Here is a 57,671-nt window from a genome sequence, read left to right as displayed (position 1 = left end):
GGGAACTGCTTATATTTCCGGTTTTAAATGGGCAATTGAAAAACAATACGACTACATTTTTGAAATGGACTGCGACTTTTCGCACAATCCCGACGACCTAATACAATTATATGATGCCTGCATAAAAGAGGGTGGAGATATGTCTATAGGTTCACGATACAAATCTGGAGTTAATGTAGTGAATTGGCCAATGGGACGAGTATTGCTGTCATTTTTCGCATCGATGTATGTTAGAAAAATTACTGGGATGAAAATTCGCGATACGACTGCAGGTTTTAAATGCTATTCTCGTAAAGTGCTTGAAACTATCGATATAGATAAAATCAGATTAAAAGGATACGCTTTTCAGATTGAGATGAAATTTACAGCTTGGAAATACGGCTTTAATATTATTGAAGTTCCAATAGTTTTCACAGATAGAAAAGAAGGAGCATCGAAAATGAGCGGAGGTATTTTTAACGAAGCTATTTGGGGTGTTATTAAAATGAAGATTCGTAGCTTCTTCACAAAATATGAAAGAGTTTAATTTAAAGTTCTTAAAGTGGGGCGACTACTTAGCAAATTCAAAAAAATGAAAACTCTAATATTAAACGGAAATATTGTAAATGAAGCCGAAGTTTTTCGGGGAAGCATTCTAATTGAAGAATCGAAAATCTCCCAAATTTTCAGAACTGAAATTTCAGCCAATGATTTTAATGATTGCAAAATTGTTGATGCAAAAGGAAAATATATTTTGCCAGGTGTAATAGATGATCAGGTTCATTTTCGCGAACCAGGGCTCACAGAAAAAGCTGAGATTCAAACAGAATCAAGAGCAGCTGTTGCCGGAGGAATTACCTCTTTCATGGAAATGCCAAACACAATTCCTCAAACCACAACTCAAAAACTACTTGAAGAAAAATATGAACTTGCGTCGAAAAAATCCATTGCAAATTACTCGTTTTATATAGGTGCAACAAACCAAAATATTGATGAACTTCTGAAAACAAATCCAAGAAATGTTTGTGGCATAAAAATTTTCATGGGCTCATCTACCGGAAATATGTTGGTTGATGACAAACAAGTTTTGGCTGAGATTTTTGCAAAAGCAAAACTTCTGATAGCCACACATTGCGAGGACGAAGCTACAATTAAGAAAAATACTGCATTATTCAGAGAAAAATATGGAGAGAATTTGCCAATTGCTTTTCATCCGAAAATTAGAAGTTCTGAGGCTTGCTATACTTCATCATCTTTTGCAGTTGAGCTTTCTAAAAAGTTTAACACCCGTTTGCACGTTTTGCACCTTTCTACAGCCAAAGAAACAGAGCTGTTCGAAAACCAAACTTTAGCAAAAAATAAAAGAATAACAGCGGAAGTTTGCGTTCATCATTTGTGGTTCGACGATAATGATTATGAAAAATTCGGTTCAAGAATAAAGTGGAATCCTGCCATAAAAACCGAAAATGATAAAAATACTTTGCTGAAAGCTGTTCTCGAAAATAAAATTGATGTAATTGCCAGCGACCATGCCCCGCATACTATATCCGAAAAAAACAATTCCTATTTTAAAGCTCCTTCAGGAGGTCCATTAGTTCAGCATACTTTGGTTGCTATGCTTGAGATGTTTCACAAAAAGCAAATTTCGCTGGAAAAAATAGTTGAAAAAATGTGTCATACCCCAGCCGAAATTTTTCAAATCGAAAAACGAGGATATATCAGGGAAGGATATTGGGCAGATATTGCAATTGTCGATTTAAACAAAAAATGGAAAGTTACGAAAGACAATATTCTTTATAAATGTAAATGGTCACCTTTTGAAAATCAAGAATTTCAATCGAAAGTTACACATACTTTCGTAAACGGTCATTTGGCTCATGAAAATGGTATTTTAGACGAATCTAAATTTGGCATGAGATTGCTATTTGATCGTTAAATTATTTTTAACCGGCTATGAATAAATATAATACATCTGTTTTTTAAATGAGATGTAGATTCTACATTAATAATTAGTCTCAAAGCTGAATATTTCAATATCCAAAAATCTTTCTAACTTTGTCGCTTTTTATAATTATTACATGATATTTAAAGTTCTAGGAATTATTGAACCTATCCTGAAAGCACTCAGCGATGAAGGTTATACAAATCCTACACCAATTCAAGAAAAATCTATTCCAATATTGCTGCAAGGAAAAGATTTGCTTGCTTGTGCTCAAACAGGCACAGGCAAAACAGCAGCTTTTGCAATTCCAATCCTGCAACACCTTCATCTAAATAAGCAACGAAACCATGGTCAGCGCAAAATCAGAGCACTTATTGTTACTCCCACACGAGAATTAGCAATTCAGATTGCCGATAGTTTTACGGTTTATGGGAAATACACAAGGATTAAAAATACAGTTATTTTCGGTGGTGTAAAACAATCCCAACAAACTGATGCTCTCCGAAAAGGCATTGATGTTCTTGTAGCCACACCCGGGCGATTGCTCGACTTGATGGAACAAGGATTTTTCACATTAAAAGATATAGAATATTTCGTTCTTGATGAAGCAGACAGAATGCTTGATATGGGTTTTATTCACGACATTCGTAAGATTATTGCCAAATTGCCACATAAACGACAGTCCTTGTTTTTTTCGGCTACTATGCCACCCGACATTGTGAGCTTATCACGCAAAATTCTTGGCAATCCGGACAAAGTAGTTATTAAGCCGGAACAGGCAACTGCCGAAAAAGTTGAACAATCGATTTATTTTGTGGAAAAGAAAGCTAAAACCAAGTTATTAGTGCATTTGCTAAAAACTGAACAATTCGATTCTACACTGATTTTTTCGAGAACAAAATACGGTGCAGATAAAATCGTCAAGTTTCTTGGAAAAGCAGACATTGCTGCTTGTGCCATTCATGGAAATAAATCTCAAGGAGCACGACAACGAGCTTTGGGCAATTTCAAAAGTGGAATAACCAATGTTTTGGTTGCAACAGACATTGCGGCACGCGGCATCGACATCGAAGAATTGTCGCATGTTATTAATTACGATTTACCAAACATTCCGGAAACATATGTTCACCGTATAGGTAGGACAGGCAGAGCAAGTGCCAGTGGAATTGCACTCTCATTTTGCGATAGCGAAGAAAAAGCATACTTGCGCGACATCCAGAAATTGATTAATCAAGAAATCCCTGAGGTAGAGGAACATCCATTTATTATTGATAATATTGAAGAGAATTCTAAAAATCAAGCGAAAGCACAACAAGACTCTCCGGCAAACTCAACTAATAGTGCAAAAAGTAAAAAACGTCAAAAGCACCGCCGTTCATTTTCGCGAAAACGGAGCTGAAAATTATCTCCGGTAGCACACAATGTATAAATGTCATTGGTTAAGTGGCAGTTAAATTGACAGTTATGAACATAAATCAACATAGAAATAAATTTAAAGTTTGGTGCTAAAATGATAAATAGAACAGCAACAATAATTGGAGCAACAGGACTAATAGGAAGTCAATTATTAGATTTATTGCAAAATGATTCTGCATTTTCTGAAATTAAAATCATAGTAAGAAGAGCTGTAAAAATTGATAACCCAAAAGTAAAAGTGTCAATAATTGATTTTAGCGACGAGGAATCCTTTCAGTCAAAAATAAGTGGTAGCAGCGTAGTCTTTTGTGCTGTTGGTACTACTAATAAAAAAACTAAAGGTGATAAAAACGAATATCGTAAAATAGATTACTATATTCCTGTAACCGCTGCCAAATTAAGTTTAGAAACTGGTTGTGAGCAATTTATACTTGTATCATCTTATGGGGCAAATAGTAAAAGTAATAATTTTTACACCAAACTAAAAGGGGAAGTTGAAGATACTATATCCGGCTTAAATATTCCATCACTTTCTATTTTTCGACCATCACTATTATTGGGAAAAAGACAAGAATTCAGATTTGGAGAAATTATTGCTACATTACTTATGAAACCATTATCATTTTTACTGCCGACAAAAATGAAACCTATTAGAGCTCATGATGTTGCAAAATCAATGATAGAAGCTTCAAAAGCTGATGCAAAGGGAACTAAAATTTTCCATTATAAGGAGATTTTGAAATCAATGAAGTGAAACTGTGCAGAGCAAGTAAGAATATTAAAGCAGCGAGAAACAATTAAGCCGGGCATAGTCCTTAAGAAAATCGGGATTGAACTAAATATATAGATATAAAGAAATATATAAGCAATTGTGTTTATACCACCTATTTGGTAGAACAAGTACAATAGAACATAGACTTATGTTGTAAGTAATGAATTGAAAAATAGATGATTAGTAGACCTGAATCTTTTAGAATATTCACAACCACTATCTTGTACCAAATTGGCAGTAAGATAAGTGGGAACAAAGATATATATATAAGAAACTCAATTGCCAAAATTCAATTGAATTAACAAATAAGCAAAAGCTTTATAATGAAGCTTGGATGATATTCCGCTGTTTATTAGACAGATACATTCAGTTAATTTACTTATCAAGAAATGAATTATATGAGGACTTCAAAGAATGGTCTATGATTTAAGGATATGAGTATCTGCAAAACGCCAAATCAGAAGAATTATTCAAGGATATAAAAAAAGATCCAAGGTTTAAGTTTACGAAGGATCAATCTAAGGCTTATTTTGATGCTAAAAAGCGGTCAAATAATTACAGGAAGCCCAATCCCAAAAATGAACTAAAGATAGACGGGTTAAATTTTTTATATAAGCTTGCATATGATTATGCCTCAATGAGAGTTCATCCAATGTTTGAAGATGGAGATGAGGAGTATTATAGAATTACAAAGGTGGAACCGAATCCATATATCGATTTTAATCATGATAAACTGATGACAAATACATATATAGTTGCTTCAATGATACTGCAAGAAGGACTAAATCAAATTGAGCTTAATACAAGAGCAGTAGTTTATGATTATATTAATGCAGTAAGAGAGGATTCAAATTACGAATTACCTTTTTATAAAGTCATTAAGTTTGTTGAACAGGGAATTGATCTATTTGAAAAATGAACACTTATAAGTGAACGGTTCTCGTACATAGTAATTAATTAAGCAAAATAAGTATCGAAAAAAACTTCTTTGTCTTAGTTCCATTAAATCTTACTTTTGGCTCACCCACTGCTTCAAGTAAGAGCTACTGTTAGAAAACTCAGACTTGCTAAAAGAATTAAAGGGATCTTTAAAAATAGTAAAGTTCAAGGGGTAAGAAATTTTGAAACCGCAGTTTACTTTTGTAAATGAGGATTTTGAAATTTTGAAACAACGAAGAAATTTGCATTTTTAGAAGTTTCTTTAAAAAACAAATTACTAAATTTGCTCTCAAACCCGAAGATTTCGGATTTAATTAAATATTGATTATGAATAATTTAGATTGAGATTTTTCAAGATTAAAAAAGAGAATATCGAAAAATTCAATGAAATAGATATGTCATGAAACTTAGTAAAATTTTCCTTCTGATCTTATTGGTTTATTGTTCAAATACTTATGCTCAGACAGAAGTAAAAGAGCTTGATTTATGGAAATTTTATAAGGGAGACAATGTATATGCCTCGCAAACTGATTTTGATGATACTGAATGGGAATCAGTTACGATACCCCACGATTGGGCTATTTACGGACCTTTCGACAAGGAGATAGACAAACAAATAGTTGAAATAGAACAAAACGGCGAAAAAGTAAGCTTAGAAAAAACCGGTAGAACCGGAGCTTTACCTTTCGTTGGCGTGGGTTGGTATCGCACTAACCTAAGCCTGCCTGATTTTAACAATGCAAAACAAGCTTTACTTACCTTTGACGGAGCCATGAGCAATGCTGAAGTATTTGTGAATGGTAAAAAAGTGGGCAACAGACCTTATGGCTACAGCTACTTTTATTTCAACATTTCTGATTACATACATGAGGGAATGCAGAATGTAATTGCCGTCCGCCTAGAAAACCAGGCATTTTCTTCTCGATGGTATCCTGGCGCCGGATTGTATCGTAAGGTGAGAGTAATTGTTAAAAACAAAGTTTGTTTCAAACATTGGGGGCATTTTATCACAACCCCATTCATTTCTGAAGATCTTGCTAAAATAAATATCTGCACTCAGCTACAAGGCGAGAATGTCAGTATCACCACCTTTATTAGAGATGAAGATGGGAATATAGTGGCCGAAAACATAGCAGACCAAAGATTTGCCGACGAAATAGAACAAAATATTGCAGTTAAAAACCCAAAGCTTTGGAGCCTGGAAAGTCCATATTTATATACTGCTGAAATAAAACTCTATCAAGGCGATGTTTTAAAAGATACTGAGCTTGTGCGTTTCGGAATACGTGAAATCAAATACACAGCAACAAATGGCTTTGAGCTTAACGGACAAAAAACAAAATTCAAGGGAGTTTGTTTGCATCACGATTTGGGGCCTATTGGTACGGCTGTTAATAGAGCGGCACTAAAACGACAATTGACCATTCTGAAAGATTTGGGCTGCAATGCTATACGTTCATCTCACAATATGCCTTCCATTGAACAGTTAGAGTTGTGCGACGAAATGGGCTTTCTGTTTCTGGCGGAAAGTTTTGACGAGTGGAAAATACCTAAGGTGAAAAACGGCTACAGTTTGTATTTCGATGATTGGGCTGAAAAAGACCTTGTGAATTTAGTTCGTACAACACGCAATCATCCTTGCATTGTTATGTGGAGTGCAGGAAATGAGGTTCCGGACCAATGGGGCAACGAAGGAGTGAAAAGATTAAAATGGCTTCAGGATGTTTTTCACAGAGAAGATCCAACAAGGCCGGTTACCGTTGGAATGGATCAGGTTAAGGCGGTTTTGGAAAATGGCTTTGGAGCTATTTTAGATGTTCCGGGATTAAATTATCGCTCACACTTGTATGAGGAAGCATATGAGAAATTTCCCCAAGGTATTCTTTTAGGTTCTGAAACAGCGTCAACTGTAAGTTCAAGAGGTGTTTACAAATTTCCTGTTGTAAATGAGTCCGGGAAAACCTACCCTGATTTACAATGTTCTTCATATGATCTTGAATATTGTAATTGGTCAAATATTCCTGAAGATGATTTTATTCTGCAGGATGATAAACCTTGGGTAATTGGCGAATTTGTATGGACTGGCTTCGATTATCTGGGAGAACCTACACCATATATTATTTACTGGCCTACCCGTAGTTCCTATTTTGGAATATGTGATCTCGCTGGACTACCAAAAGACAGGTACTACTTGTATCGCAGTCGTTGGAATACTACAGATGAAACCTTGCACATTCTTCCACATTGGAATTGGGAAGGACGCGATGGTGATACTATTCCCGTTTTTGTTTATACAAATTATAATAGTGCCGAATTATTTATTAATGGTAAAAGCTGGGGCATCCAAAAAAAAAGTGATAAGTCTAAGTTAAACCGATATAGGTTGATGTGGATGGATGTAAATTATGAGCCGGGAACATTAAAAGTGGTTGCACACAATGATCAGGGGGAAGTAGTTGCAGAAAAAACAGTTGTAACTGCCGGCAAACCACATCATATTAAACTTGAAGCTGACAGACTGTCGATTAAAGCCAATGGCAAGGATTTGAGTTATGTAACTGCCACTATTGTTGATAAAAATGGAAATCCTTGCCCAAAAGCTTCCAACAGATTGTATTTTGAAGTAAAAGGAAATGGCAAATTCCGGGCATCTTGTAATGGTGATGCCACTTCTTTGGAGATTTTTCATAAACCTACTATGAAAGCATTTAATGGCAAATTGGTTGTTTTGATTCAGTCATCTATCCAAGCGGGAGATATTGAATTAAAGATTTCCGGAGACCAGCTCAAAAAAGAAAAGATATTAATATCATCGCTAAAACAATAAAACACCCACCCTACCAAAGGAAACAAACGCAGCAAGAAACTGCTGACTTATGCTTAACTTTCAAATATTTCTTATAATTGCTTATTAAATATTTTTCTCATATTTACATTTCAAAATATGTCGAACTAAAAAAAGTATTAAAAAAACAAATCACTAAATTTGCACTAAAACCCGAAGATGTCTGATTTAATAATAAATTGAGTATGAATAATATAGATTGAGCTATTTCAAGAAAACAAAATACCTAAACCTTAAATAAGAACAATTAAAATGAAAAAAGACAATTTATTATTAATTATCGGCCAGAGTTTTATGCTGATTGGATTTTCGACTTTCATAATCAATTATTTTTTCCTAAATAATAATCGTTTTCTCGTTTTTGCAATCATTCTAATCTTTGTTTTATCCATGATTTTTAATTTAAAATACCTGATAAGTAAAATAAAGAAGACAAAATAAAGAACGCCTGACATATTAGGACTTAAAACTCAACATTTATGACAAAACTAAAAATTAAGCGTCTTGCAGTTCATGCTTCACCGGCAGCTCTACTTGAAAGTGCCGGCAGACGAATTGAAAAACTAATAGCCCCCGAAAACTTTTTGTTCACCGAAAACAGCCCTGATGTACTTTTTTTCCTCACAGGTGGTACTGAGCGCCTCGCTTTGAAACAAGTTTCCACCGGACATTTCTATCTACTGATTGGTTCGCAGCACAACAATTCATATGCTTCAGCAAGCGAAGTCAAGGCATTGCTGAACGAGATAAATATCCCTTCCATGCTTTTAGACGAAGAGGATGCCTTTACTAAATCAATTCTTAAGGATTTCTTTACAGTAAAAAAAGCATTGAAAAAGCTGAAAGGGCAAAAGCTGGGTTTGATAGGCCAGATTTCTGATTGGCTTGTTGCTTCCAATATTTCTGCTGGCAGACTTTCCGAAAAATTAGGAATTGAGCTTAGTGTAATACCATGGAGCGAAACAGAGCATTTTTCTAAGTTCAAAGCTTCAGATTCATTTTTTGATACATTTTCAGGCAAGTCAGATATTGACCTTACTGAAACAGGAAAAGTAAGTGGTTTGTTAACAGCTATCATTAAAAAAAGGAATCTGGATGCAATCACTGTGGAGTGTTTTCCTATGGTGATGAAAGATAAAGTTACCGCATGTTTGCCGCTGGCAAAATTCAATAATGATGGAATTCCTGCAGGTTGCGAAGGCGACCTTACAGCAATTGCAGGAATGATGCTTTGTAAAGAGCTGAGTGATATAATTCCCTGGATTGCCAATACTAATAAGGTTTCTGATGAAGTTTGCGTGTTTTCGCATTGTACAATTGCTCCGGATTTAGTTTCAGACTTTTCTGTAAAATCACATTTTGAAACAGGCTTAGGCACAGCTATTCAGGGAAATTTTAAGGACGATTTGATTACTATCTTTCGTTTCGACAGAAAGCTGAGTAAAGCGTTTATTACAACAGCAAAGATAATAGGCCGGCCAAAATCCGATGCAGCTTGCCGTACCCAGATTGAAGTTAAACTTACACAAAATGAAGTTAATTTGCTGCAAAACAGCCCCCTTGGCAATCATCACCTAATTTGCCCGGGCGATTGCAAAAAATTGCTTCGTTTTGCATGTACAGTTCTCGGAATAGAAATTCTGAAATAAATATAGATAAGATTTATCAAACATTCAAATTCTACAGTTTTTAATAAATTCGCAAAAAATAGATATATGCAACTGACTTATATGATACGAAATATTCAAATATTTGATTTTAAACAAACTTGATATGATTTGTGTATTTGGGATTGTCAAATAATTGGCGATATGGTGTGGATATTAGTTGATTACACAAAATTGTAAAAATATTTTCTGCTCAAAATAAAGTTTCCCAATAGGGAAATATTACTTATCTTTGAAAAAAAATGATAGAATGCTAAAGTATGCAATAATATTTTTAGATTGGGCAAAAGAATTTCTCGATACTCTTGACGATAAAACAAGAAAAAAGGTTTTATATAATGTTTGGAAATCAAGAAATGTTACTGATCCTTAACTATTTAAAAAACTGAATGAGAATATTTTGGAATACAGGACGAAATTCCTGACTAAGCAAATCCGACTTTTTGCATTTTGGGACAAAACAGAAAAGACAGAAACCCTTGTTGTTGCAACTCATGGATTTATTAAAAAGACTCAAAAAACACCAAAGTCAGAGATTGAAAAAGCTGAAAAGATTAGGGAACAATATTTTAAAGAAAAAATTAGGATAATAAAATGAAAAAGTACACATTAGAAGAATTGACAAATAAATATATTGGAGAAAAAGGTTCGCCAGATAGAGTACAATTTGAATTTGAACTTAAATTAGATATCCTTGGAGATATGCTTAAAAAAGCAAGGAAAGGAAAACACCTAACTCAAGAACAATTAGGAGAACTTGTTGGGGTTCAAAAATCACAGATTTCTAAAATTGAAAACAATACGAAAGATGTTAGATTATCGACAATCATGAAAGTTTTTAATGCATTAAAAGCAAAAGTAAAAATGACAATTGATTTTGATACAGATTCCCACTTGGAAATAGCTTAAACAAATATATGCAACTGACTGTTATGAAACGAAATATTCAAATATTTGATTTTAAACAAACTGAATATGATTTGTTTATTGGGGATATTTCAAATATGTGGCAATATGGTGTGGATATTAGTTAGTTAGCAGCAAACAAAATACAATCGTACTATGACAGAACATCAAATACAAACATACCTATGGGAGAATCGAGACATATGGTATGAACTTATTGAACATGTCAAATTTCCAGAAAAAATTACATTTGATGATACTGAAGAAACTATTCTAACCAGAACTCCTGAAAGAGTTTTATTCAATGAAATTATTGATAGATACAAGAGTTTATATGATAGACTATTTGGTTTAAACTTAATAGGTTGTGAAGTTCCATTGAAAAAAGATGGAGATAGTACTATCCGCGCTGATTTATTAGGAACTATTGATGGAGTATCAGGGTTGTCAATAATTGAAATTAAAAAGAGTAGGCAGACAGAAAGGCAGGCTTTTACAGAGTTGTTTGGGTACGCGTCTCATATACAGGCAGTTTTTCCAACTATGACAAATGATGATATTCATTTCGTATTAATTTCTCCAATGGAAGAGAGAATAGTAAGGGAAGCATCAATTTATAGTTTCCTTTTTGATGCAAAACCTGTATTTGCTTATATCCCAACATATGATGAAAATGATGTCTCTACAATAAGGCTAAAACCTTGGATTCCCACAATTGAGGACATAATTAATATATCTGAGACAGCATTCTCGCAAAAGAATTTTGAAGTATTTAAAGTTACATGGGAAGAAAATGAAGACTGGAATCCTCAAATAAAAGAGGACCCTGATGAATACATGATTAAGAGGATGAATAGAATTTCTTCATATGCGGCTCAAATTATGGAAGCTAAAAAGATACACGGTTTTGTTTTTACATCACAGAATTATCCAGAATTACCATTTTTGCAAAATGCTATTATTGTGGCTGGCTTAAATCCATTTAAGGTTGGTAGGGATAATTACCTTATTTCAAAACGAAAGATTGAACCATATCAATTAGAAGATATAAATGATGAAGATGTAAATTTAAGTCATATAATACCCGAACTTCTCAACAAGGCACAGGAGGTTCATGACAATCATAATTATTTCTATGACTTAGTTTCTACTTGGGATAATACAATTTGCGGTATTGCATTTAAAACAGTAGAAGTTATGACAACTAATGATAAAAAACTCAGATTTGAAAAAGGTTGGGGAGGTATGACATGGCAAGAATATCAAAAAAATATAATAGAAGATGGTCAATGTTTTAAATACGACATTAAGCCTACAGGTCTAATTCGTGAATTATATATTCATTATTCAATTGAAGATTATAAATATATGAGCAAGCATGGGGTGTCTATTCACCCATATTTAGCTCATGGAAATGTTCCAGATTTTATGGTTGACTATTTAAGTGAACAAAGCTATTTCAGAGACTTTTTGTACAATATATTTGAAGAAAATAAGGATTTGTACAACGAATTTTAGGCTAGTAAAAATGCCATCTACTAACACCAAAAAAAAATAATACATATAAAAACCACCAAACCCTACTCAGTAATTTTCATTTTCTTAGCTATAAGGAATTAGTATAAAATATATAAAGAGTATTATGAAAAAAATTATTGTTCTGAATATCGTTTTATTATTATCATTAAGTAGCATTTTTGGGCAAAGCAGTAATGCGAATGACACATCCAAATTACTAAGCGGAAGATACTTCGGACAGGAGGAACCCGGACTTCAAGCCAAATTATTTGCTCCGGGCATTATCTCTACAGGTATGTTTGAGCTTAATTCCATTTACTCACATGATTACAAAGAATTTTATTATTCTGTTAGAATCCTTGAAGGTCCGGTTTCTATTGCATGTAGGAAATATCAAAATAATCAGTGGACCGAAGCAGAAGTTGTTTCTTTCTCAGGAGGTCAATATATGGATGTAGATCCCTGCATTTCTCAGGATGGTAAAAGCATGTTTTTTGCGTCGAACAGACCAGTTGATAAAAGCCAAAAAGCAAATAGCAATTTTGACATTTGGAGAGTTGTAAAAGTGAATGATGAATGGGGAGAACCGGAAATTTTAGATATCAATTCTGAACAAAATGAATTTTATTCTTCAATAACAAACGATGGGACTTTATACTTCTCGTCCGGAAGAAATAATGCAAGTGGTGGAGCTGATATTTATAAGTCTGAATTCATTGATAATAAATTTCAAGCTGCTCAAAAACTTGAAGGAGATATTAATGATTTTTCTGAAGGAGACGTATTTGTCTCTGCTAAAGGAGATTATTTAATTTTCGACTGTCAGGGACGAAAAGAAGGTACCGGACTATATATTAGTTTCAAGAAGAATAATGTTTGGGATACGCCTATATTTATGGGGAAAGAGGTTAATTCAAGCGGAACGGAATATAGCCCGGTTGTTTCTCCTGATGGTAAATATTTGTTTTTCAGTTCATGGAAAAAGACTCTTAAGGTTCCAACTAATACCCCTGTTACATACAAAGATTATGTTTCATATTACTCAGATCAGTGTAGTCCCCAAAACGGTCATCCTGATATCTATTGGATTGATGCCAAAATAATTGATAAGCTTAGAAATGAAAATAATAGGCGTTAACACCTATGAATATAAAAGCGGCTGAAACTACCGTGTCAGGCTCAGTCCCGATTTTTCATCAGGATTGAACTAAACACAAGCCAGCGGGGATTTTGTAGAGAGGCAGAATCTCCGGTTTGTTTTCCGATGATTAGGTAATTTCTGTCTAATATTTCATACGATTCTTTATCAGTTAATTCTTTTTTTTATCCATCTTTACATCTTTTAATAAATTAATAAAGATAAAATTTATGATATTATTACTGAATTAGCTGGCTTGTATTTAATTAGTGTATCTAAGAAAACAATACATAAAAATAATAGCCGAAACATTAGTAAATTAAAGGATTATAGCCAATTCAAATTTCTTGTAACTAGATAGGAAAGTGCTACGCAATCTGCAAAACTTATACAATTTTCCGTTGAATGCAAGTTTGTACATTCTAATTTCACAATCAATAATAAATAATGAAAAATAGATTATTTACAAGAACTACCATGATTTCTCTAATTGCAATTTTTACTCTGCTATTAGTAAAATGTTCTTCTAAAAATGAAACAACATATTTAAAGAATAGTATTAGCCTTACAAGTTTCACTGATAAACAAGAAGAAAGTCCATCATTAGTAACTGATAGAAAAGGTAATATTTGGCTTTTCACATTAAAACGAAATGAATTTCCTGATGAAACAGAGTTTATTTCTGCATTTAAGTATGAATCGGATAAGTGGGAAGAAATGATGAATGTGACCCAGTCAAAAGGTCAATTCGAAGCTCCGGTAGCAACATGTGCAAGCGGAGGTAAACCTGTAATAGCATGGACTCAAAAAGAAGATTGGAGTATAAATGTAGCTTTATTTGAAAGTGATGGGTTTAGTGAACCACATTCTTTTGTAACTGTAGCCGGGCACTCAATAAATCCGGTACTAATAGCACCAAATAAAAATCGCAACTGGGTTGCATGGGAAAACCTACATAACGGAATATTTACCATACGTATCAGTAAATATGAAAATAGTAAATGGTCTGAGCCAATTGCAATAAATAAACAAGAGGGTAGCTGTTTTTCGCCTGCTATGGCAGAATCAAAAGAAGGGAATCTGTACATAGCCTATGGATATACTAAAGGTTTTCATCAGAATATTGAATTGGCAATAATTGACCGAAACTCACTTTCAATAAAAAAGAAAGTACCAATAGCCATAGGAGGAGGACACGAAAATAGAGTTAATATAAATTCTTATCCGGCATTAGCATTTGATAAGTGGAATAATCTATGGATCAGCTTTGAAAACAACAGAAACACCACACGCATGGAAGATGGAGATAATTACACAGGCGATAGGTGTTGTGCGATACTTTCTTATCAGGATGGTAAAGTTGTTGAAGTAAAAGATAGTTCTAAATGGCTATTTAAAGGTAAAAACGATCAAAACCCAACATTTATAAAAGACACTAAGGAAAATTTGTATTTGGCAACATACTGTGGAAGTGACTTCACTACTTATGGAGGATGGAAATATAGGCTTTCGTGGCTGGATGCAAACAAAGGCTGGCAAGAACCAGTTACCATTTATGAAACAAAAATGAAAGGTTTTAAAATACAACCAGCTATTGTATTTAATAAAAACAATAATTTTTGGTTGGCAGCCTTTAATGAGCAAGTAATTAAAATAAAAGACAATCAAAATAGTGAAGAAAAAACTAATTCCCGAAGAACCCAATTGAATTTAATTGAATTTAAGACGAAAGCTTTGTCGGAAGTTTACAAACCCATTGAATTTACAGAAACAAAGGTTAAAGAATTTATGCCAGATCTAAAGACAATAAGTACCTTTAGTGGACACCCAAAGCTTGCAAGAAAACAAATAACCATAAATAGTGAAACTTATTATTTACTTTACGGAAATCTTCATGAACATACAAATAGTTCAAATTGCTGGCCTGCCGGCAACGATGGTTCAAAACATGATGATTATAGATTTGGCATGTATTCTGAAGGATATGACTTTGTTGGATTAACTGACCATGCAGCCAGCACAAGTGAAATACACTGGAGAAGAAATCTAAGAATGGCAGATTTTTATAATGAATCGGATGAGTTTGTTGCTATTCCCGGAATTGAGTGGACCTTACAACCTGATCGGACTTTAGACAGCATTCAATACGGTGTCGGACATTATAATATTATTTTTAAAAGCACTGAGGATGCTAAAAAATATATTCGTAATAAGTACGAAATATACTCGCCTCATAATCAGGAAACTAAAATGTCGCTTAACTTATGGCAATTGTTAACAGAAAAAAATATAGAGTGTGTTACTATACCTCATCACACGGCTGATGATGTGCATTATATTGATTGGAGCGTACACAATCCTGAATATGTAACAGCAGTAGAAATATTTCAATGCCGAGGAAATTCAGAACACCCGGCTTGTCCACGCGAAAAAAACTTGTCACGCCACAATGTTACCCACTACAAACGTACTTTTGTAGATTATGCCTTAAGAGATAAAAAGTATAAGATGGGATTTATTGCCAGTGGCGATCATAATAGTATGGGAATAGGACTTGCTGCACTTTGGGTAAAAGAAGTTAGCCGCGCAGGAATTTTAGAGGCATTAAAAAACAGACGCACTTTCGCTACAACAGGTGACAAAATATTTATGGATGTTAGAATTAATGGGGCTACGGTTGGCGAAAGTGTAAAAACAGATAAAGCACCAGAGCTTAACTTTAGTATTGAAAGTCAATCGGTATTAGATAAAGTTGAAGTATTAAGAAATAGTAAAGTAATACATGAGTATGCTATTAATGATAATGTAAGCTCTTTTACACAAACATTTATAGATAAAGATTATAAAAAAGAAAAAAGTGTACTGTATTACTACATAAGAGTAAGTCAGAAAAACAATGAGTTAGCATGGTCAAGTCCTATTTGGGTTGAAAAAAACAAATAATTCACAGTTATCCTTATGGGGAGTTCTAAAAATAGTAAAGTTCAAGGCGTAAGAAATTTTAATACCGCAGTTTGCTATTGTAAATGAGGATTTTAAAATTTAGAAACAACGAAGAAATTTGCATTTTTAGAAGTCTCCTTATTATAAAACCAGCAAGAAACTACTGAGCCATGCTTAGATCCGATGAAAATTGGGATTGAACAAAACTCAGGTTAGCGTGGATTGTAGTGGAAGGCGGAATTTCTAGTTTGTTTTCCTATGATTAGGTAATATTTGATAATGATTTTTCCCAATTGATAGTTTTTCAATAATGATTACTCACCAAAAGCCTTTTTTGCATTTTGTGCAATATAGACAATTCTTTTACCGTAAATTCATTTTTTTATCCATCTTTACATCTTTTAATAAATAAAGATGATTACATAATATTACTGAATTAGCTGACTAGGGTTTAGTTCAACTTGTAGCCAAAATCAAATTATAAATTCTATGATTTTTTGTATATTCCTTATATTTGAAGACATTTTGAATTAGTTTAAAAATAAACAATCATAAAAAACCAAGCCACACAATAAAAACATGCAAATAAACTACAACATCACTGCTATTGTTGACATCTTTGGGCTTTTCCAAGGGCTTATTTTGGGTTCTTTACTTTTGATTATTAATAGACGCAAAGTTAAATCTACCACTTTTCTAGGCTTATTCATACTGACATACTCTTTAAATTTTGTTTCAGACATTTTCCAAGAACTAAATATAGTTGAGCAGTACCCCAACCTAATAATGCTACCCTTCGAATTAGTCTGGTTAGAATTTCCGCTGTTTTATATCTATGTGCAGAAAGTATCCATATTTTCCAATAAGAAAACAAGTTATTGGGTGCTTTATCCTGGCATAGCATCCATTGTAATAAACATCATACTATTTTTACAGCCCATACAAGATAAAGTAATAATAGAAGATTCATTGGTTTACTTATTGTATGAGCTTATCGGTTTTGTTTTCTCTTTGTATATTGGGTTTTTATGCATAAAATGGATAAACAAACATATTAAGGAAGTGAAAAATCAGTTTGCAGCTATCGAATTCAAAGAGCTTCGTTGGTCGCGATTATTTGTGATTATTGGGCTTGTCTATGTAATCTTAGGTCTTTTTGTTTTCTTTATTATTGGTAATGAATATATTATTACAATGACCTCCTCAATTATCAATGTTGCATTACTATATTGGGTTTCTTTGCGAGGTATTCTTCAAATGAATGTGCTTACATTAATACCAAATTCCAAAGAACAGATAATAAAAAAAGATGCTCATAAGATTGAAATCCAAAACGCTGAAAAACCTACAGTAATTACGAAAGAGCTTCTTCAAAAAATTGAAAACTACGTAAAAAAGGAAGAAGCATTTAAACAATCCGACTTAACAATAATGGATGTGGCGAAAAATGTAAAGGAACATCCAAAACGTATTTCAACAGTCATCAACTCTCTACTCAATCAAAACTTTAATAGCTATGTTAACAATTTTAGAATCGAAAAAGCTAAAGAACTTCTTAATAGCGAACATCATAATTTCAGTATTGACGGCATAGGGAAAGAAGTTGGTTTTAATAGTAAAAGTACATTTTATGGGGCTTTTAAAAAAAATACAAGAATGACTCCATCTCGTTATAAAAACCAAAATAAAATGTAGAATAAAAGTTCGGATTCCTGAAACCGGACAAAAATAACATCAAAAAGTTCCAACATAGTTCATATTTCTGAATTCTATACTTCAACATATTTTCTTCTCTTGCATAAAGCTAAAGTATTTTGAAATATTTGTGCAATCAAATTACAAAATTTAAAAAGCAAGTATGAAATATGTAAGTTTAACTGGAATGTTTGTAATCATAATGTTTTCAAGCATTAACGCACAAAATTTCACAATAGGCGCTAATATTGGTTTGCCAACTGGGGATTTTAGCAAAGCCTATACTTTTAATGTGGCTATAGATGCATCTTATCTTTGGGAAGTATCCGAAAAATTTGAGTTTGGAATCTCCTCCGGATATAATCATTCTATTGGAAATAAGATAGCTGCAAGTACGTCTTCATATGGATTTAAAGATTTTCAATTTTTCCCGATTGCTGGGGCTACCCGATTCAATGTATCTGACAGATTTACTCTTGGTGCAGACATAGGGTTTGGGATTTCAGTAACCAGCCAATATGATGATGATACTAATGGCTTATATTATCGGCCAATGATTGGCTATACCCTAAACGAAAAAATTCAGCTTACAACGTCCTACTTAAGTTTTGATTCTAATGCTGGAACTGGTGTTTATTCAACTATTGATATAGGAATTAGTTATCATTTCTAATTTATTTTAGAATCTTGACATATAAATTTATTCACTAACATTTTAGTTAAGATCTATTTATTGTTAAGAAATTATAACAATCAAAAGAATAATTGGACTATTAAAAATGAAAAAATAATGAAAATTTACATCTATTTAATCCTACTTATTTCAAGCACAGTTTTCAGTCAGGAAGCTGATGAAGTTTCTTTTAATCCTATAGATGCAAAAAAAGATTTGGTTATTTATAGGGAAATTATTGAAACAGCACATTCCGGGATGTATTTATACACCTCTAAAGAAGAGTTTAACATACTATTTGCCAATGCAGAAAAAGAACTCCCTAAACTTGAAAACAATCGCAAGTTTTACAAGCTAATAGCAAATATTCATACAAAAATAAACTGTGGACACTCTAGTTTTTACCCATCTGGAATAATCTTTTCCGAGGTAGAGAATGATTCTGTTAGAGCCTTCTTCCCCTTCTTTAAAGTGAAATTTTTAAAAGACATTTTAGTCGTGGCCGAAGATTATGGCGAATTAAAAAAAGGAACACAAATAGTGACTATTAACGGACATTCTGTTTCAAATATTACTACTGAAGTTTTTAAGTTAATAAGCTCTGATGGCTATAATACTACATTTAAATACAGGCAGTTAGAAGATGATTTCTTAACAAACTATTATTTAGCATTCGGACCAAAGGAAAGCTATACAATTGATTATATTTCCTACCCTAAGTTTGAAAACAAAACAATTATTTTAGACGGTATTTCTCTTTCTGAATTAGGAAAAAACTTTAATGAAGAAGAAGCAAATTCTCAACCCTATTATTTAGAATATTTTGAAGATAAAACTGCCATATTAACTGTAAACACTTTTTCGACCGAAACCAAAAAAAATCAAAAACGCTTCTTTAAGTTCTTAAGAAACTCATTCAAAGAAATAGAAGAAAAGGGTATTGAAAACTTAATTCTGGACATACGTAAAAATACCGGTGGTGATGACGGTAATGATATGGAGTTAGCGTCCTATTTTATTAACAAGCATTTTAAAGAAAATAAATTCAGAAAATTAAATACGATTAAAAATATGCCGCCACAAGCTGAGTATCTGGCACCAATGTGGTATGAAATGTTAGATATCAGCAAAAAAAAGAAGGACAAAATACAGGATATCTTCAAAAAGATGGCATTAAAGGAGGTAGAAAGAGGAAGCGATGGTGCTTATTACTGGAAAGAAGATAAAATAATACACCGCGATCCTGCCAAATACAGATTTAAAGGCAATGTCTATGTATTAACAAGTGGCAAAGTATTTTCAGGAGGAGCCCTGTTCAGTGCATTGGTGCGAGATAAAAGTAATGCCATTTTTATAGGCGAGGAAACAGGTGGCGGTTATTACAGGCATACTGGTTCTATTCCTCTTTTTTATCAATTGCCCAACTCAGGATTTTTCTTTTCGCTTTTTACTGTTATTGGCGAGCAGGATGTGGATCAAAAACTATTTCCTGAAGGGAGTGGTACACAACCCCACTATGAGGTATATCAAACTATTACAGAATTTGTGAACGGGAAAGATGCTGTTTTAGAAAAAGCAAAAAAGTTGATTAATGATAAATAAGTTAACAAATATGGATAACAGAATCAATGCTATAATTCTGTTAGTTATTGGCACCATATTCTGGGGAATGACCTTTGCCTTTACAAAAACGGCTCTCAATGATATTGATGCATATTCCTTTTTAGCTTTTAGGTTTTTAATAGGCACAATTTTGCTATCTCTGGTATTTTTTAATAGGCTATTCAAAATAAACTTTAGTACCATATATAAAGGATTCCTGCTTTCAATTCCGTTGACAATTGCATTCTTTACACAGACCATTGGTCTTGAATTTACTACAGCATCTAATGGAGGATTTATAACAGCTTTTGCCATCGTCATTGTTCCATTTCTAGATGCCATCAACCGTAAGAGTTTACCTTCATCAAGAATAATTCTGGCAATAGCAATTGCAACTATCGGACTTCTCCTAATTACGGCAACGTCCATTAGCTCTTTCAACCCGGGTGATTTGTTGATGATTATATGTGCAATTGCTTTTGCTTTTTACATCATTCTGGTTGCAAAGGAATCAGGAAAATCCGATGCCATTTTAATAACAATAGTACAATTACTGGTTGTGAGTATTAGCTCATTTTTTATGGCATTACTTTTCGATGGCATACAAATACCCTCAAGCCGTGATAGCTGGACAGGTATTCTTTTTTGTGCATTGTTTGCAACAACCTTTATGTACACAGTTCAAAATCATTATCAGCAATTTTTGTCAACAAATACTACTGTTATAATTTTCTCATTAGAACCGTTTTTTGCAGCAATAACAGCAGTGGTCATGTTGTCAGAATCATTATCGGGCAACATTATTATTGGCGGAATCTTAATAATAACCGGCACAATTATATCTGAATTTAGAATGAAAGTAGCTGTAAAAAAATGTAACCTTTAAATAATAATTATAATAAACAATTTGAATAAATATGAAAAAACAAATTTTATTAGTCTCAGTTTTGGTTTTATGTTTTCTAAATGGAAATACACAAACTGATCCGATTAGCAATAATGCCCTTGCTAAAAATTTATTTATTGGCATTGGTGGGGTGTATAGTAGTTTTCAAGATGTAAAGTACTCTAATGTCCGTCAAGGAGGAATTGGAGGTCTATTTGAAATTGGTTATTCCAATAAAAATGAAAAGCGGTTTTGGGAAACAGGATTATATGTTAGTCTTTCTTTTGAAAAAGCGGCTACACATAATTCAGAAAAAACCAATGCCCTTAATCCTTATGCTTATTTTAAATATCTTAAACCAATAAAGAACAGTGATTTTCTAATCGGAGGTAGAATCGATATTCTTGACTTTGATTTAAGGGTAAACGATGCATTAGGAAATAATGGACACTACTATACCAATGGAAGTTATTTATTCGGTTCTGTAATGCATAACAAACAATTAAATGATAACTGGAATCTACAATCTTCGCTGGATATAGGATTACTAAGCTTTATGAAAGAGTCCACGTCTTTTGCATTCTCCGCTCCACAAAACGGATTAGAAGATGGTGAGTTTAACTATCAAAATAAAGAATTAGAAAGTCCTTTTGGATTTAAGTATTTTGAATTTAAACCTATTGGTAAGATTATAAATATAAAAACATCCTTTTTGTTTCAATATAAAGAAAGAATTTCCATCGGATATTTCTGGCAAATGAAGCGTTTTTCAACCTTGAAATCATATCCGACCACAAAAGGAACCCATAATCGTATTTAGATACAACATTATTCATAAATAAAATATTCAATTAATAATTTCAAAATTAGTATAATGAAAAAGATAATATATTTAGTATTAGTAGGGTTGATAATAATAATCGCATCCTGCGAAAAAATATTAATGAACCCAAATCCGGAAACAACAAATACAACTATTTTTAACGAATATGTAACATTAGTAAAAGAGAAATATGCAATGTTAGAGTTTAAAGGTGTAGATATTCAACATCTGGAAGATTCTATTAGAGCCATAGTGAATAATAATATGACCGAGACGGAATTATTTGAACAACTCTCAATTATTTCACTCCGATTGAGAGATGGACATTCGAAGTTAGAAGACGATAAAAATAGAAAAGGAGCATACTATGATAACAAATCGGGCTACCCCCTTGGTTTTCAGGTTGATATTCTTGCAGATAATTACACAGGTAAAAGTGTTAACCCGGATTTGCAGATTTTAGATGAACTTCAAGCTTTATATGGGTTCCTGCCTCAAGATAATGAAATAGCATATTTGTGGGTTCCATCTTGGAATGTAGAAATTTCTGATGATGAAATCGAGCAGATATTTGCATCATTTTCGAATGCAAAAGGATTAATATTTGATATGCGTCAGAATGGAGGAGGTGATCCCTCTCTCGCTACGAAATTTGCTTCATATTTAACAGACAAGCCTGTTTATACAGGATTTGAAAGATTTAAAACAGGACCGGGAGCCAACGATTTTTCAGACAGTCATGTTACAATGCAACCTACAAGTAGTTCCAATAAATTTCTAAAACCTGTTATGGTATTGACTGATAGGTTTTGTTACAGTGCTTCAACTACATTTGCCTATTCTGTTAACCCATTAGACAATGTCACTTTTGTAGGTCAACGAACAGGTGGTGGCAGTGGTTCAACTGCCGATGGCTTTTTAGCCAATGGGTGGCGATGGCAACTTTCAACGAGTGAATTTATCGATCATCTCGGCAATCACCTTGATGATGGATTTGATCCTGATATTCCGGTTACTTTGGATACTTTGATTACCACTCAGGATGAGGTAATTGAAAGAGCTATTTTGGAGCTGCAATAATAAATTTAAAAACAAATAAAATTTAAAATTTGGTTGTATGAAATCATTAGTCGCATTTAAGACAGTGTCTGTTATTATTTTACTCATGTTGACATTAACTGCTAAGCTTTTTTCTCAGGAATTGTCAGTAGTAGATTCAAGTAGTGTTAAGATTGAAGAATTGCCAGAATATGTAGTAATCACTTCAGAAAACACGAAACTATTTGGAGGGATAAATATTATAATCGATTATAAAAAATCTCCATACGAGGATGTTTTGATGAAATTAGAAAAACTTTTGCAGTCAAGAAAGAAACTTAAAATCAGAAATCAAACAGATATGTTAAATACAATGGCACAATTAGGATTTGAATATGTTGATGCTTATAATGCTAATGCAGGAACAATAGGAGCAGGAGGGGGTGACGCTGTTGATATATTTGGAAGTCAATCAAAGTTTAGAATTAACATGGTGTTTAGAAAGAAAGAAGAACATAGATAAAGTATGACAAATCGAAATGAAAAATGTTAACGTATTCTAAATTAAACTATAAATCATGACAAAAATAATCATAATTACATTTACCATATTATTTTCATTCCTTCACTACGGATTTGGTCAAAGTCAGGATATGCTCAAGGGAGGCGATATAATGATTGATGAAAATACGATCATTAAAGATGAATCTGGCAACAAGGTAGGAATGTCTGATTTTATGGATTTAATGAATTCTGGAGAATGGATGATGGATCCTGTAAACGATTCTAATGGCAAAATGAAATATGTACAACTTAGGAAAGCAACCGAAGAAGAAAAAAAGATGATGGCAGAAATGCCAATGCCAGGAAGTAGTTCGGAATTGATCGGGGAAAACGTCCCCGAATTTAAATTTGAAGACATAAATGGTAATGTAATTTCATCGGAAAACACGAAAGGGAAAGTAGTTGTTTTGAATTTCTGGTTTACTGCTTGCAAACCCTGCATTGCTGAAATTCCTGAACTAAATGAAGTTTTTGAAAAATATAAAAATAGCACAAATGTGATATTTGCATCTATCACATTCGATAAAGAAAAAAGAGTAAAAAAGTTTTTAAAAAAGCATATTATTGAATATCCAGTAGTATCAAATGCAACAGAATTGTGTAATCTATTTCAGATCACAGCTTATCCAACGAATATAGTTATTGATAAAGAAGGAAAGTATCTTTATTATGAGACAGGAGGATTTCCTAATATCGGGGAATCAATTTCAAATTCAATCCAGACAGCTTTACAAGAATAAAATCAACTAAACTGTATTTGAAGCTTTGTGTTCCAATGCATTATTAATTTTCGGCAAATTCTGATTAAGAAAAATACACTGAACTTGATTTTGCAATAACAAAACCAAAAAAAATTTAGTAATAGTATCTTAAATCATTTATACTTTATAAATATAAATAATCAACACAAGATTATTCTAATCATTCATAAATAAATTTAATCTTTTAAAAAAGAGAGACATGTTAAAAAACGTTTTGTACTTAATCATTTGTAGCTATTTAATATTTGGAAGCACAAATATGATGGCTCAATCGGAACTTTCAAATTCCAGCAGCCTTTTTCTGCTCAAGGCGAAGCAATTGAATAGCGATGCAGAAGGGATACAGTCAGATGCAAAAGAAAAAGCCTTAATAATTAAAGAGATCAAGGCCAATTTTCCAGTCAGCAGAAAAAAAGGAAACTTTTACATCGGAGGATTGATGAAAGTAGATGAAAACTTTAATGAGGAAGCCCTGACCGACCTCGGTGGTAAAGTAGGTACGAGAAACCCAATACTTTACACCTTTCGGATACCAATTGAGCAATTTGAAGCGATGACCAATCTGCCTGGAATCAGTTATATCCAGGTTGACCAAAAAGTAAAAAAAAAGTTAGACGCCGCACTCGCCGAAACAAACGTAACAGCGGTTCATCTGGGAACTAACCTTCCTCAGGCATATACTGGTGAAGGAGTCGTTGTAGGCGTAATCGACGGTGGTTTTGATATGACCCACCCTGCCTTCCGCGACAGCTCAGGCAATTTACGCATACAGAGGGTTTGGGTACAAAACGTTAATGCAGGAAACCCGCCTTCTGCTTATGGATACGGAACAGAATTGACTGATGCAGCTGACATGTTGAGTATTGGCCAAACCTCCGATAGTCAGTCGCACGGTACACATGTAACTTCTATTGCTGCCGGCAGGGGGGTTGGTCTTGATGAAATGTTTGGTGGAGTTGCCCCAAATGCTGATATAGTAATTGTTGAACCAGATTTTTCCACTGCTGGTGAGTCGGCAATCACTGATGGCATCAGCTATATCTTCAATTATGCAGATTCGGTTGGCAAGCCTGCTGTTATCAACATGAGTTTGGGGCACCATTCCGGGCCACATGATGGCACTTCCTTGTTTGATCAGTTTATTGATGCAATAGTAGGAGAAGGAAAGATTTTGGTGGGATCGGTTAGCAATGAAGGAGACAGACCTGTACATATTGCCTACGATTTACAGGCAAATGATACACTCCGTAGCTTTATAGGAACATACAGTACTGAGGGAAGTGGAGAAGTAAGCATTTGGGGGCAACCCGGAGCTTCTTTCGATGTGTCCATGAAATTTGATGATTTTTCCACAGGTAGCAATATAGGTACAACAGCATTCTTACCTTCCTCCGCAGATACAACTGTTGAAATTGTATTTGCAGGTGGAGATATAACCATTAGTATTGATGTGGATGATGCCTCGGTTTTAAATTCCAAACCCAATATAATGATAATGATAGAGATGAGCGCATTGTTGTCCCAACAAGTTGTGCCGGAATTAATACTGACTGGAACCGCAGGATCGCTTCATTTATGGAGTGAAGTTGGTTTGGAAAGTTTTGGTATTGGTGGTTATACAGAAGGAAATTCTGACATTTCCTGTAATGAAATAGGGGGAACGGCTGATGGCATTATATCAGTGGGAGCTTATACCACAAAGACTTCTTTTATGGGATTAGATGGGAATACACACGATGCACAGGGGACAGTATTGGGCGAGTTGGGAGCATTTTCCAGCCATGGTCCAACCGTTGATGGCAGGACCAAGCCAGAAATCACGGCTCCTGGAGATGTGCTAATTGCAGCCGTAAATGCTACATATCCTTACGTTGCCGAAGAATACCCGCCAGCATACGAATACCAAGAAGGAAATACCTCCTGGTATTTCGGGGGAGCTACCGGCACTTCCATGTCTTCTCCTTTTGTTGCGGGCATAGTTGCCCTTTTACTCGAAGCAAACGACACACTGAACGTAACACAAGTAAAAGAAATTCTTGCTACAACAGCTCGTACCGATAGTTTGACAGGCACTATTCCGCCTGGAGGCAGCAATCTTTGGGGCTGGGGAAAGGTAGATGCACTGGCAGCTATACAGGAATTAGAAACATATTCTACGGAGGATATTTTGAAAAACAATAGAGCTGTCCAAATTTTCCCAAATCCAACTTCGGCCTCTATTACTGTGTTTTTTGAAAACAAAAAAGAGGATGTTATGATTCAAATAACTGATATTTCAGGAAAATTAGTTTGGTCAGAAAATTGGTCAGATGGATGTGATTATGCAAAAAATATTGATCTTTCCTCTTTTAAGGCTGGGATATATTTTCTCAGCCTACGGGATAATGAAAACATTATCACAAGCAAAATAGTAAAGTATTGATCTTTTTGAATGATCAAAATCCCATCTGACAAATTGTAATTTCGACAAACATTATAATTGTCATTAAATCAACAAAGATATGAGCAGCGAAAGCACAAATACAGAACCCTTGTAAAGTGAGATGAAAACATATCATACAAGTTGGATTAACATGATGGATAAGCGAGCTGACTGACCCTTGAGAGATCAGGGTCAGTTAAGCTCGCAAACAACTCCAATGATACTAAGGTCAGGAGCTGACCTTATCACTTACCATATTATCGCAAAGATTTAAATGATAGTATTAAGAGAAAATAAATTGAATAAATATCTAATCAGTGAGGGAGTAAAGAATGCGATTCATTGAAGTGATGCCTGTAAAGGGTAGCCAGGTTAGCTTTAAGAAGGATATATTTCTTGAAAAAAACATCCTTCTTGAGCATATTATACAAATTACTGGCACAGCTATAATGAATATTTTATGAAGGAAAAACACAATTCGGACTTTGTGTAGGGGGATTTTCTCAAACAACAAACTCGTCGACATGTACTGTTCCTTCAATTGGAAGGCATTGATTGCTTTCCATTCCTTTTCGAATCTTATGCATAAATAGCCACGCGGTTTTGCGTGTAATGCCATATCTTTTAGCTACCTGAGAAGCCAAAAGTCCTTTAGTAGTAGCAGACATCTCAAACATATTCATGAATGCCTATCTCACACCAAACTTTACTTTGTGAAAAAATGTCCCTTCAGTAGGACTCTCGATATGTTTGCACAAGGTGCAACAACGTTGGTATTTGCTGCCCTTACTAAATTTAGTGTGTTTGCATTTTCGGCACTCAAACCCACTATTCCACTTAATGTCAGACAGATACTTAAGGCAAGCTTCATCTTATGAAAATCGTTCAGTAAAATTCTAAGAGCTTTTCTCCATTGTATATTTCCATAGATCTTTAATTCTCATCCAAATATAATATTAATTAAGTAAACACCTCAATTTGTTTATATAAAAAAGGCTATTTCCGAAAAAGAAATAGCCTTTTTTATAAAATGAAATTACTATTCTATTCGCCAAGTGTAGCTACCATTACAGCTTTTATAGTGTGCATACGATTTTCTGCTTCATCGAAAACCACAGACGCTTCAGACTCGAAAACTTCCTCGCTTACTTCCATTGCTTCGATTCCGAATTTTTGATATATCTCTTCACCAATAGTAGTATCACGATTGTGAAATGCAGGAAGACAATGCAAAAATTTCACATCTTTATTTCCGGTTTTATCCATCGCCTTTTTGTTCACCTGATAAGGCAACATTTCTTTAATTCTTTTTTCCCAAACTTCGTCGGGCTCACCCATTGAAACCCAAACATCGGTATATAGAAAATCAACACCTTTTACAGCTTCATCAAGATTTTCTGTAATAGTGATTTTTGCACCAGTTTCTTTTGCGATTTCCATACATTCTTCAACGAGTTTTTCGTCAGGGAAGCAAGATTTTGGAGCTGCTGCTCTAAAGTCCATTCCCATTTTTGCTGCACCTACAAGCAACGAATTTCCCATATTATTTCTTGCATCGCCAAGATATGCGAAAGATATCTTATTTAGAGGCTTATCGGAATGTTCCATCATTGTCAACAAATCTGCAAGTATTTGTGTAGGATGAAATTCGTTAGTGAGCCCATTCCAAACAGGCACTCCCGAAAATTCTCCCAATTCTTCAACAATCTTTTGACCAAAACCCCTGTATTCGATTCCATCATACATTCTGCCAAGAACTCGGGCTGTATCTTTCATTGTTTCTTTCTTCCCAATTTGTGAGCCTGTTGGGCCAAGATAAGTTACATGGGCTCCCTGATCGAGTGCTGCTACTTCAAACGCACATCTTGTTCTGGTAGAGGCTTTCTCAAAAATTAATGCAATATTTTTTCCACTGAGTCTTTTTTGTTCAATACCTGCATATTTCGCAGCTTTTAAATCTGCCGAAAGGTCTAATAAAAACTTAATTTCTTTAGGACTAAAATCTAAAAGTTTTAGAAAATTTCTATTTCTTAAATTAAATGCCATGATTTTTTTATTTTTAATTGAATATTTATTATTATTTATTTATGTTTTTAACTAAAAACTATCCGAGTGCCACTACCTTCTTTACCAAGTTGGCTTGCAGTAGTAATGATTGTTTCTTTTCCGCCACTTTCTATGAATTGAATAGCTGCCCGAATTTTTGGAGCCATACTTCCTTCAGTAAAATGACCATCTGCAAGATACTTTTTCGCATCAGTTACTGTCATTTGGTCAATAGCTTTTTGGTCGGGTGTATTAAAATTGATGTAAACTTTTGGAATATCAGTCAAAATAATAAACTCGTCGGCATTAATTTGCGAAGCCAACAATGAAGATGCTAAATCTTTATCAATCACTGCATCTATTCCTTCCAATTTGTTTGGTTCTACATAATAAACAGGGATTCCGCCTCCGCCAACTGTTACAACTATTTGTCCATCTCTGGCAAGCTTTTCAATAGATTTTCTGTTTCCAATTCTATAGGGTTTTGGCGAAGGAACAACTTTTCTCCAGCCTCTACCTCTTGGATCTTCAGCAAATACTGATTTTGTTTCGCTTGTTATTTTTTCTGCTTGTTCTTTTGTATAATAGGGACCAACAGGTTTTGTAGGATTTTCGAAAGCAGGATCGTTCTTATCAACAAGTACTTGAGTAATTATTGAAATTATATCTACATCAATTTTTTCTTTTTCTAAAACATTTCGCAATTGTTGTTCAATCATATAGCCAATAGAACCTTGAGTTTCAGCAACACAAATATCAATTGGCATTTTTGGAATACCAAATACTTGTTCGCCCGCCTCATGTTGTAAAAGCACATTTCCCACTTGTGGTCCATTTCCATGACCAATCACAATATTATATTTCTTTTTAATAAGTTGAACCAGATGCGAGCATGTGTTGTACACATTTTCTTCTTGTTCACTAATAGTTCCTTTCTGACCACTAGAAAGTAAAGCATTTCCGCCAAATGCAACTACTGCTAATTTCTTCATATTATTGGTTTTAAAAAAAACTGCAAAATTATAATTTTTATTTATTTCAATTGCAAAAAATCCTTATTAAAATATTCAAAAAAAATATTTTAGCAATATTTCCTAAATTCTTCTGTTTTTTTGATTAAACTTAAAAATTGCTATTTTTTGTTGATAGAAGAAAACTTATGAGATTATTGAATAAATGTATTATAATTAAAGAATTTTGCATTAATTAGTTTATTTTTTTCTTAATTTTGCAAATTATTTTAGATTTAATGTAAAAGTAAATGGAAAAAACGAAAGTACTATTTGTTTCGCAAGAAATAACACCATATTTACCTGAAACAGAGATGTCTCATATAGGACGCTACTTGCCTCAAGGAATACAAGAAACAGGCAAAGAAATTAGAACTTTCATGCCTCGATATGGTTTAATCAACGAAAGAAGAAATCAACTGCATGAAGTTATTCGTTTGTCAGGTATGAATTTAATTATTGATGATTCCGACCATCCCTTAATCATAAAAGTAGCTTCAATTCAATCTGCCCGAATGCAAGTTTATTTCATTGATAATGAAGATTATTTTCAGCGTAAAGCTATGTTTACCGATGAAAACAACCAGATATTTGACGATAATGATGAAAGAACCATCTTTTTCTCTCGTGGAGTAATCGAAACAGTTGAGAAACTAAGATGGGCACCAGACATTATTCATTGTCATGGTTGGATTTCAAGTCTTATACCTTTATATATTAAAAAATCTTTAAAAGATAATCCTTTATTTTGCGATTCAAAAGTAGTTTATTCAGTATATAATGACGATTTTGAAGGAAAATTTCATAGGTCATTTAAGGAAAAACTTAAAATAGATGGCATTGAAAACGAAGATATTACAATTTTAAAAAGAGGTGATTATGTTAACCTAAATAAATCGGCAATTGACAATTCAGATGCAATTATTTATGGTAGCGAAAAAGTTAACCTTAAATTAAAAAGATATATTGACAAGCAATCTGTGCCTGTCCTTCCTTATCAGACTAACGAAACTTTTCTTAAAGCATATTCGCAATTTTACGACAAATTATTAGAAAACCAAAAAGATGAATAAAAACCAAGTTAAATCATTAAAAGTTACAATCAACACAATCTTTTTTCTCTCATTTTTTTTATTTTTTCAAAGCTGCCAAGAAGAAAACCAACTTGGATATAATTTAGTTCCTGATGGAGACAAAATTATTCTTCATAGCGACTCACTGTCGGTAGTGGCAGCCTCAACAATTACTGACCATTTAATCACAACAGATGAACGCTCTCTTTGCCTATTGGGAAGCTGTGAAGATCCAGTATTTGGAAGCTCAAAAGCTGAATTTGTAACTGAATTTCGTCTTTCGAAAAATGCAGTTAGATTTGGTTCAAACCCAGTAATTGATTCTATATTTTTATACTTGGACTATGCCGGATATTATGGAGATACAAGCATAATGCAAAACATAAAAATTCATAAACTTTCTGAAAACATAAATGATACGCTGACATATTTTTCCAATTCTCATGTTAGCTTCGAACCGGCGTTTTTTAATAAATATTACAAACCTCTTCCTTCAGATACTAACAATTTGAAAATTAAACTTCCAGATGAATTGGGACAAGAATTGCTTGATCTTGACACTACTTTTTTGGAAGACAATGATTCCTTTAAAGATGCCTTTAAAGGTCTTTATTTTTCAACTGACCAAATAGGAGCCTCAATAGTATATTTTGATTTATTATCATCTGTTTCGAAAATAACTTTATACTATTCAAATGATACAAGTATTTTAGATGGCGATACCTTAAGTTTCGATTTCTTACTCAATGAATATTGTGCAAGATTTAATATTTACGATCATCAGTTTCAAAACACTAATATTTCACAATATTTAAACGTAGAAGATGCAGATCATATTTATTTACAATCAATGGGTGGACTAAAAGCAGAACTTCAATTTCCATTTGCTGATACATGGCTTGAAACTGTTGCGGAAACAGAACAAGTTGCAATAGCCAAAGCCGAATTAGTTTTTAGTATCAAAGAAAATACAACAAACAAGTTTTCTCCACCTGAAAAACTTATTTTAGAACTAATTGACAGAAATGAAGGCTTTGATGCTCCTTCAGACTATTATATTGACAGTAATGTCGAAAATTATTATTTCAATGGATATATTGATTCTACAGATTATACATACTCTATAAATATTACCCAATATTTTCAAGATTTAATAGATCAGAACATTGAAAATAAAGGACTATTTTTGTTACCCTCGAAAAGTAAAGTTTCTGCAAATAGGGTAATATTAAATAACTCAGGAAATAACAAAATTCTTTTAAAACTTACATACACAAAACTATAAAACTAATTTTATGTGCGGTATTGTTGGATACATTGGGAACAAAGAAGCCTTCCCAATCTTAATAAATGGCTTAAAACGATTAGAATATCGTGGCTACGATTCTGCCGGGATTTCAATTGTGAATGGCGATATTAGAACTTATAAGGTAAAAGGAAAAGTCAAAGATATTGAAGAATTCGTAAAAGACAAAGATGTTTCTGGAGACATTGGTATGGGACACACCAGATGGGCAACTCATGGAGTGCCAAGTACTGAAAATGCTCATCCACACACTTCAATGAATAACTTGTTTATATTGATTCACAACGGAATAATTGAAAACTACTCCATACTTAGAGAAAAGCTTATAAATAGAGGCTACACTTTTAAAAGTGAGACAGATACAGAAATATTAGCTAACCTTATAGAGTACATATATATAAGAGGTAACGAGTTTTTGGACGGTAAATTTACCGCCGAAATGGCAATTCGATATGCCTTAAAAAAAGTTTCCGGAGCTTATGCACTTGTAGTTGCTTGCAAAGATGAGCCAAATCAATTGGTGGCAGCTAGAAAAGGAAGCCCATTAGTAGTAGGAGTTGGAACGGATGAATATTTTATAGCTTCAGATGCTACACCGATTGTTGAATATACAAAAAGTGTAATTTATCTTAACGACTATGATATAGCAATTATCAAAAAAACGGAACTCCAATTAAAAACATTAAAAAACGAACCTATATCTCCAAAAATTGAAAAACTTGATATTGATATAGGAGAGATTGAAAAGGGTGGCTACGAACATTTCATGTTGAAAGAAATTTTCGAGCAACCTTCAACTTTAGTAAACACATTAAGAGGCCGAATAACTGCCGATCATTCTGACATCCATCATGGTGGAATATTAGAAATAATACCAAAAATTGTTGCAGCCAAAAGACTCATAATTATAGGTTGTGGGACATCCTGGCATGCCGGACTGGTTGGCGAATACCTTTTCGAAGAATTTGCCAGACTACCGGTTGAAGTTGAATATGCTTCCGAATTTAGATATAGAAAACCGGTAATTTATGAAGATGATATTGTTATTGCAATAAGTCAGAGTGGCGAAACTGCAGATACATTAGCTGCCATAAGATTGGCAAAAGAAAATAAAGCTTTAGTGATAGGAATTTGTAATGTTGTAGGTTCAAGCATTTCGAGAGAAACCGATGCAGGAATTTACACCTATGCAGGACCAGAAATAGGAGTTGCTTCTACCAAAGCATTCACATCGCAGGTAACTACATTAGCTTTTTTATCAATTCTAATTGGGAAAAAACGTAATACAATAGATGAAGCAACCTATAAAGAACTAATTTTGGAGATATCTCAAATTCCAAAAAAAGTAGAAAAAACTCTTAGCTATCATGGCGAATGTAAAAAAATTGCTGAACTATATAAAGATGCAGGAAACTTTTTATATTTAGGAAGAGGCTACTTTTTTCCTGTAGCTCTTGAGGGAGCCTTAAAACTTAAAGAAATTTCATACATTCATGCTGAAGGATATCCGGCAGCAGAAATGAAACATGGACCAATTGCATTAATAGATGAAAATATGCCAGTAGTAGTAATTGCTGCAAAAGACCATTCATACGAAAAAATTGTGAATAATATTGAAGAAGTAAAAGCCAGAAAAGGAAAAGTTATTGCAATTGTTACAGAAGGAGATGTGCAAATTGAAAAACTTGCAGACCATATTTTGGAAATTCCAAACTCCGATTATGCCCTTGCTCCTATTTTAGCAGTCATACCTCTGCAATTAATTTCATACTACATAGCAGCAGCACGCGGATGCAATATCGATCAACCAAGAAATTTAGCAAAAGCAGTTACTGTAGAATAATCAATACTTGCATCATAATCTATTTTCGAATGCTTGATATATAAACAAAATTCTTCTATTAACAATCTTTTTTATTTTTCTCAAATAAGGAATATTAATGCAACCATTTTTTTATACTTATAGTCAATTGTTAAGATTGAATTATGCAGAGTGAAAAAAATATAATTGAAGGCTGCATAAGAAATAGCAGAAAATATCAAAAGATATTGTATGAAAGGTATTCGCAGGTTTTGTTAGGAATATGTTATAGATATGCCAGAGATAAGTCTGAAGCAGAAGATATTTTGCAGGAAGGATTTATAAAAATATTTTATAACATAAAACAATATTCGGGTGCAGGTTCTTTTGAAGGTTGGATGAAAAGAATTATAGTTAATACTTCTATCACACACTATCATAAGAATTTGAAGCATAATTATAATGATGATATAAATGAAATTAGAGAAACAAAAATTGAAGAAAATACATTTGAAGATGCAGATTTTACAAGAGAGGAACTATTCAGTGTGATAAACGAACTACCACATGGATACAAAACAATATTTAATTTATATGCCATTGAAGGATATAAACATAAAGAAATTGCTGAGAAATTGGAGATTGATATTAATACATCAAAATCACAATTCTCAAGAGCTAGGAAACAAATTCAAAAAAAACTAATTGAGCTTAGTAGAATTAAAGAACACTAAGTTTTTAGCTATTTTAGCTAAATCTATTTGTAAAAATGGAAATTAAAAATAAAAACATAGAAAATTTATTTAAAGATAAGTTCAGCGACTTTGAAGTTGAACCATCTTCAAGTTTGTGGAACGATTTATCAAAAAAACTTATTATTAGTAATTTTTTGAAATTCGGACTTGTACATTTTAATATATATTATTCAATTGTTGCTATAAGTCTTACTTTAAGTGCAGGATTATATATTTCTGAAAATCTGAATGATAACGAAAACCAAAACAATATTCAAATTGTTGATTTATCAAGCCACAATTCACAAGAATCTCTTTCACTAAAAAATTCAGAATATCCAAAAGGAATAACAAATGAAAGCGAAAAACATGAATATACGAATAAAGATAATTCACAAAGTTCAGAAATAGAGTCATTTGAGGAGGAAAAAATCAATTTAACTAAACAAACACCTCTCACAAGACAAAACCAAATCAAAATAGAAGAAAAACCAATTGCAACAAAAGAAGTAGAGAGAGAAGCAAAAGTCGAATTTGAAAAAAATGCAACAATCTCAGAAAAAGAAAATACTATTCTTGAAGAAAACAATTCTACGAAAACCGTATCAGAAATAAGTTCTCAGAATATTAGTACAAATTCGAATATTAACATAGATTTTTTCGAAAAAGAAAACAATACTTCTGTAGAGAAAAATAGTGAAGTTGCAGAAATTACCTATGCAGAATCCGAAGAAAAAATAGAAGATTTTGAAGGACCAAGTTTCGAATTAAAAAATGAAATTTTTTACGATACAATTATCATATTTGATACCTTAACGTTTATTGATACCATCATAACACATGTAGATAATTTTGAATATAAAACAAAATATTCAGTAGATGCTTATTTCGATAATTTCATTACAAACAGTATTTTCAAAGAAAAATCTAACGAATATTCAATTCTATCTGATGAACTAAACAGAACAAGCACTTCATCTACAGGATTTACTGTTGGGGCAAATTTGAATTATCATAACCAAAACAATCTGATTCTTCAGATTGGAGGAAGTTATACGCAAATAAAAGAAAGCTTTGAGACAGAATATTTAGATTTTACAAAAGATTCAACGTCTTTCTGGAACTATTCTATCGGAGAACCAATAATACTAATTGATACTATCGATTGGGAATTTGTTTATGACAGTATTCAAGGCAACTATGTACATGTGCCCATTTTGCAAGAAACAATTACCACTCCAATTGATTCGGCATTAGTTACAGACTATGACTCAAGTTCTACTAAAACAATTTATTCAAACAAAAATACATATTCATATTTTGAAATTCCTCTTATTATTGGATACGAGTTTAAAAAATCTAAATTTACCTTCACACCAAAAGTTGGACTAATTACTGGCATATTTATTAATTCAAGAGGAAAAACAATATCACTTATTGATAGAGAATCTATAGTTGATATTAGCAAAAACGATTTACCTTTTATAAAGGCAAACTTTACTTTACTTTTAGGTATGGGAGTAAACTACCAGATGAACAATAATATGAGTTTGCTTGCAGAACCTTTTTATAGAACAAATTTAAATTCTATTTTAAGTGAAAATCATTATATCTCGCAAAGGTTCAATAATATAGGGATAAGATTTGGTGTAAGATACAGATTCTAAAATTCAAGAAATCAAATCATTTTTGTAGAATGAAAATATTGACACCTAGACTTTTATGAAATATATAAAATGAAAAAACTTTTCATAATATTCATATTTTCATTTTTGACTATAAAAGTCTTTTCACAATTATATATTTCAGGTAACATAATAGACAGCTCCAATACTCCAGTTCCTTACCATATGGTAAGCATTTCTTCCGATGGGAATCCCTTATCAATTGTGTACAGCGATATCTCAGGTAATTACCTATTCTATAGTCCTAATTTTTCATGCAATTGCATCATAAGTATTTCTACTTTAGATTGTTTAGGGGAAATTCACCAAATTTCAGGAAGTTATACGCCATATATCAACCATGATTTCCAAATTTGTTTTGATACTTCAAATATTTCATCGAATTGTAGCTCATATTTCTTTTTTTATTCAGGAGTTGGAACACTTTTCGAATATCAATTCTTTGATGGTTCATTTGGAAATGCCTATAGCTGGGAATGGGATTTTGGAGACAATACTTATTCAAGCATACAAAATCCTTACCATACATTTACTGATCCCGGAACTTATAATGTATGTTTAACTATTTCTAATTTAGGCTCATGCTCCGATACATATTGCGATTCTGTTACAGTTGATGGGATTTATATTCCAACATGTCAGGCACTATTCTTTTCTTCGGCAACAATCCCACCTACGAATATTGATTTTGGAGATATTTCATATTCAAGCGGAACAATCGTTGAATGGTTTTGGGATTTCGATGATGGCAACACCTCAACACTTCAAAATCCTAGTCACACTTTTCAATATTCAGGTGATTATAATGTATGCTTGAAAATCACCACAGATGATAGTTGCACAAACACATTTTGCAATATAGTTCATTTCATAGGTCCTGCTCCTGTGTGCCAGGCAAACTTCAATAGCATTCACGACAGTTTGATGTGTAGCGGTTGTTTTCAATTTTCAGAAAACTCAACCACATCAGGGCTAATAATAGATTGGTTTTGGGATTTTGGTGATGGAGATACCTCAACTCTTCAAAATCCTAACCATATTTACAGCAACTATGGAACTTATTTCACTTGTTTAACAGTTTTTACGGACGACAATTGTGAGAATACTTTTTGCGACAGCATAACATTTTTTAATCCTCCTCAAATTTGTGAAGCTAATTTCAGTTATAATATAGATACATCAAATAGTTGTCAAAATTGCTTTCAATTTAGTGATTCTTCAATGTCCTCAAGTACTATTAATGAATGGAATTGGAATTTTGGAGATGGAGATTCATCAATAATAAAAAATCCAAATCATATTTATGCAATAAACGGTGAATATATAGTATGTTTGACAATAAAAACAATTGATAGTTGCACAAGTTCGTTTTGCGATACTGTTTTTGTTTCAGGAAATATTCCACTATTTTCAATTTCTGGTGTTGTTAAAGGCAATTTTTTGCCGATTGCAAATGGAGAAATAATTCTATTTGGAAGTGGAAAAAGCTGGACTAATTCAATAAACTTTGGTGAATATATTTTCACAGATTTAGAGGCTGGGAATTATATTTCCTATGCAATACCTGAAAATACAACAATTTCAAATTTCGCACCCACATATTTAGTAAATTCATTATATTGGTCAGAATCAATAGAAATATCCCTCAATTCGAATATTATAAATGCCGATATAGAACTTATTAGTTTCCAGAATAATTTCGATGGAAATGGTGTAATTTCAGGAACAATTGTTTTTATCGACTCAACAAATACAAACAAAGAGTATGAAAGGAATTTAAACCTATCTCTTGAAAACATTTCGGTTTTACTTTTAGATATGGAAGACAAATTGTTAGACTATATTCTAACTGATGCAAGTGGAAATTTTGCATTTCGAAGTTTACCTTTCGGCACCTACAAAATATATACTGAAATTACAGGTTATCAAACATTTCCGGCAATAGTTAGGATAGATGCAGGAAATCAAATCATTGAAAATATTGAAATTATTATATACGGCGACCAAGTAATAATTGGTATTAAAAATGATTTATTCAACAAAAATTCAGTTCAAACATACCCTAATCCAGTAAAAAATAAACTAAATATCGAATTTGCATTAAAAAAATGTACATACATAGAGTTATACATTTACAATGAATTTGGGCAAAATGTTTACACCAATAAAAGAAAGTATATGATCGGAAAACATGCAAAAAAAATTGATGTAAATAGTTTGCCTAATGGACTTTATTTTTTAAGAATACAAGCAGAAAGTAAAAGTCTGCACGAAGTGAAGTTTGTAAAGTAAATTTTTCTCTAATTCATTCATCACAAAAGGCGTTTTCAACGGAAAATGCCTTTTTTCTCGCTATTAAGTTTAGGGAACATAAAACACTAATTACCAATCAGTTTAGGCAATAAGTTAAGCAAACTCTGCACAAGATTTTTAGTATTTTTGTACAACCAAAACTAAATATCATGGTCTATTTTAAAATTATTTAAGAATTATTAAGAATACAATAAGTTTATTTTATTATACATTTGCAAAAAATTATTAATCAATTAAAATTTAATCAAAAATTATGAAAAATTTAATTTTTACTTTTATTGTAGCATTGGCTTTTACCACAAGCATAAATGCACAATCATTAGTTTATTGTAGTGCAGGATCTTATACTATGGATGAGTTTATTAGTGATGTAGAAGTTGGTTCAATTTCGAATCCGTCCTCTTACGCAATAGGTGGGTATGCGAATTACACAAATATATCTACCGATATGTTAATAGGAGAGTCGTATGCTATTGAGGTTACCAATGGAATTCTTATTTATCCAACCGACGAATGTGGAATCTGGATTGATTGGAATCAAGATGGCGATTTTGATGATTTATATGAAGACATGATTGTTGCTGGATCTCCAGGAGTTGGTCCTTATACATCATCGATTGTTCCTCCAACCGATGCTATAAATGGCATAACTACAATGCGAATCAGAATTGATTATTCTCCAACAAATTTGAGTCCTTGTGGAATAACCTCTTGGGGAGAAGTTGAAGATTATTCAATAAATGTAATTGGCTGCATGGCAAATGCAAATTTCTCTTACTACGACTTAGGATTAGATGTAGATTTTGCCACAGATAACTACGACAGTACTTTCAGCGTAGTTTGGGATTTTGGCGATGGAAATACCATTTCGAACATAAATAATCCTACGCACACTTACGCTTTAGCAGGGACATACACTGCAACTTTAGCCGTGAACGATTTGCTCGATTCTACTTGCTACGATACAGTTTCTTATTCTATTACAATTGACGATTGTCAAACAAATGCAATGTTTGACTATACAGTTTCTAATTTTACTATGGACTTTGCAGGATATTTTGTATATGATACAACATATATAACTACTTGGGATTTAGGAGATGGAACAATAATTACTAATCAAAATATTGTTAATCATACGTACCCGGGTTCTGGAACTTTTACAATTACTTATACAGTTGAAGATTTAAACAATCCTTATTGCACAGAAAGTTCGACAATTACTATTGAATTAGGAAATTGTAATATTGCTGCACAATTATCATGGAATGCCTGGGGCTTAGAAGCAAATTTCTCAACTTTCAATTCATCAGGCTATGACCTTGTATGGGATTTTGGAGACACCACTTTTACAAATATAGCAACACCAGCTTACACTTTCGATTCAACAGGTACTTATTATGTTTCATTGTTAATTACAGAACCGGGCAACCCTTACTGCTCAGATTTTATTGACACAAACATTTTTGTAGATGCCTGCGTTTCAAACGGAAGTTTTACTTATTCAGGAATAGAACTTGAAATTGATTTTCAGACTCAATACTACTGGGATACAGCTAATTACTACATTGAATGGCAGTTTGGTGATGGTTCAGGTTCAGTAGCTTATAATGATAATTTCCCAACACATACGTACATTTCTTCAGGCCAATACAATGTTACTTGCATCATTCAAGATTTGAACGATTCTAATTGTGCCGACACATTAATTCAAACAATAACAGTTTATCCTCCATGTATTGTTGACGCTGCTTTCACCTGGATTGATAATGGAGACTGGTCTTTTGATTTTTCAACAATAACTACATATAGTGGTGATTATACTTTTGAATGGAATTTCGGAGATGGAACAAGCTCAACAGCAGGTCAAGCTGTAAATCACATTTATAATTCAGCAGGAACATACTCAGTAAATTTAATAGTCACTCAAACAACTAATCCTAATTGTTATTCAATGGAAACGGCTTCAATCGTAATTCCTGAATGTTTAACTGATGGAGAATTTACTTTCTCTGATACATATTTATCTGTAGATTTCTCAGCAATTAATACTTTTGACCTCGCTAATTACTCTCTATCATGGAATTTTGGAGACGGATCACCAACTATTGACAATGTATTTGATGTAAATCATGTATATTCAGGAACAGGAACTTATACAGCTGTATTAACTGTATCCAATATTATTAATCCAAACTGTGTCGATGAATATAGTTTAAATGTTACAGTTGTAGAATGTGTTGCGACTGCTTCGTTCACAGAAGTAGCAAACAATCTAGAATACAATTTTATAACAACTAGTAGTCCAAGTGAATATTCAATAGTTTGGGATTTTGGCGATGGAACAACAGCAAGCAACATTAGCAGCATTACCCACACCTACGATACTGCTGGAACTTATACGGTTAGCCTTACTATAACAGATTTATTAGAACCTACTTGTACTGACACTTATACAGAAATTGTTTATGCAAGCACTATTGGAATAACAGACAATATCATTTCACTAAATGAATTTTCGATTTATCCAAATCCAGTTGTCAATAACCTAAATCTGAATATTTCATTAATTGAAAGTTCGATATTTTCTGTAAATATTATGAATGCAGTAGGTCAATCAGTGAAAAACGAATCATTCGAAAAACCTTTTGGTGATCACATTCTCTCTTTCGATGTAAGTAACCTTCCAATGGGAATGTATATACTAAAAATAGAATTTGACTCTAACGATAAAAGAGTGTTCAAATTTATTAAATAAAGATAGCATCCTTTTAATAAGAAAAGCACTCAATAAAAGAGTGCTTTTCTTGTTAAATAAAACCTAATGTTTATACATAGATTGTTATTAAAATTCGTTTCATAAAAATTTATTAGTGTTTCATCAATAAATTTATCCCTCAGACAAGTTTGAAAGTACATTTGTAAAAATTTTGTTAAACTAAAAATATAATGTTATGGAAAAGAAGAATTATTCCTTATTGGTTTTTATTATTGCTGTAATGCTTTTTGGCGCTTGTAAGAAAGAACCAACTTCCTCTACAATTGATCCTAATGTAAATTTAGCAATGTCAGAGCTAATTGTTAGCGATGCTTTTGATTATGAAACTACAAAGAATGTCAATGTTTCAATTTCTGCAATTACTAACGATGGTAGCCCTTTAGCAAAAATAAAACTTAATATATTCAGTGCTGATCCTATCAACGAAGATGGGACACTCAATACTGAAAGTATCTTATTATACTCAGGTGCTACAAATTTTAATGGTGTTTTACAAACAACGATTTCAGTCCCAACATACATGGACGAATTAGTTATTATGCCTTATTATATAGGATTAGAAAACAAAGCTATTGTCAGCATTGATAATGCCACTGTCTTTTATACATTTGGCACTGAAAACCACAATAAAAGCCTAAAAAGCGTTGGAGGAATTGAAAATACCAATGTCAATTATACAACAATAGGAACTTGGGATAGCCAAGGAGTGCCGGATTATTTAACTACACCCGATGTTATTTCACAAGGATTACTTGATGATATTAATTCTTCACTTCCAGAAAGTATAGAATTGCCAATTTCTCACCCGGAATATTTTGCCTACGGACTATCTTCAAATCTTATTGTTGAAGATTCTTCCGAAGTTTGGGTAACTTTCATTCATGAAGGAGCAGGTTGGAAAAACGTATTAGGTTATTATACATATACCACAGGAAATCCACCGGCGACCACCAACGATATTAACGAACATATTTTATTATTTCCAAATGTATCATACTCCGGTAGTGGCGGAGGACTAACATCAGGAGATAAAATCTTTATTGATACCATTCCAGGTAATACCTCTATTGGATGGTTCTTGGTTGCACAAGGATGGAATTCAGGGACATCTCAGGTTGGAAATGGTACACACGTGCTTTATTCAGATTCTCATTTAAATCCTGAAGCAGATACCAGTTTGCAAAAACATTGTGTTTTATTGTATGATGAATATAGAGAATTGTTCATAATGGGATTCGAAGATATTATTAGAACTGGCGGCGATCACGATTTTAATGATGCTGTTTTTACTGTTATCGCCAATCCTATTGAGAATACAAATCGCGATACTACTGAGAGAACTGACCCTGTTAATGATGCAGATGGAGATGGAGTAGCTGACGTTTCAGATGACTATCCAAACGATCCAAACAAAGCATTCGATAATTATTATCCAAGCGAAACTACCTTTGGAACTTTAGCATTTGAAGATTTATGGCCTGGAAAAGGCGATTACGATTTTAACGACTTAGTAATTGGATACAATTTAAACAGCATCACAAATGCAGATAATGACGTAGTTGAAATCGAGCAAAAAATTGTTGTGAGAGCTTTTGGCGCAAGTATGCACAATGGTTTTGGTATAGAATTTAATACTCCTGCAAGTAACACAAGTGTTACCGGCGGAATGGGAACTGTTGCAGGTACAAACAGAAGTGTGATAATGTCCTTTGTTGATTCTTATGAAGTATTAACTTATCCAAGCGATGGCGGAATTGGTGTTAATACTACAGTTGGAGGAGTTTACATTCAGCCTGATACAATTTATCAAACTGTAACCTTTACTTCGCCTGTGGATGTTGCACAATTGGGAACAGCACCTTACAATCCATTTATCCGTATTAATGAAGATATTACGCACGAAATACATTTGCCTGACTATGCTCCAACTGAATTGGCAGAAAATAGTGCTCTATTTGGTACGGCTCAAGATGATAGTGATGCAGCGATTGGCAGATATTACAAAACAGAAAATAACTTGCCATGGGCAATAAATATTCCTGTAGAATTCCATTATCCAATCGAAAAGGCTGAGATAGTATCAGCACATTTAAAATTTGGCTCATGGGCAACAAGTAATGGTTTAGAATATACAGATTGGTATTTAGAAATGGCCAATTATCGCAATGCCGCAAATATCTTTACCCACTAAAAAATATTTCTTTAAAAAAAAATGGCTAAACTTGATTTAATCAATCTGTTTAGCCATTTTTTTTAACATTAAATCTAAAAATTAATCATACGCCTTTTCGATTTTTCTCAAGCCTTTTTCATCAATAATTTTGATTTTCCTACCATTTAATTCAATCAAATTATCGCTTTTAAACTCCGATAAAAGTCTAATTACAGATTCTGTAGCAGTGCCAACAATATTTGCTATTTCCTCTCTTGTCAAAGAAATCTGCAAAGTTTTTTCATCATCAAGGTCAAATGACTTTTTCAATAACAAAAGAACTTCTGCAAGACGTTCACGAACTGTTTTTTGTGCGATGTCTGTAATGTATTTATTTGCTTCGCCAAGTTCCTTGCAAGAAAACTTCATAAGCTCAATAGAAAAAGCAGAATTAGATTTAAGTAGAGAAAAAATGGTTGGTGCTGGAATAAAACATAAAGTTGCATCTTCAATAATCTTAGCGGTCGTGCATGCAACCTCGTTGCAAAGAAGCGACCTAAATCCGATAATATCGCCTTTCTGGGCAAAACGTATAATTTGCTCTTTTCCATCAACACCACTTTTATACATCTTAACTACACCACTATGAACACAATAACAACCATTGGTTCTATAGTTTTCTCTAAATATTATTTTCCCCTTTTTATAGATGGAACATGACTTTTTATAAGTTACAATATCAAACTCATCGTTTGTTAGGTTTTTAAAAATAGAATTTGGCGTATTCAAACAATCAGTACAAGAAGGTATGCTTTCCATTTTTATTTCAATCTTTAGTAAAACAACAAAAAAAGATAATTACTATTTTTGCACAAAAGTATAATTTACTACTGTTATTAAATAATTTTTTTATAAAAAAATGATATTTATCAATATTATATGAAATATCAATAATTTGGAAATATTGTTTCTACATTTGCTAAATTAATTTTTTACTAAAATACTTAAAAATGAAATCAAAAATTGATCTTAATTGGACAGAAAACATGACTTTTAAAGGAAATCCTGATGGACATGAAATTATTTTCGATGCAGATGCAAAAGTCGGTGGCACCAATAAAGGAGCAAGGCCAAAGCAGTTTATGCTATATGCCTTAGCAGGATGTACAGGTATGGATGTAGTTTCAATTTTAAAAAAAATGAGAGTAGAATTTGACGATTTATCAGTATCTGTAGAGGCTGAAATGACTGAAGAGCATCCGAAACATTATAAAAGCATGCATGTAATATATTCCTTCAAAGGAAAAAACCTTCCTCTGAAAAAAATTGAGAAAGCTGTGAAACTTTCAGAAGACCAATATTGCGGAGTTGGAGTAGTGTATAAAAAAGTTATGCCTGTTACATCAGAAATTAGAATTGCTGAATAAACTGATTTCAATGCTAAATAATGCTTCAAATGCTTTGTTTTGTTGAAACGATATTTAGTTTTATCAAAAATCCTTCAGTTGATTTTTTTTAATTGAAACTAAAATAGTTTTATACTTTTGCATAAAATTTGGGCATTTAACTCAGTTGGTTTAGAGTGTCACCTTGACAGGGTGGAAGTCACTGGTTCGAATCCAGTAATGCCCACATTTTTCTTTCAAAAACAACACATTTAATAATCTAATTCATAACAAGAATTATTTTACTTTTGCACAAAATTTAAAAATTTATTTATGAATACTACATTAGTTGAAAATATTCCTTATAAAGTAGCGGATATTAGTTTAGCCGAATTCGGCAGAAAAGAAATAGAGCTTGCAGAAGCAGAAATGCCCGGATTGATGGCTCTTCAAAAAAGATATACTAAAGAGAAACCTCTAAAAGGTGCAAAAATCACTGGATCTTTGCATATGACAATTCAAACAGCAGTTTTAATTAAAACTTTGGTTGAGCTTGGCGCAGATGTTCGATGGGCAAGTTGCAATATTTTTTCGACTCAAGACCATGCTGCGGCTGCAATTGCAGAGGCAGGCATTCCTGTATTTGCATGGAAAGGAGAAACACAAAAAGAATACTGGTGGTGCACCGAACAAGCATTGACATTTCCTGACGGATCGGGTCCCGATTTGATTGTTGATGATGGCGGCGATGCTACACTTATGGTACACAATGGTTTAGAAGCAGAGAAAAATCCTAAACTTTTCGATAAAGAAACTTCTGCAGAAGACGAATTTGAGCTTTATGGTTTGCTAAAAAGAATTCATGAAAAAGACCCAAATCGCTGGCAACGAGTTTCGGAAAAAATAAAAGGTGTTTCAGAAGAAACCACAACAGGCGTTCACAGATTGTATCAAATGATGCAGCAAGGAATACTTCTATTCCCTGCAATAAATGTAAACGATTCGGTTACAAAATCAAAATTTGACAATCTTTACGGTTGCCGCGAATCATTAGCAGACGGAATAAAACGTGCAACTGATATTATGCTGGCAGGAAAAGTTGTGGTTGTATGCGGCTATGGCGATGTTGGAAAAGGATCGGCAAAATCTATGAAAAGTTATGGTGCAAGAGTTATCGTTACCGAAATAGACCCAATTTGTGCATTGCAAGCTGCTATGGAAGGTTTTGAAGTAAAAACTGTTGAAGAATCGCTTGACGAAGGAAATATTTTTGTAACAACAACAGGAAATAAAGATGTAATTACAGCAGAACATATGTCGAAAATGAACGACAAATCAATAGTTTGTAATATTGGACATTTCGACAACGAAATTCAGGTTGAGCAATTAGAAAAATGGGAAAACATTAGAAAAGAAAATGTTAAACCTCAAGTTGATCAATATCACTTTTCCGATGGACATTCAATAATTTTACTTTCAGAAGGTCGTCTTGTAAATCTTGGAAATGCAACAGGACATCCATCCTTTGTTATGAGTAATTCGTTTACAAATCAGACTTTGGCACAAATAGACCTTTGGACAAAAGACTATGAACTTGGAGTTTATCGCCTGCCAAAATATCTTGATGAAGAGGTTGCACGCTTACACTTGAACCATATTGGCGTGAAACTTACAATTCTTTCAAAGGAACAAGCAGATTATTTAGACATAGATATCAACGGACCATACAAACCTGAACATTATAGATACTAATTGTTTGAAGGATATTGATTTAAAGCTTGTTGCAATTCTGATTTGCATATGAGGGAACAAAAAAGTACCACAAGTTTATAGATTTTCTATGAATTTGTGGTATTTTTATTTTAGCTCAAACGGATTTCAATTTATAATAAGTTATTTTTTCGGTAACAACAATTTCTAAAATATTCAGAAGCAAAAAGTTCACCAAAATCTTTTCAGCTTTTCGCCTCGAAATTTTTGACAATTTTACAAATCTTGAGAAAGTAATTATTTTATTTTCAGCAAGATATTCTAACAAAAACTGTTGTGTTTCTTGATATTTTACAAGTATTCCTTCATTACTTTTCTCTCGTTTCCAAACTTGAAGCAAAACATTGTTAGCCAGCAAATTTTGGTCTTCAACTCTAATATATGCAAGAAACTTGTTGTTATCGGATTTTACAAAATGCGGTCGATTTTCGCTTTTAGGAACTTTTACTTCATAAACAACTTTACCTTCAATATTCCATTCCAAAGCAGAAAATTTCACTTCCGGACGGCAAAAAATTTGTGTAGCAGTTTCGAGCATAAAATACTCTTCTTCGGAACGAACACCAGCAATTTTCCCATTGTCTTTGACTCCAATCAATAGAATTCCACCATCGGTATTTGCAAAAGCAACAAGCGAGCGTGCAATTTTTTTAGAATCTGAAACTTCAAATTTAAAATCAAGGATTTGATTTTCTCCTTGCTCTATTAATTCTTTGATGTATTTGCTCATTCCATAAAAATAATTTCCTACTTTCTTAAGAGTAGCTTCCTTGAAACCAAATCACCATTAACATAAAAGGACAGTATATAAGTAGCTTTTATAAGATAGTTTTCAATAAATTGTTTCGCATCTATAGAAATAATATTTTCACCAATTTGCTGATTTTTATACTCATACGATTTCACATTTCTCCCAAAAATATCCTCAATACTAATATAAACATTCGACTCATTTTCAAGCAAATATTTAATACTAATAATTTCACGGAAAGGGTTAGGATAAACATAAATTTCAGATTTTTCAGAATTATTTACATCTTCTGAAAAAGTAATATTACAATTTCCCGGAATATTTTGATCTATCCAATTAAGTCGATCAACTATCCAAGTTTTCATATAGTTTATTTCTTCTTCGTAGTTCTGCCCTACAAAATTATTCGGCCAAACATATGAACCGAATATTTGCCATTTATCGAAATTTCTCACTTGAGCGGCAGACAGGTAGCTAACTGTTGAATCAATATAGTTCAGAATTGTATCGGTATGAAATTTTGTATTTCTTAATTCAAGCCACCTACATTTTGTTTGATGAACATATGTAGGATCTTGCAAAAATTTCGACCACCAAAATGGAATTTGCCAGCTATCGCCGGAGCATACATTATTAAAACTTAGAGTCCAACCAGAAGTGCTTCCTCCATTGCAATAATTTGCATTTCCAAAAGCCAGATTGAAATCCCATAAAGGACCCATATGAATTTTTGGATCAATAGAATCTCTATTTTTGTAGAGATATGTACTCAATCGGTATCCATCAACATTGTTGCTTATTTCATTAATCAACATATAATCAATGAACGAGCCAACATCAATATAGGCAGGATATCCTAAAAGTGGATCAGTAAAATTTGGACCATTCAAAGCCGTTTCAAATTGTGTAATATAGTTTTGAATATAGTTTTTCTGGACTAATTGAAGTTCGTCTGCTTTTGGTTCGTCATACTGAAAAAAAATGGATTGCCATGCACCTGCCCAGGGATCATAAGGTGAAGTCCAGCCATCTCCTCCACTGCCCGTTGTTTTGTCGATTTTTACAATATATCCACCAGTTAGCTGATCGCCAATTGTATCTATTTCATTTAATGTAGCAATATCAACACGATTATTATCGCGCTTTATTTTTTCCATCAATACATAAACACCTTTATAATCATTGTTTATAAAAAGTTCACAAAAACGAGTTCGAGGTGCATACCTGCCAATGTCATTTCCAAGTTTATATGTTAAAACATTCCTCATAAGTGATTTATCGCTGTAGGGTGCGTACAAAATCCAATCGTTTTCTTTTGGCATACCAAGGAGTTTTACATTGCTATTTTCCCCCAGACTATCCTGTGTTTCAAGCCCATACGATTTCTTAGGAAAACTTTGCGAAGACGAACCTCTAATTTCAATGCTGATTTTTCCATCGTATTCTTTAAATGGATCGGAAAGGTAATTTATTGCACCTTCACCATTGTAGATAATTCCCATATCACAAACAATTCTTGGGTCGTTTACTATGGTCTGTCCAAGCGTATTGATCATTACTATCGGGAGATTTGAACTTTCAAAATATTCTGGTGGCGAAAACCAACTTGGTGGATTTCCATAAGTAATTGACGAATTAATTATTCCAAATGAAAGGAAGCAATTTGAACTCATATCGGAAGATGTAATACTCTCATTATGAACTTGAACAGCTAAAACATTATCGCCTGAAACAAGGGTATTTGTCAATATTTGATTATTGATATAAAAATATTCTGGATTGCCACCTTGATACATTGTGGCTTCGTGCAAATTTGGCGTTGTTTGGTCGAAAGTAGGATGATCGCCAACTGAACCAATATTAGATCTTGCAACTTCAACATCATTAATAAATGCCACAAAAGAATCATCATAATCAATATTAAAAATTGCTAATTCAATATTATTAAAATTAGTTAGTGTAAATGTTTTTCTCAAATATAGAGAAGTTGTTGCAGGAATAATAGTGCTATCGTCTTCGTCTCCATAGCCAATTCCTCCAACTCCGTTTTGCCACGTACTATCGTTGAAGCCAATTGTTCGCCAAGTGTTTAGGGGCTCCGATGTACCAACAAAATATTTCCAATTTGCATTTGAATAAATTACTGTTTCCCAATGATCTACAACAGATGTTTGCGAAAATGTATATTGAAAACAACAAACAAAACAAATTGAAATAATTAATAATTTTTTCATTTTTTGAATTTTAAAATCATTCAAAATTACAATAAAATGAATGAATTTTCAAGTTGTAAATATTAACATAGATTATTAATATTGCCAATGGAAATTTGTAGTCTTATTTTAGAACTAAATTTATAAAAGAAATAATGCTTAATTATTTGAGATTAGTTAGAATTCACAATTTATTTATAATTGCTCTTGTTCAATATCTGATGCGATGGAGTATTATTTATCCAATTTTGAGAATAAATAATTATGAGCTTCAAATAAGTGATTTTCACTTTTTTCTCCTTGTACTTTCAACAATATTTTTTGCAGCAGCAGGCTATATAATTAACGATTATTTCGACAGAAAAACCGATACATTTAACCGTCCAAAAAAGGTTTTAATTGGCAGAAAAATTGACAGAAGAGTGGCTATGTTTCTACATATGTTTTTCAATATTTTTGCAATTGTCCTCGGTTTTTTTGTAGCCTATAAAATTGGGATTTATAAACTTGGGTTTGTCTATTTGTTTATTCCGGGAATATTATGGTTTTATTCTACCGTTTTCAAACGCCAATTATTCATAGGAAACTTTATAGTCGCATTGCTAGTGGCAATGATTCCTATGCTTGTAGCATTTTACGAGATTCCAATCCTGTACTTGGCTTACAAGCAAATTCTGATAGAATACAATGCAAATTTCAATAATATTCTACTTTGGATTGCTGGATTTTCGTTTATTGCTTTTATGTTAACTCTGATTTTTGAAATAATAAAAGATATGCAAGATTTCGAAGGCGATTCTGAATATGGGCGGAATTCAATTCCGACAGTTTTAGGAATTGTAAATTCAAAATTTATTGTGATTTCCTTAAGTTTTATCACTTGTGGGATAGTAGCATATGTTATGACACAGCATTTGAGCGATATAATTACAATTTGGTACTATATAATTGCTTTTCTGTTACCTTTTCTTTTACTTATTTACAAAATAATTGTTAGTAAGAGTCAAGAAGATTATAATTTATCAATAATATTATTAAAAATAATAATGACAACCGGAATTTTCTATTCAATTGTTGCAAATTATCTAATTGCTCCAGACATTTTTCATAGCTTTTTCGATAAATTTTAATTTCATTGAAGAACTCCGCAATTTATATACAATGTTTCTTTTTCATTAAAATCTGAATATCTTATGTTAGAGAATTTAAGTAAATTTGAAATAATTCTTGCATCTCAATCTCCGAGAAGACAAAATCTTCTTCGCGAACTTGGTTTCAATTTTAAAATCGTTAACAAAGCAATTGAAGAAAACTATCCTTCAACATTAAAAAATGAAGATATTGCATTATTTTTAGCAGAGTTAAAAGCAAAAAATCATGAAACCGATTTAGACGGAAATTACTTATTAATAACTGCAGATACAATCGTTTGTCTTGAAAATGAAATAATTGGGAAACCAAAAGACAAAACCGATGCAATAAATATTCTCAGTAAACTATCCGGAAAAATGCATACAGTTCTCACAGGAGTTTGTATTAGTACCAGAAATAAAAGAGAAAGTTTTCTTGCAAAAACAAATGTATTTTTCAAAGATTTGAGCCAGAGCGAAATTTCTTTCTACATCGAAAAATATAAACCATACGACAAAGCTGGAGCATATGGGATTCAGGAATGGATTGGATATATTGGTATTGAAAAAATTGAAGGCTCATATTTCAATGTAATGGGCTTGCCAATTCAGAGATTGTACGAAGAACTAAGGATGTTTTAAATGCTTTTCATAAAAGTCACTATATGAGTTTTGAAAATATTTTACAGAAAAAGTCTGCTATTTTTTGATATAAGAATTAATATGCCTTTCTTTTTTCTTAGGAAAAATATCTGAAATAGTGATAAGAATCCCTGTTTCTTCAACTTCTCCAAAATTTCTGTTCATGGCTGTGCCAAAAACGTTCATAGTTTCGGTCAGATTCATATAGGTATTGACAAGTGGTGGAATATTTTCATTGAATTTTCTGACTTCTTTTCCTAATATTTTATAATTCTCGGCATAATCTTTTCCAATAAAAACATTGTCTAAAAATTCCTTATCAATATTGGTTTCTAATGCGGTAATTGGTTTCAATAAATTTTCTTTATCGGGAAAAAATCTGTTTAGAAAATACAAAATTCGGTTTCGAGCCTCAATATTATATGATGTGTACATTGTTACTTTCCCAAAAAAATATTTTATTTCCGGATAATCTACAACCAAAGCTCCCAAACCATCCCACAAATTATCTAAGGCAAAAAGAGCCTTTCTGCCGGCACGGCTCGATTGATATTTTGGCTGTACGAACGAACGTCCTAACTCAATAGTGTGAGGTAAATACTCTTTTTTAAATTTCTCAGAAAAATTAAATAATCCTGAGGTTGCAAGTTTAGTCTCCGATGCTTCCGATGAAATTATTTTGTTACACAAAATATATCTGTATCCACCTAAAATTTCTTTTTCGGAGGGATCCCAAACAATTAGTTGCTGATAGGGTTCATCGGCAGTATCAAATTTGTCTATATCTATCTCTTTTCCGGTACCTCCGCCAGCTTCCCTAAAAGTTAATTCTCTTAAACGACCAATTTCTCGCATTAAGTTCGGAGAATTATGATGATTTATTGAATAAATTTCATTCGATGCATTATTGGATTGCCTGATAAATTTGTCAGAAGTGAGTTCCTTCTCAAGAATTTCCTTGTCTAAAGGAGCTATTATTGGTTTCATATTGCTGTCTATTTTACTTTTATAAGCGAATTTGTATTTCCATTTTTATTGAATAAATATTTTCCAAACACAAGTTATTCTATTTTTAATGTATAAATATGCTCTCTCATTATAGCTGCCCACTCTTTGTGGCTGTTGCTTTTATCGAAATATTGATATGGAATTTTTTCTCCAAATATTAGCTTAATTGTTTTTCCTTTTTGATTATAAGATTCGTGCGGAAGCAGAAACATTTCCAAATTCGTTTTTATTCCAAGTTTTTTCCTTATCAATGCAAAATTATAGAAGAGATTTGAATTTCCTCCTTCAATATAAATTGGCACAATATCGCGTTTATATTTAATTGCCTGAGCAACAAAACTTTTCTTCCATTCAAGATCTTTAATTTCACCATTTATTTTGCGAGATACCAAACCTGCCGGAAAAATTGTAATATTGATATCGGAGGAATAAACCTCATTCAATAATCTTATATAATCCCGAGTTTGTTGTCCATGTTTATTTACTGGTATAAAAACATCTTTCAGGTTTTGAAGGTTCAGAAGTATATCATTAGCAACGGATTTCACTTTTTTGTTGAATTTTTTCGCTATTACAGTTAGTAAAATTATGCCTTCAATTCCACCAATCGGGTGATTTGAAATAAAAATATATCTTCCGTCTATAGGAATTTTTTCATAGCCTTCTATTTCATATTTGATATTCATCTCACTTAAAAAACCATCTATGAAATCAATATTCTTATAATTTTTGCACTTTTCAAAAATCCTATTCATTTCGTCTTGATGAATAATTCGGCTTAGAATTGAAAAAATAAATTTTGGCAATATTTTATATAAACCCGGATTTTTGTCCTTAAATGCTTTTTTTACATCAATTTTTATTGCCTTATTTTCAAGCGCTTCACTCATAATTTATTCGTAGAAAACTATTTTTTTTATTTAAAGTTCAAAAATCTAAAATTACTAAAAAATAGATATTTATTACAAATGCAAAAAATAAAGATTTTAATTCCTTATCATTTAATTTTTCATACCTGATATTATTGACAATTAGAATATTGTTAACCAGAGAATAAAAACAATCTAAGGGCTTGTAATCCCGATAGTTATCGGGAAAATAAAGTATTCAAAATGTACGAAGATATTTTGTTTATTTTTAAGGTGTAAAAGTTGCGAATAGCCACAGTTTATTTAATGCTTTTACGACGAAGAAAATGGACAAAAGAACAAGTACAGATGGATACTTTATTTATTTACAATCCCTAAGCAGTTCCAAAATAATCCATTTTTAATTTAGTCTGAAAAAGGCTAATCTGTGCAAAAACCTTTTTCAACATACTCACGTCAATGTTCGAAAGTTTTTTTGGATTTATAAAATTGTTTGGTTCTTTTCCTTGCTCAATAAGAGAAACCTGGTGTTTGAACCTCATTTGCAAAAGGAATAAGTATGTCTGAACAATATCGTCGTAACTTTTTTGGTTCAGAACCTGCTTTTCCAACAATTTGTCGAATCGATTCAAAGTGTTGGTTTCAGGAATTTTATGTTGCAAAGAGTAAGTTCTTACAAAACCAACAAGCGAACTCATTGCCTCCTTAATATCAAAACTTTCTGGGTGTTCGGCTTCGGTGCCTACCACAATATTGCCAAAAAAGTTGAGCGGCATTTTAAATTGAATGACATTTTGAGCCATATACGGAAAAAATTCTTTCCTATTTAGTAAAATTGCATTTATGTGTTCTCGTAGTTGATCGGTATAAACAGCATTTCCGTAAACCGACCTAAAATCGAAAAATATACTCATTTGCAGCAGATCCGGTGCATTTGCCTCAATAATCCATTTCTGGAAATATTTTTTCCATACAGAAATTGGCTGGCACCATTTTTTGTTTTTTGCCATAATTTCTCCCTGACAAAATTTGTAACCTATCTCGTCTAAAGCATTGCAAACTTTTTCGCCCATTTTCAAAAAATATTCTTCGCAAACTTGTTGAGTTTCAGGTTTTGGGTCTTCATAGATTATTGCATTGTCTTGGTCGGTGGCAAGAGTTTGCTCTTCGCGCCCCTCGCTTCCAAGTGCAATAAAAGAAAATTTGACGGGTGGTTTACCGATTTCTTCAATAGCAATTTCAATGAGCCTGATCAAAATTTGGTCGGAAACGGCAGCATTTACCCTAAGCACATGTTTCATGCTAATTCCTGTACTAATCAAGGATTTAAGCATATTTGTCAACCTGTGGTAATTGTTCTTCAAATCTTCTGTAGCTAGAGAAGATTTTATTTCCTGAAGGAGAAATGATGATGAATTTCTTTGAATGTTGAGCAACTCGTCCTGACTTAAAATGCTCACTACTTCTTTGTTTTGGTCTTTCACTGCCAGATATCGAAGTTTTTTTTCTTTCATCAGAAATGCTGCTTCAAACAATAATTTATTGCTTCCAATCCAAATCAATGGCGAGGTCATAACTTTATAGACCGGCAAATCAGGATCGAAGTTTTCAGCCAATACACGTTCCCGCAAATCATGGTCAGTTATTATTCCAACATTGTCGCCTTTTTCTGTTGTTATAATAATAGAAGAAGTATTCTTTTTAGTCATAATCTCGGCAACTTTACACACCGGCGTGTACATATTGCATTTTACAACATTCCGAATCAGACTTTTTATTGGCTGATTAAGAAACAGTTGCGAACTTTGCAAGCTGTCAATCAGATTTTCCTTTTCTTTTTCTATCCTTTTACTTTCGCTTATATCCTCAACAATTCCGTCGAAAAATGTTGTATTAAGAATTTTGTCATTTACTAAAACCGCAGACACCGAAACTATTGATTCTTCGCCACTTTTTTGCTTTATGTGAAGAACCTCATTTTTGACAAAACCTTTGCTGAAAATCCGTTTTGTAAAGTTTCTTCTTTCATCGGTATCTCCAAAAAAATATGGGATATTTACATTAAAAAGTTCGTCCTTATTTCTGAAACCCAAGATTTTAACTGCTGCCGGATTTGCTTCAATAAATTTTCCATTTTTCCCGATAGTTGTTCTGAAAACTCCAATATTTAAATTATCAGTCAGATTTTTATATTTCTCTTTACTTTCGTCGAGCTCTCCTTCAATAATTTTGTTTTTGCTAATGTCTTTAGTTGTAATAATCAATCCATGCTTTCCGGCCAGAAAAATTTCCGAAGTATGAATCACAACATCAATTAGTTTTCCACTTTTATTTTTCAGTTGTATTTCAAAATCTATTGCCGAAATTTTTCCCTCTAATGCTAATTTCAATTTATCGACTTTTTCGGAAGCAAGTTGAGATTCAGGAAAAATTTCAAAAACATTCAGTTTGCCCAATTCTTTTTCAGTGTAATCCAGAAGACTGCATATTTTTTCGTTCGAATAAAATATTTTTTCGTTGAAAACCATTAAAGCTCCTTCGGTGGTTGCCTCTACAAGTTTCCGATATTTTTCTCGCGATTCGAGCAATTCAATCTCTGCTTTTTCTTTCCGGTTTTCTAATTTCAGACTTTGCTGAATAATAAAAATCATAATCGAAGCAATTGCGGCAATAATTATCAACGAAATTTTAATAATATTACTTTTCAGCAAGCTGATTTCCTGTTTCACATCTTCAATGTAAATGCCGGTACCCACAATCCAGCCCCATGGTTCAAAACCTTTTACGTAGGAAAGTTTCGGAACAATGCGGCTTGAGTCATCTTTCCATTGCCACATATAGTCGATGTAGCCATGCCCGTTTTCCTGCACTGTTTCTATTGCCGACAGAAAAAGTTTTTTTCCGTGCGAATCTTTATAATTGCTCAAATCTGTGCCGTTCAGCTCTTTGCGAAAAGGGTGCATAATCATTTGTGGCGACATATCTGTTATCCAAAAATAATCTTTCGCCTCCTTCCCGTAGCGCAAATATTCGATTTGCGAAATTGCACGCTGCTGAGCTTCGCTGCGAGAAAGAATTTGCAATTTTTCTTCATTCTCTAATTCTACCAGAATGCTCCAAGCCGAATTTGTAAGTTCCTGAATCATTTCGCGTTTTCGCTCAAGACTGTTTTCCTCGAAGCGTGGAATCAATACCGCAAAAATCAATACTACAAACAGACAAATGGTTAGTAAGCTCGGAAGAATAATTTTAACGAAGAAGTTTTTTAGGTTTTTTGTCATGCTGATGGAAATTAGAAATTTATAGTTTGTGGGATTTTAAAATCCCGGAATGTTTTTGTAATTACTTATACCCTGTGGATTTTTAAAACCCGCAGGGTATAAGTAACTGCACATTTAATCAAAGTTCGGTTCAAAATCATCAATATTCTTTTTATGAAAACTAATAAAATTTTCAATATCTTCAAACCAATCTATCACTTGCTGTCTTTCGATATTTGTGTTTTTCATGCTAAAAAAGCTTTGGTAAGAGGAGTATTTCCAATCAAGTATATTCTCGGCAAAACCATGAATCACAGGATTGTAGTGAATATAATGAACCAACTTTTTTAAATATTCGATATTATCAATTATTTTTCGATGAAAATCGTTCAGAAATAAAGCTCCTCGTCTTTTATGCTGACCGTTGAAAGCTTTTGCGTATGAGTTAAAAAAGTTGCCAAAATGCTGACTGTTTTGCTTAGTTAGGACTTTAAGACCCTGCGGGTTTTGAAAATCCGTAGGGTCTGCTAATAGTAAAGAATTTTTCAAGCTAAACTTAGGATATTTTTCAGTATAAAAGTCGATTAATGTGCTATCCTTTTTCAAACGTATTATAAAATGAAAATGATTTGGCATCAGGCAATACGCAAAAGTTTCAACCACAGGATTGAAATATTCGGCAAACTTTTGCAGAAAAAATAAATAGTTTTGTTCGTTCTCAAATAGGTTTTCCTTGCCTACTGCATGATTGTATATGTGATAAAAATTATCTGCTTCTATTGGAATTCTGTTATTTGCCATGATTTTTTATTAGGAAATATGGAGTTTAGACCCTGCGGGTTTTTAAAACCCGCAGGGTCTGGGTGGTTGTTAAAATTAGAATTTATTGTATCTTGATTTTATTAGTTATGTTTTATGTTTTAGATGTATTCTGATAAAAGTATGTTTTGAACTGATTTAGACCCTGCGGGTTTTGAAAACCCGCAGGGTCTGGGTGGTTGTTAAAATTAGAATTTATTGCATCTTGATTTTATTAGTTATGTTTTATGTTTTAGATTTATTCTGATAAAAGTATGTTTTAAACTGATTTAGACCCTGCGGGTTTTCAAAACCCGCAGGGTCTGGGTGGTTGTTAAAATTAGAATTTATTGCATCTTGATTTTATTAGTTATGTTTTATGTTTTAGATGTATTCTGATAAAATTATGTGTTGAAC

The 57,671-nt window shown here is 32.8% G+C and carries 41 protein-coding genes, 1 tRNA gene and 1 pseudogene (1 of these 43 running past the window's edge); 34 read left to right on the top strand and 9 right to left on the bottom strand.

Annotated features, from left to right (window positions below; translation table 11 throughout):
* The 21 genes and pseudogenes from HN894_12640 to HN894_12540 form a co-directional block, all read left to right on the top strand.
* A protein-coding gene (locus HN894_12640; protein ID MBT7144168.1) for a polyprenol monophosphomannose synthase crosses the window boundary here: on the top strand, positions 1 to 526 show its 3' portion. Its footprint begins 152 nt before the window's first position; 526 of the gene's 678 nt are visible here — the last part of the coding sequence; its start codon lies beyond the left edge, outside the window; it ends in the stop codon at positions 524 to 526.
* A 45-nt stretch (positions 527 to 571) separates the two neighbouring features.
* On the top strand, positions 572 to 1,915 hold the full coding sequence (locus HN894_12635) for a dihydroorotase (protein ID MBT7144167.1): 1,344 nt from the start codon (positions 572 to 574) through the stop codon (positions 1,913 to 1,915).
* Between the two features lie 142 nt (positions 1,916 to 2,057).
* Positions 2,058 to 3,320, top strand: a complete 1,263-nt coding sequence (locus HN894_12630) for a DEAD/DEAH box helicase (GenBank protein ID MBT7144166.1) — start codon at positions 2,058 to 2,060, stop codon at positions 3,318 to 3,320.
* Between the two features lie 111 nt (positions 3,321 to 3,431).
* Positions 3,432 to 4,091 (top strand): NAD(P)H-binding protein, encoded by a 660-nt coding sequence (locus tag HN894_12625; protein ID MBT7144165.1) that lies wholly within the window; start codon positions 3,432 to 3,434, stop codon positions 4,089 to 4,091.
* 655 nt (positions 4,092 to 4,746) lie between these two features.
* Positions 4,747 to 5,028, top strand: a complete 282-nt coding sequence (locus HN894_12620) for a hypothetical protein (protein MBT7144164.1) — start codon at positions 4,747 to 4,749, stop codon at positions 5,026 to 5,028.
* 420 nt (positions 5,029 to 5,448) lie between these two features.
* Positions 5,449 to 7,875, top strand: a complete 2,427-nt coding sequence (locus tag HN894_12615) for a glycoside hydrolase family 2 protein (GenBank protein ID MBT7144163.1) — start codon at positions 5,449 to 5,451, stop codon at positions 7,873 to 7,875.
* Between the two features lie 497 nt (positions 7,876 to 8,372).
* Positions 8,373 to 9,542 carry a hypothetical protein gene (locus tag HN894_12610; GenBank protein ID MBT7144162.1) on the top strand — a complete coding sequence of 390 codons (1,170 nt, stop codon included), beginning with the start codon at positions 8,373 to 8,375 and terminating at the stop codon, positions 9,540 to 9,542.
* A gap of 268 nt (positions 9,543 to 9,810) precedes the next feature.
* Positions 9,811 to 10,158, top strand: a pseudogene (locus HN894_12605) (type II toxin-antitoxin system RelE/ParE family toxin).
* On the top strand, positions 10,155 to 10,469 hold the full coding sequence (locus tag HN894_12600) for a helix-turn-helix transcriptional regulator (protein MBT7144161.1): 315 nt from the start codon (positions 10,155 to 10,157) through the stop codon (positions 10,467 to 10,469). The pseudogene HN894_12605 and the gene HN894_12600 overlap by 4 nt, the downstream one beginning before the upstream one ends.
* A gap of 153 nt (positions 10,470 to 10,622) precedes the next feature.
* Entirely contained in the window at positions 10,623 to 11,984 is a 1,362-nt protein-coding gene (locus tag HN894_12595) for a hypothetical protein (GenBank protein ID MBT7144160.1), read from the top strand.
* Positions 11,985 to 12,108: 124 nt separating this feature from the next.
* On the top strand, positions 12,109 to 13,122 hold the full coding sequence (locus HN894_12590; GenBank protein MBT7144159.1) for a hypothetical protein: 1,014 nt from the start codon (positions 12,109 to 12,111) through the stop codon (positions 13,120 to 13,122).
* Between the two features lie 447 nt (positions 13,123 to 13,569).
* A complete protein-coding gene (locus HN894_12585; GenBank protein ID MBT7144158.1) occupies positions 13,570 to 16,065 on the top strand; it encodes a DUF3604 domain-containing protein in 2,496 nt (831 codons plus the stop codon).
* Between the two features lie 579 nt (positions 16,066 to 16,644).
* Positions 16,645 to 17,760, top strand: coding sequence for a helix-turn-helix transcriptional regulator (locus HN894_12580; protein MBT7144157.1), 1,116 nt, complete (start codon positions 16,645 to 16,647; stop codon positions 17,758 to 17,760).
* A 163-nt stretch (positions 17,761 to 17,923) separates the two neighbouring features.
* Positions 17,924 to 18,433 (top strand): outer membrane beta-barrel protein, encoded by a 510-nt coding sequence (locus HN894_12575; protein MBT7144156.1) that lies wholly within the window; start codon positions 17,924 to 17,926, stop codon positions 18,431 to 18,433.
* A 117-nt stretch (positions 18,434 to 18,550) separates the two neighbouring features.
* A complete protein-coding gene (locus tag HN894_12570; GenBank protein MBT7144155.1) occupies positions 18,551 to 20,035 on the top strand; it encodes a hypothetical protein in 1,485 nt (494 codons plus the stop codon).
* Positions 20,025 to 20,921, top strand: a complete 897-nt coding sequence (locus HN894_12565) for a DMT family transporter (GenBank protein MBT7144154.1) — start codon at positions 20,025 to 20,027, stop codon at positions 20,919 to 20,921. The genes HN894_12570 and HN894_12565 overlap by 11 nt, the downstream gene beginning before the upstream one ends.
* A gap of 31 nt (positions 20,922 to 20,952) precedes the next feature.
* Positions 20,953 to 21,741, top strand: coding sequence for a hypothetical protein (locus HN894_12560; protein ID MBT7144153.1), 789 nt, complete (start codon positions 20,953 to 20,955; stop codon positions 21,739 to 21,741).
* A 54-nt stretch (positions 21,742 to 21,795) separates the two neighbouring features.
* Positions 21,796 to 22,824 carry a S41 family peptidase gene (locus HN894_12555; protein MBT7144152.1) on the top strand — a complete coding sequence of 343 codons (1,029 nt, stop codon included), beginning with the start codon at positions 21,796 to 21,798 and terminating at the stop codon, positions 22,822 to 22,824.
* A gap of 37 nt (positions 22,825 to 22,861) precedes the next feature.
* Positions 22,862 to 23,305, top strand: coding sequence for a hypothetical protein (locus HN894_12550; protein MBT7144151.1), 444 nt, complete (start codon positions 22,862 to 22,864; stop codon positions 23,303 to 23,305).
* A gap of 55 nt (positions 23,306 to 23,360) precedes the next feature.
* A complete protein-coding gene (locus HN894_12545; GenBank protein MBT7144150.1) occupies positions 23,361 to 24,086 on the top strand; it encodes a TlpA family protein disulfide reductase in 726 nt (241 codons plus the stop codon).
* 574 nt (positions 24,087 to 24,660) lie between these two features.
* Entirely contained in the window at positions 24,661 to 26,529 is a 1,869-nt protein-coding gene (locus HN894_12540) for a S8 family serine peptidase (GenBank protein ID MBT7144149.1), read from the top strand.
* 1,044 nt (positions 26,530 to 27,573) lie between these two features.
* Here the strand turns inward: HN894_12540 and argF are convergent.
* Both argF and arcC read right to left on the bottom strand, forming a co-directional pair.
* Positions 27,574 to 28,575 (bottom strand): ornithine carbamoyltransferase, encoded by a 1,002-nt coding sequence (gene argF / locus HN894_12535; protein ID MBT7144148.1) that lies wholly within the window; start codon positions 28,573 to 28,575, stop codon positions 27,574 to 27,576.
* Between the two features lie 47 nt (positions 28,576 to 28,622).
* On the bottom strand, positions 28,623 to 29,567 hold the full coding sequence (arcC, locus tag HN894_12530) for a carbamate kinase (protein MBT7144147.1): 945 nt from the start codon (positions 29,565 to 29,567) through the stop codon (positions 28,623 to 28,625).
* 269 nt (positions 29,568 to 29,836) lie between these two features.
* Between arcC and HN894_12525 the strand changes: the two genes are divergently transcribed.
* From HN894_12525 to HN894_12490, 8 genes are all read left to right on the top strand, one after another.
* Positions 29,837 to 30,658 carry a glycogen/starch synthase gene (locus tag HN894_12525; protein ID MBT7144146.1) on the top strand — a complete coding sequence of 274 codons (822 nt, stop codon included), beginning with the start codon at positions 29,837 to 29,839 and terminating at the stop codon, positions 30,656 to 30,658.
* Positions 30,651 to 31,943 (top strand): DUF4270 domain-containing protein, encoded by a 1,293-nt coding sequence (locus tag HN894_12520; protein ID MBT7144145.1) that lies wholly within the window; start codon positions 30,651 to 30,653, stop codon positions 31,941 to 31,943. The genes HN894_12525 and HN894_12520 overlap by 8 nt, the downstream gene beginning before the upstream one ends.
* A 10-nt stretch (positions 31,944 to 31,953) precedes the next feature.
* Positions 31,954 to 33,807, top strand: a complete 1,854-nt coding sequence (gene glmS, locus HN894_12515) for a glutamine--fructose-6-phosphate transaminase (isomerizing) (GenBank protein MBT7144144.1) — start codon at positions 31,954 to 31,956, stop codon at positions 33,805 to 33,807.
* Positions 33,808 to 33,950: 143 nt separating this feature from the next.
* On the top strand, positions 33,951 to 34,499 hold the full coding sequence (locus HN894_12510; GenBank protein ID MBT7144143.1) for an RNA polymerase sigma factor: 549 nt from the start codon (positions 33,951 to 33,953) through the stop codon (positions 34,497 to 34,499).
* Positions 34,500 to 34,534: 35 nt separating this feature from the next.
* The gene (locus HN894_12505) at positions 34,535 to 36,166 is read left to right on the top strand and encodes a hypothetical protein (GenBank protein MBT7144142.1); all 1,632 of its coding nucleotides are present in this window, start codon (positions 34,535 to 34,537) and stop codon (positions 36,164 to 36,166) included.
* Between the two features lie 69 nt (positions 36,167 to 36,235).
* Complete coding sequence (locus HN894_12500) at positions 36,236 to 38,476, top strand: PKD domain-containing protein (protein MBT7144141.1); 2,241 nt, start codon at positions 36,236 to 36,238, stop codon at positions 38,474 to 38,476.
* 274 nt (positions 38,477 to 38,750) lie between these two features.
* Positions 38,751 to 41,255: a PKD domain-containing protein gene (locus HN894_12495; GenBank protein MBT7144140.1), complete on the top strand. Its 2,505-nt coding sequence runs from the start codon at positions 38,751 to 38,753 to the stop codon at positions 41,253 to 41,255.
* A 196-nt stretch (positions 41,256 to 41,451) separates the two neighbouring features.
* Positions 41,452 to 43,467, top strand: a complete 2,016-nt coding sequence (locus tag HN894_12490) for an LruC domain-containing protein (protein MBT7144139.1) — start codon at positions 41,452 to 41,454, stop codon at positions 43,465 to 43,467.
* Positions 43,468 to 43,548: 81 nt separating this feature from the next.
* On the opposite strand, the gene HN894_12485 is transcribed toward HN894_12490, so the two are convergent.
* Positions 43,549 to 44,247, bottom strand: coding sequence for a Crp/Fnr family transcriptional regulator (locus tag HN894_12485; GenBank protein ID MBT7144138.1), 699 nt, complete (start codon positions 44,245 to 44,247; stop codon positions 43,549 to 43,551).
* A gap of 191 nt (positions 44,248 to 44,438) precedes the next feature.
* On the opposite strand from HN894_12485, the gene HN894_12480 reads away from it, so the two are divergent.
* The 3 genes from HN894_12480 (at position 44,439) to HN894_12470 (ending at position 46,565) form a co-directional block, all read left to right on the top strand.
* Positions 44,439 to 44,855, top strand: a complete 417-nt coding sequence (locus HN894_12480; GenBank protein ID MBT7144137.1) for an OsmC family protein — start codon at positions 44,439 to 44,441, stop codon at positions 44,853 to 44,855.
* A 130-nt stretch (positions 44,856 to 44,985) separates the two neighbouring features.
* Positions 44,986 to 45,060: transfer RNA gene (locus HN894_12475), tRNA-Val, on the top strand.
* Between the two features lie 86 nt (positions 45,061 to 45,146).
* Positions 45,147 to 46,565 (top strand): adenosylhomocysteinase, encoded by a 1,419-nt coding sequence (locus HN894_12470; protein ID MBT7144136.1) that lies wholly within the window; start codon positions 45,147 to 45,149, stop codon positions 46,563 to 46,565.
* A 115-nt stretch (positions 46,566 to 46,680) separates the two neighbouring features.
* On the opposite strand, the gene HN894_12465 is transcribed toward HN894_12470, so the two are convergent.
* Both HN894_12465 and HN894_12460 read right to left on the bottom strand, forming a co-directional pair.
* Positions 46,681 to 47,313 (bottom strand): ATP-binding protein, encoded by a 633-nt coding sequence (locus tag HN894_12465; protein ID MBT7144135.1) that lies wholly within the window; start codon positions 47,311 to 47,313, stop codon positions 46,681 to 46,683.
* Positions 47,314 to 47,330: 17 nt separating this feature from the next.
* Complete coding sequence (locus tag HN894_12460; protein MBT7144134.1) at positions 47,331 to 49,568, bottom strand: CotH kinase family protein; 2,238 nt, start codon at positions 49,566 to 49,568, stop codon at positions 47,331 to 47,333.
* Positions 49,569 to 49,702: 134 nt separating this feature from the next.
* Here HN894_12460 and HN894_12455 point away from each other — a divergent pair, with 134 nt between their 5' ends.
* Entirely contained in the window at positions 49,703 to 50,677 is a 975-nt protein-coding gene (locus HN894_12455; protein MBT7144133.1) for a geranylgeranylglycerol-phosphate geranylgeranyltransferase, read from the top strand.
* Between the two features lie 63 nt (positions 50,678 to 50,740).
* Positions 50,741 to 51,319, top strand: coding sequence for a septum formation protein Maf (maf, locus tag HN894_12450; GenBank protein ID MBT7144132.1), 579 nt, complete (start codon positions 50,741 to 50,743; stop codon positions 51,317 to 51,319).
* Between the two features lie 57 nt (positions 51,320 to 51,376).
* Here the strand turns inward: maf and HN894_12445 are convergent, their stop codons facing one another.
* The 4 genes from HN894_12445 to HN894_12430 form a co-directional block, all read right to left on the bottom strand.
* Positions 51,377 to 52,306 (bottom strand): GNAT family N-acetyltransferase, encoded by a 930-nt coding sequence (locus tag HN894_12445; protein MBT7144131.1) that lies wholly within the window; start codon positions 52,304 to 52,306, stop codon positions 51,377 to 51,379.
* 74 nt (positions 52,307 to 52,380) lie between these two features.
* Positions 52,381 to 53,217 carry a glycerol acyltransferase gene (locus tag HN894_12440; GenBank protein ID MBT7144130.1) on the bottom strand — a complete coding sequence of 279 codons (837 nt, stop codon included), beginning with the start codon at positions 53,215 to 53,217 and terminating at the stop codon, positions 52,381 to 52,383.
* Positions 53,218 to 53,570: 353 nt separating this feature from the next.
* A complete protein-coding gene (locus tag HN894_12435; protein MBT7144129.1) occupies positions 53,571 to 56,477 on the bottom strand; it encodes a PAS domain S-box protein in 2,907 nt (968 codons plus the stop codon).
* A 114-nt stretch (positions 56,478 to 56,591) separates the two neighbouring features.
* On the bottom strand, positions 56,592 to 57,257 hold the full coding sequence (locus HN894_12430; protein MBT7144128.1) for a hypothetical protein: 666 nt from the start codon (positions 57,255 to 57,257) through the stop codon (positions 56,592 to 56,594).
* Positions 57,258 to 57,671: the final 414 nt, after the last annotated feature.

Source organism: Bacteroidota bacterium (genome assembly GCA_018692315.1).
Taxonomy (GTDB): Bacteria; Bacteroidota; Bacteroidia; order Bacteroidales; family JABHKC01; genus JABHKC01.
Note: the sequence above shows the minus strand (reverse complement) of the source record. Positions and strands in the feature narration are given on the sequence as shown.

Excerpts from the sequence above, each read along its gene's own strand:
- HN894_12635 (MBT7144167.1), top strand. The coding sequence starts at position 572 with ATGAAAACTCTAATATTAAACGGAAATATTGTAAATGAAGCCGAAGTT.
- HN894_12630 (MBT7144166.1), top strand. The coding sequence starts at position 2,058 with ATGATATTTAAAGTTCTAGGAATTATTGAACCTATCCTGAAAGCACTC.
- HN894_12625 (MBT7144165.1), top strand. The coding sequence starts at position 3,432 with ATGATAAATAGAACAGCAACAATAATTGGAGCAACAGGACTAATAGGA.
- HN894_12620 (MBT7144164.1), top strand. The coding sequence starts at position 4,747 with ATGAGAGTTCATCCAATGTTTGAAGATGGAGATGAGGAGTATTATAGA.
- HN894_12615 (MBT7144163.1), top strand. The coding sequence starts at position 5,449 with ATGAAACTTAGTAAAATTTTCCTTCTGATCTTATTGGTTTATTGTTCA.
- HN894_12610 (MBT7144162.1), top strand. The coding sequence starts at position 8,373 with ATGACAAAACTAAAAATTAAGCGTCTTGCAGTTCATGCTTCACCGGCA.
- HN894_12600 (MBT7144161.1), top strand. The coding sequence starts at position 10,155 with ATGAAAAAGTACACATTAGAAGAATTGACAAATAAATATATTGGAGAA.
- HN894_12595 (MBT7144160.1), top strand. The coding sequence starts at position 10,623 with ATGACAGAACATCAAATACAAACATACCTATGGGAGAATCGAGACATA.
- HN894_12590 (MBT7144159.1), top strand. The coding sequence starts at position 12,109 with ATGAAAAAAATTATTGTTCTGAATATCGTTTTATTATTATCATTAAGT.
- HN894_12585 (MBT7144158.1), top strand. The coding sequence starts at position 13,570 with ATGAAAAATAGATTATTTACAAGAACTACCATGATTTCTCTAATTGCA.
- HN894_12580 (MBT7144157.1), top strand. The coding sequence starts at position 16,645 with ATGCAAATAAACTACAACATCACTGCTATTGTTGACATCTTTGGGCTT.
- HN894_12575 (MBT7144156.1), top strand. The coding sequence starts at position 17,924 with ATGAAATATGTAAGTTTAACTGGAATGTTTGTAATCATAATGTTTTCA.
- HN894_12570 (MBT7144155.1), top strand. The coding sequence starts at position 18,551 with ATGAAAATTTACATCTATTTAATCCTACTTATTTCAAGCACAGTTTTC.
- HN894_12565 (MBT7144154.1), top strand. The coding sequence starts at position 20,025 with ATGATAAATAAGTTAACAAATATGGATAACAGAATCAATGCTATAATT.
- HN894_12560 (MBT7144153.1), top strand. The coding sequence starts at position 20,953 with ATGAAAAAACAAATTTTATTAGTCTCAGTTTTGGTTTTATGTTTTCTA.
- HN894_12555 (MBT7144152.1), top strand. The coding sequence starts at position 21,796 with ATGAAAAAGATAATATATTTAGTATTAGTAGGGTTGATAATAATAATC.
- HN894_12550 (MBT7144151.1), top strand. The coding sequence starts at position 22,862 with ATGAAATCATTAGTCGCATTTAAGACAGTGTCTGTTATTATTTTACTC.
- HN894_12545 (MBT7144150.1), top strand. The coding sequence starts at position 23,361 with ATGACAAAAATAATCATAATTACATTTACCATATTATTTTCATTCCTT.
- HN894_12540 (MBT7144149.1), top strand. The coding sequence starts at position 24,661 with ATGACCAATCTGCCTGGAATCAGTTATATCCAGGTTGACCAAAAAGTA.
- argF (MBT7144148.1), bottom strand. The coding sequence starts at position 28,575 with ATGGCATTTAATTTAAGAAATAGAAATTTTCTAAAACTTTTAGATTTT.
- arcC (MBT7144147.1), bottom strand. The coding sequence starts at position 29,567 with ATGAAGAAATTAGCAGTAGTTGCATTTGGCGGAAATGCTTTACTTTCT.
- HN894_12525 (MBT7144146.1), top strand. The coding sequence starts at position 29,837 with ATGGAAAAAACGAAAGTACTATTTGTTTCGCAAGAAATAACACCATAT.
- HN894_12520 (MBT7144145.1), top strand. The coding sequence starts at position 30,651 with ATGAATAAAAACCAAGTTAAATCATTAAAAGTTACAATCAACACAATC.
- glmS (MBT7144144.1), top strand. The coding sequence starts at position 31,954 with ATGTGCGGTATTGTTGGATACATTGGGAACAAAGAAGCCTTCCCAATC.
- HN894_12510 (MBT7144143.1), top strand. The coding sequence starts at position 33,951 with ATGCAGAGTGAAAAAAATATAATTGAAGGCTGCATAAGAAATAGCAGA.
- HN894_12505 (MBT7144142.1), top strand. The coding sequence starts at position 34,535 with ATGGAAATTAAAAATAAAAACATAGAAAATTTATTTAAAGATAAGTTC.
- HN894_12500 (MBT7144141.1), top strand. The coding sequence starts at position 36,236 with ATGAAAAAACTTTTCATAATATTCATATTTTCATTTTTGACTATAAAA.
- HN894_12495 (MBT7144140.1), top strand. The coding sequence starts at position 38,751 with ATGAAAAATTTAATTTTTACTTTTATTGTAGCATTGGCTTTTACCACA.
- HN894_12490 (MBT7144139.1), top strand. The coding sequence starts at position 41,452 with ATGGAAAAGAAGAATTATTCCTTATTGGTTTTTATTATTGCTGTAATG.
- HN894_12485 (MBT7144138.1), bottom strand. The coding sequence starts at position 44,247 with ATGGAAAGCATACCTTCTTGTACTGATTGTTTGAATACGCCAAATTCT.
- HN894_12480 (MBT7144137.1), top strand. The coding sequence starts at position 44,439 with ATGAAATCAAAAATTGATCTTAATTGGACAGAAAACATGACTTTTAAA.
- HN894_12470 (MBT7144136.1), top strand. The coding sequence starts at position 45,147 with ATGAATACTACATTAGTTGAAAATATTCCTTATAAAGTAGCGGATATT.
- HN894_12465 (MBT7144135.1), bottom strand. The coding sequence starts at position 47,313 with ATGAGCAAATACATCAAAGAATTAATAGAGCAAGGAGAAAATCAAATC.
- HN894_12460 (MBT7144134.1), bottom strand. The coding sequence starts at position 49,568 with ATGAAAAAATTATTAATTATTTCAATTTGTTTTGTTTGTTGTTTTCAA.
- HN894_12455 (MBT7144133.1), top strand. The coding sequence starts at position 49,703 with ATGCTTAATTATTTGAGATTAGTTAGAATTCACAATTTATTTATAATT.
- maf (MBT7144132.1), top strand. The coding sequence starts at position 50,741 with ATGTTAGAGAATTTAAGTAAATTTGAAATAATTCTTGCATCTCAATCT.
- HN894_12445 (MBT7144131.1), bottom strand. The coding sequence starts at position 52,306 with ATGAAACCAATAATAGCTCCTTTAGACAAGGAAATTCTTGAGAAGGAA.
- HN894_12440 (MBT7144130.1), bottom strand. The coding sequence starts at position 53,217 with ATGAGTGAAGCGCTTGAAAATAAGGCAATAAAAATTGATGTAAAAAAA.
- HN894_12435 (MBT7144129.1), bottom strand. The coding sequence starts at position 56,477 with ATGACAAAAAACCTAAAAAACTTCTTCGTTAAAATTATTCTTCCGAGC.
- HN894_12430 (MBT7144128.1), bottom strand. The coding sequence starts at position 57,257 with ATGGCAAATAACAGAATTCCAATAGAAGCAGATAATTTTTATCACATA.